General features: G+C 45.0%; 45 protein-coding genes (1 of these 45 running past the window's edge). 19 read left to right on the forward strand and 26 right to left on the reverse strand.

The annotated features are described in order from the left end of the window. The first annotated feature begins 310 nt into the window (after positions 1-310). On the forward strand, positions 311-985 hold the full coding sequence (yjjG, locus tag ED652_RS12665) for a pyrimidine 5'-nucleotidase (protein ID WP_122055062.1): 675 nt from the start codon (positions 311-313) through the stop codon (positions 983-985). A 164-nt stretch (positions 986-1,149) separates the two neighbouring features. Beyond that, entirely contained in the window at positions 1,150-2,076 is a 927-nt protein-coding gene (gene yddG, locus ED652_RS12670) for an aromatic amino acid DMT transporter YddG (RefSeq protein ID WP_122055063.1), read from the forward strand. Between the two features lie 25 nt (positions 2,077-2,101). Here yddG and ED652_RS12675 read toward each other — a convergent pair whose 3' ends face one another. After that, positions 2,102-2,998 (reverse strand): cation diffusion facilitator family transporter, encoded by an 897-nt coding sequence (locus tag ED652_RS12675; protein ID WP_065105429.1) that lies wholly within the window; start codon positions 2,996-2,998, stop codon positions 2,102-2,104. 360 nt (positions 2,999-3,358) lie between these two features. On the opposite strand from ED652_RS12675, the gene ED652_RS12680 reads away from it, so the two are divergent. Beyond that, positions 3,359-3,709, forward strand: a complete 351-nt coding sequence (locus ED652_RS12680; protein ID WP_114635501.1) for a hypothetical protein — start codon at positions 3,359-3,361, stop codon at positions 3,707-3,709. Positions 3,710-3,770: 61 nt separating this feature from the next. Here the strand turns inward: ED652_RS12680 and ED652_RS12685 are convergent, their stop codons facing one another. Then, positions 3,771-4,649, reverse strand: a complete 879-nt coding sequence (locus tag ED652_RS12685) for a LysR family transcriptional regulator (protein ID WP_009845583.1) — start codon at positions 4,647-4,649, stop codon at positions 3,771-3,773. A gap of 161 nt (positions 4,650-4,810) precedes the next feature. On the opposite strand from ED652_RS12685, the gene ED652_RS12690 reads away from it, so the two are divergent. From ED652_RS12690 to ED652_RS12700, 3 genes are all read left to right on the forward strand, one after another. Continuing rightward, positions 4,811-5,410 (forward strand): class I SAM-dependent methyltransferase, encoded by a 600-nt coding sequence (locus ED652_RS12690; protein WP_009845582.1) that lies wholly within the window; start codon positions 4,811-4,813, stop codon positions 5,408-5,410. A 433-nt stretch (positions 5,411-5,843) separates the two neighbouring features. Continuing rightward, a complete protein-coding gene (locus ED652_RS12695) occupies positions 5,844-7,409 on the forward strand; it encodes a YjjI family glycine radical enzyme (protein WP_122055064.1) in 1,566 nt (521 codons plus the stop codon). Positions 7,410-7,463: 54 nt separating this feature from the next. Next, positions 7,464-8,378 carry a YjjW family glycine radical enzyme activase gene (locus ED652_RS12700; protein WP_122055065.1) on the forward strand — a complete coding sequence of 305 codons (915 nt, stop codon included), beginning with the start codon at positions 7,464-7,466 and terminating at the stop codon, positions 8,376-8,378. A gap of 27 nt (positions 8,379-8,405) precedes the next feature. Here ED652_RS12700 and ED652_RS12705 read toward each other — a convergent pair whose 3' ends face one another. The 5 genes from ED652_RS12705 to yccS form a co-directional block, all read right to left on the reverse strand. After that, entirely contained in the window at positions 8,406-9,317 is a 912-nt protein-coding gene (locus tag ED652_RS12705; RefSeq protein WP_009845579.1) for a LysR family transcriptional regulator, read from the reverse strand. 53 nt (positions 9,318-9,370) lie between these two features. Then, positions 9,371-10,630, reverse strand: coding sequence for a hydroxymethylglutaryl-CoA reductase (locus ED652_RS12710; protein WP_122055066.1), 1,260 nt, complete (start codon positions 10,628-10,630; stop codon positions 9,371-9,373). 186 nt (positions 10,631-10,816) lie between these two features. Then, positions 10,817-11,137, reverse strand: coding sequence for a hypothetical protein (locus ED652_RS12715; RefSeq protein ID WP_122055067.1), 321 nt, complete (start codon positions 11,135-11,137; stop codon positions 10,817-10,819). Between the two features lie 121 nt (positions 11,138-11,258). Continuing rightward, positions 11,259-11,420, reverse strand: coding sequence for a hypothetical protein (locus ED652_RS23770; RefSeq protein WP_162929940.1), 162 nt, complete (start codon positions 11,418-11,420; stop codon positions 11,259-11,261). Positions 11,421-11,754: 334 nt separating this feature from the next. Next, positions 11,755-13,959, reverse strand: a complete 2,205-nt coding sequence (yccS, locus tag ED652_RS12720; RefSeq protein WP_076667977.1) for a YccS family putative transporter — start codon at positions 13,957-13,959, stop codon at positions 11,755-11,757. A gap of 177 nt (positions 13,960-14,136) precedes the next feature. On the opposite strand from yccS, the gene helD reads away from it, so the two are divergent. After that, a complete protein-coding gene (gene helD, locus ED652_RS12725; RefSeq protein ID WP_122055068.1) occupies positions 14,137-16,212 on the forward strand; it encodes a DNA helicase IV in 2,076 nt (691 codons plus the stop codon). A gap of 109 nt (positions 16,213-16,321) precedes the next feature. Continuing rightward, positions 16,322-16,672: a VOC family protein gene (locus tag ED652_RS12730; protein ID WP_099166598.1), complete on the forward strand. Its 351-nt coding sequence runs from the start codon at positions 16,322-16,324 to the stop codon at positions 16,670-16,672. A gap of 120 nt (positions 16,673-16,792) precedes the next feature. Here the strand turns inward: ED652_RS12730 and ED652_RS12735 are convergent, their stop codons facing one another. Beyond that, the gene (locus ED652_RS12735; RefSeq protein ID WP_017105060.1) at positions 16,793-17,248 is read right to left on the reverse strand and encodes a methylglyoxal synthase; all 456 of its coding nucleotides are present in this window, start codon (positions 17,246-17,248) and stop codon (positions 16,793-16,795) included. A 60-nt stretch (positions 17,249-17,308) separates the two neighbouring features. Beyond that, positions 17,309-18,337 carry a TMAO reductase system periplasmic protein TorT gene (torT, locus tag ED652_RS12740; RefSeq protein ID WP_065105438.1) on the reverse strand — a complete coding sequence of 343 codons (1,029 nt, stop codon included), beginning with the start codon at positions 18,335-18,337 and terminating at the stop codon, positions 17,309-17,311. Between the two features lie 93 nt (positions 18,338-18,430). Between torT and torS the strand changes: the two genes are divergently transcribed. Beyond that, on the forward strand, positions 18,431-21,436 hold the full coding sequence (torS, locus tag ED652_RS12745) for a TMAO reductase system sensor histidine kinase/response regulator TorS (RefSeq protein WP_122055069.1): 3,006 nt from the start codon (positions 18,431-18,433) through the stop codon (positions 21,434-21,436). A 176-nt stretch (positions 21,437-21,612) separates the two neighbouring features. On the opposite strand, the gene ED652_RS12750 is transcribed toward torS, so the two are convergent. The 3 genes from ED652_RS12750 to ED652_RS12760 form a co-directional block, all read right to left on the reverse strand. Then, positions 21,613-23,967 carry a fatty acid cis/trans isomerase gene (locus tag ED652_RS12750; RefSeq protein ID WP_122055070.1) on the reverse strand — a complete coding sequence of 785 codons (2,355 nt, stop codon included), beginning with the start codon at positions 23,965-23,967 and terminating at the stop codon, positions 21,613-21,615. 143 nt (positions 23,968-24,110) lie between these two features. After that, complete coding sequence (locus ED652_RS12755; protein ID WP_122055071.1) at positions 24,111-25,775, reverse strand: VRR-NUC domain-containing protein; 1,665 nt, start codon at positions 25,773-25,775, stop codon at positions 24,111-24,113. A 57-nt stretch (positions 25,776-25,832) separates the two neighbouring features. Next, positions 25,833-27,071 carry an OFA family MFS transporter gene (locus ED652_RS12760; RefSeq protein ID WP_065105442.1) on the reverse strand — a complete coding sequence of 413 codons (1,239 nt, stop codon included), beginning with the start codon at positions 27,069-27,071 and terminating at the stop codon, positions 25,833-25,835. 594 nt (positions 27,072-27,665) lie between these two features. Between ED652_RS12760 and ED652_RS12765 the strand changes: the two genes are divergently transcribed. Beyond that, positions 27,666-28,046, forward strand: a complete 381-nt coding sequence (locus ED652_RS12765) for a hypothetical protein (protein WP_017105054.1) — start codon at positions 27,666-27,668, stop codon at positions 28,044-28,046. A 173-nt stretch (positions 28,047-28,219) separates the two neighbouring features. Here ED652_RS12765 and ED652_RS12770 read toward each other — a convergent pair whose 3' ends face one another. Beyond that, on the reverse strand, positions 28,220-28,564 hold the full coding sequence (locus tag ED652_RS12770; RefSeq protein ID WP_004730279.1) for a YajD family HNH nuclease: 345 nt from the start codon (positions 28,562-28,564) through the stop codon (positions 28,220-28,222). 275 nt (positions 28,565-28,839) lie between these two features. Here ED652_RS12770 and yghU point away from each other — a divergent pair, with 275 nt between their 5' ends. Together yghU and ED652_RS12780 are read left to right on the forward strand one after the other, a co-directional pair. Then, entirely contained in the window at positions 28,840-29,697 is an 858-nt protein-coding gene (gene yghU, locus ED652_RS12775) for a glutathione-dependent disulfide-bond oxidoreductase (RefSeq protein ID WP_122055072.1), read from the forward strand. A gap of 177 nt (positions 29,698-29,874) precedes the next feature. Then, complete coding sequence (locus ED652_RS12780) at positions 29,875-30,198, forward strand: DOPA 4,5-dioxygenase family protein (RefSeq protein ID WP_122055073.1); 324 nt, start codon at positions 29,875-29,877, stop codon at positions 30,196-30,198. 126 nt (positions 30,199-30,324) lie between these two features. Here ED652_RS12780 and ED652_RS23775 read toward each other — a convergent pair whose 3' ends face one another. The 5 genes from ED652_RS23775 to ED652_RS12800 all read right to left on the reverse strand — a co-directional run bounded on the left by ED652_RS23775 (position 30,325) and on the right by ED652_RS12800 (position 34,051). Then, positions 30,325-30,477 (reverse strand): hypothetical protein, encoded by a 153-nt coding sequence (locus tag ED652_RS23775; RefSeq protein ID WP_009844874.1) that lies wholly within the window; start codon positions 30,475-30,477, stop codon positions 30,325-30,327. 76 nt (positions 30,478-30,553) lie between these two features. Then, a complete protein-coding gene (locus ED652_RS12785) occupies positions 30,554-31,846 on the reverse strand; it encodes a sensor histidine kinase KdpD (RefSeq protein WP_122055074.1) in 1,293 nt (430 codons plus the stop codon). Further along, positions 31,843-32,517, reverse strand: coding sequence for a response regulator transcription factor (locus ED652_RS12790; protein ID WP_102361020.1), 675 nt, complete (start codon positions 32,515-32,517; stop codon positions 31,843-31,845). The genes ED652_RS12785 and ED652_RS12790 overlap by 4 nt, the downstream gene beginning before the upstream one ends. 8 nt (positions 32,518-32,525) lie before the next feature. After that, positions 32,526-33,437, reverse strand: coding sequence for a sterol desaturase family protein (locus ED652_RS12795; protein WP_122055075.1), 912 nt, complete (start codon positions 33,435-33,437; stop codon positions 32,526-32,528). A gap of 11 nt (positions 33,438-33,448) precedes the next feature. Beyond that, positions 33,449-34,051 carry a hypothetical protein gene (locus ED652_RS12800; protein WP_122055076.1) on the reverse strand — a complete coding sequence of 201 codons (603 nt, stop codon included), beginning with the start codon at positions 34,049-34,051 and terminating at the stop codon, positions 33,449-33,451. Between the two features lie 180 nt (positions 34,052-34,231). On the opposite strand from ED652_RS12800, the gene ED652_RS12805 reads away from it, so the two are divergent. From ED652_RS12805 to ED652_RS12820, 4 genes are read left to right on the forward strand one after another with little or no spacing between them, the layout of a single operon-like run. Beyond that, positions 34,232-35,119, forward strand: coding sequence for an ABC transporter six-transmembrane domain-containing protein (locus tag ED652_RS12805; protein WP_122055077.1), 888 nt, complete (start codon positions 34,232-34,234; stop codon positions 35,117-35,119). After that, complete coding sequence (locus tag ED652_RS12810) at positions 35,109-36,287, forward strand: efflux RND transporter periplasmic adaptor subunit (protein WP_122055078.1); 1,179 nt, start codon at positions 35,109-35,111, stop codon at positions 36,285-36,287. Before ED652_RS12805 ends, ED652_RS12810 begins: the two co-directional genes overlap by 11 nt. Next, the gene (locus ED652_RS12815; protein ID WP_122055079.1) at positions 36,284-39,469 is read left to right on the forward strand and encodes an efflux RND transporter permease subunit; all 3,186 of its coding nucleotides are present in this window, start codon (positions 36,284-36,286) and stop codon (positions 39,467-39,469) included. Before ED652_RS12810 ends, ED652_RS12815 begins: the two co-directional genes overlap by 4 nt. After that, on the forward strand, positions 39,466-40,509 hold the full coding sequence (locus tag ED652_RS12820; RefSeq protein WP_122055080.1) for an AraC family transcriptional regulator: 1,044 nt from the start codon (positions 39,466-39,468) through the stop codon (positions 40,507-40,509). Before ED652_RS12815 ends, ED652_RS12820 begins: the two co-directional genes overlap by 4 nt. A gap of 115 nt (positions 40,510-40,624) precedes the next feature. On the opposite strand, the gene fruA is transcribed toward ED652_RS12820, so the two are convergent. The 3 genes from fruA to fruB are packed head-to-tail and all read right to left on the reverse strand — an operon-like array spanning position 40,625 to position 44,521. After that, positions 40,625-42,385 carry a PTS fructose transporter subunit IIBC gene (fruA, locus tag ED652_RS12825; RefSeq protein ID WP_122055081.1) on the reverse strand — a complete coding sequence of 587 codons (1,761 nt, stop codon included), beginning with the start codon at positions 42,383-42,385 and terminating at the stop codon, positions 40,625-40,627. 15 nt (positions 42,386-42,400) lie between these two features. Next, a complete protein-coding gene (pfkB, locus tag ED652_RS12830; protein ID WP_122055082.1) occupies positions 42,401-43,378 on the reverse strand; it encodes a 1-phosphofructokinase in 978 nt (325 codons plus the stop codon). Positions 43,379-43,387: 9 nt separating this feature from the next. Next, the gene (gene fruB / locus ED652_RS12835; RefSeq protein WP_122055083.1) at positions 43,388-44,521 is read right to left on the reverse strand and encodes a fused PTS fructose transporter subunit IIA/HPr protein; all 1,134 of its coding nucleotides are present in this window, start codon (positions 44,519-44,521) and stop codon (positions 43,388-43,390) included. A 403-nt stretch (positions 44,522-44,924) separates the two neighbouring features. Here fruB and cra point away from each other — a divergent pair, with 403 nt between their 5' ends. Beyond that, positions 44,925-45,929, forward strand: coding sequence for a catabolite repressor/activator (cra, locus tag ED652_RS12840; protein ID WP_122055084.1), 1,005 nt, complete (start codon positions 44,925-44,927; stop codon positions 45,927-45,929). Positions 45,930-46,026: 97 nt separating this feature from the next. Here cra and ED652_RS12845 read toward each other — a convergent pair whose 3' ends face one another. From ED652_RS12845 to nirB, 4 genes are all read right to left on the reverse strand, one after another. Further along, entirely contained in the window at positions 46,027-47,817 is a 1,791-nt protein-coding gene (locus ED652_RS12845) for a bifunctional protein-serine/threonine kinase/phosphatase (RefSeq protein WP_122055085.1), read from the reverse strand. Positions 47,818-47,964: 147 nt separating this feature from the next. Beyond that, positions 47,965-49,434, reverse strand: a complete 1,470-nt coding sequence (locus ED652_RS12850) for a NarK family nitrate/nitrite MFS transporter (protein WP_017106416.1) — start codon at positions 49,432-49,434, stop codon at positions 47,965-47,967. 142 nt (positions 49,435-49,576) lie between these two features. After that, positions 49,577-49,921 (reverse strand): nitrite reductase small subunit NirD, encoded by a 345-nt coding sequence (gene nirD / locus ED652_RS12855; RefSeq protein WP_122055086.1) that lies wholly within the window; start codon positions 49,919-49,921, stop codon positions 49,577-49,579. A gap of 139 nt (positions 49,922-50,060) precedes the next feature. Continuing rightward, entirely contained in the window at positions 50,061-52,643 is a 2,583-nt protein-coding gene (gene nirB, locus ED652_RS12860) for a nitrite reductase large subunit NirB (RefSeq protein WP_122055087.1), read from the reverse strand. Positions 52,644-53,114: 471 nt separating this feature from the next. On the opposite strand from nirB, the gene ED652_RS12865 reads away from it, so the two are divergent. Then, the gene (locus tag ED652_RS12865; protein ID WP_122055088.1) at positions 53,115-55,697 is read left to right on the forward strand and encodes a molybdopterin oxidoreductase family protein; all 2,583 of its coding nucleotides are present in this window, start codon (positions 53,115-53,117) and stop codon (positions 55,695-55,697) included. A gap of 136 nt (positions 55,698-55,833) precedes the next feature. Here ED652_RS12865 and ED652_RS12870 read toward each other — a convergent pair whose 3' ends face one another. Beyond that, entirely contained in the window at positions 55,834-56,742 is a 909-nt protein-coding gene (locus tag ED652_RS12870; protein WP_122055089.1) for a LysR family transcriptional regulator, read from the reverse strand. A gap of 146 nt (positions 56,743-56,888) precedes the next feature. Here ED652_RS12870 and ED652_RS12875 point away from each other — a divergent pair, with 146 nt between their 5' ends. Beyond that, on the forward strand, positions 56,889-57,671 hold the 5' portion of the coding sequence (locus ED652_RS12875) for a D-cysteine desulfhydrase (protein WP_122055090.1). The gene runs 228 nt beyond the window's last position; 783 of the gene's 1,011 nt are visible here — the first part of the coding sequence; the start codon lies at positions 56,889-56,891; its stop codon lies beyond the right edge, outside the window.

Consider the following 57,671-nt stretch of genomic DNA (forward strand, 5'->3'; position numbering starts at 1 on the left):
CGCATCTTAACTTTAATTGCTAAATCACTTTGTAAATACGTGGATTCCATATAAGGAATGGGGTGAGCATGACGGATGACGGTAAGAAGTGCTTCATGGTACCTCCCGGTACTTAAGTGTATTTCTTGTATGGTATTGGTTTAATATGTGGCAAAATTTGCGATACATCATGACTTGTTGCTTGTTTTCTATAAATTCTTAGAACTATATTCAGGCTCACAAAAATGATAGTAGAATGCACATCTGGCCTTTGAGGCAATGAGAAAATAAATACAAGCACTGCTCAACCGCGCGAACAATAGGAAATAAAATGAAGTACGATTGGATATTCTTTGATGCAGATGAAACCTTGTTCCACTTTGATGCTTTTCAAGGAATGAAGCTGATGTTCTCCCGTTTCGGCGTGGACTTTAGCGAACAGGATTATTCAGTTTATCAAGAGGTTAATTTGCCGTTGTGGGTCGATTACCAAGATGGCCGTATTACGGCGGCACAACTGAAGCACGCGCGTTTTGAAAGCTGGGCAACAAAGTTAGAGACAACAACGGCTGCACTAAACAGTGCATTTTTAGCCGCAATGGCAGACATCTGTTCTCTGCTACCTGGTGCAAAAGAGTTGATGGAGTCGTTAAAAGGCAAAGTGAACATGGGCATCATCACCAATGGTTTCACAGAGCTGCAGTCAATCCGCTTGGAACGAACAGGAATGACAGACTACTTTGACCATGTGATCATTTCTGAGGAAGTCGGTGTCGCTAAACCAGACGCGGAAATCTTTGAACATGCACACAAGCTAATTGGATTGCCATCAAAGAAAAGAGTATTGATGGTCGGGGACAACCCACACTCTGATATTTTAGGTGGCTTGGATTTTGGTATTGAGACCTGTTGGTTGAATAGCCAAGAGAAAGCGACGCCAGCAGGAATTGACCCTCATTATCAGGTTAAGTCTCTGGCTGACCTGCAAGCACTTTTGTTGGCATAACTGCTAACTGCTTTTAGATTTTTGAGTAAATGATTGATAGCGAGTACAGTTATGTGCTCGGCTACTTATTTTTACTTACTGCAACTTATCGATAGTGGTGTTTAAGCCTACCTTTGCTTAAGCTCGCTTTGATTACCTAATTACAATAAAAAGAAGGAAGAGGCGTGCTGAAATCTCATCGCCATAGCTGCTACGGCATTGCTGCCATTTTACTTTGGAGCTGCTTAATTGCATTGTCTCGTAGTGTGTCAGAACAACTGGGCCCAATTGGTGGCGCCGCCAGTCTTTATACGGTGAGCTCACTGTTGTTGGTCTGTGTTATGGGGTTACCTAAGCTGTCGCGCTTCTCCAAATCGTATTTGTTGATCGGTGGTGCCTTATTCGTTTGCTACGAGATCTTCCTAGCTCTGGCTTTAGGAATGGCAAATAGCCGACATCAAGCCTTAGAAATGGCCGTTATCAACTATCTATGGCCTGCGCTAACGGTGTTGTTTGCGGTGCTGTTGAGTGACAAAAAGATCAACTGGTTGGTTTATCCAAGTATCGTCTTAGCGTTTTTTGGCGTGGCTTGGAGTATCAGCGGCGATCAGGGGCTTTCTGTCGAGCAAATCGCGGCTAATATTGCAACCAACCCTAAAACCTATTCGATGGCATTCTTCGGCGCGATTATTTGGGCGGTATATTGCAATTACACCCAACGCGTTGCTAAAGGACAGAATGCGATTGTGCTTTTCTTTATCGCTACTGCGGTCACTCTGTGGATCAAATACGCATTGAGTGATGAAACCGACATGGTGATGACTTCAAGTGCTGCGATTGACTTAATGCTTGCTGGGGCTTGTATGGGTGCTGGTTACGCGCTTTGGAACACGGCGATTCTGGGGGGGAATATGGTGTTTCTTGCAACCATGTCCTACTTTACGCCAATCTTCGCGACCTTACTGTCTTCTATGATTCTAGGTTTGTCATTGAGCATGAGTTTTTGGCAGGGCGTTTGTATGGTGACGGTCGGTTCACTGGCTTGCTGGTGGGTAACCAGAGACAAAAAGCCGACGGTTAAGGCGTCGGCTTCTGAAGAGGTTCAGTCTTGAGTGTTGAACTTAAGAGAGAATGCTCTTAGCTCGCGATATTGAGGTTCAATTGAAGCTCATAAGGCATCTTAGATAGGCGTCGCTTAAGTTGGCGGCGCGTGCGTTCAATATCATCGACCGCAATCGCTTGTTGGTCGTTGGTATGAATATCAACATTGATTCTTAATTCAGGACCAACTTTAGTCACACCCATTAGCTCCAAATCTTGGTCCGCATCTTTGTCCACAGCGACAACATTCTTATCTACCGCGTCACAAATATCTTTGGTTGCCGACATCATTAGCAGCTCACGCATTGCTTCACGTAACATGTCGAACGGCACTTTGATGAAGTAGAAAGACATCAGCAACATCATCATTGGGTCGGCATATACCGCGTATTCAGCAAACGGAGAGTAAGCCACCAACCAAGCAACAACGAAACCTGCCGTAACTGCCACACTCAAAAGCGTATCCATTTGCCACTGTTTTGACTCAGCTTGAATCAAACCTGAAGAAATACGTTTGCTCTTGTTGGCGATGTACCACCAAGCGTAACCACAACCCAATACGTTGAAAATACCAAACAGAGTTGCGATAGAAGCATCGACTTCACGACCACCTGTCATCAGAGCACCAATCGCAGAGTAAAGCGAATAACCGACCACAAGCAGAATCACAATCGCTTTAATCGCGATTACGATTGGCTCAATGATGGCTCGACCGAACGGGAACTCCCTGTCTGATGGGCGATTAATGTATTTTGAAGCAGCTAGTGACAATAAAGTTAACAGTAAACTGATAAGAGAATAGACACCGTCAAATACTATGACTAGAGAGCCAACGAGAAGACCCAACACCAATCCGCCAATTGCGAAGCCTGATGCTAAAAGGGCTGAGAACAATAGTACTCGGTTTTCGTTTTGGCTTTTCCTGTCACACATAATATTTTCCAGATGTTTTTGATAACTTCATTGTTCTAATATTGAGCTAGCTTTACAAACTTTATCTGATGACGTTTATATGTCGGTAACTCGTTTTATATTCAAGTTATTACTATTCAACGGCTTATAGGTAAATTTTGGTGTCAGTAAAGTTGACGATGACTGTTTTTCAGGAAATGTGAAACTGGCGTTAAATGGTTTATGATTAATAAAACACATAGGTTGTGAAGGTCTCATAGCTAGCTGTGTAAAGGATCAGGCTGTTAGGGTTACAGAAATCGCGCTGAAATCTTATAGCTTAAACTTGGGTTTGAACCTTGGGCGTAGAGCTGAGTTGAACTTGAAAAGGAATGGATGAAGATGAAATTTGATGATCTCAACGATAGCGAGTTGTGGGCGATTGCTAACCCGATCATGGACAATTTGATGGACGGTTCAACCAAGGTTGACCATGCTCAACACTGCCGAGACTTTACTCAGCGCATGAAGGATATTGTGACGCCTGAGTATCTAGCGAAGGTGTGTCATCATTATCAGCACAGTAATGGCTTTTTTGCTGAACGTGAGCCAGTTGCGCTATTCAGACGCTCCGATTCCATCGCCTTTGTTTGGAAGCAAGCGTATACCATTGCGAAAGGCGAGTTTGTGGCAGAAATGGTGTTGGTTGAAGAAGACGGACGTTATTTAGTGGATCACGTGATGGTCTTCTAAAGAGAGGGCTTTCTATTTGTTAGATGATTTTAAGTGTTGGGGTAGAACATTATTTGACACTTTAGAAATCAAACAAGTAATCGCTGATCTGATCCGCTAACCAATTCATACCAGGGTGTTCCGCCATACCTGCCGCAGTAAACATACAGTAGTCTTCTTGAGTCAGGCCATAAGTATGCTTGATCACCGCCAGTTCTTGTTCACGCAATAAATGGCGTATCAATGGCTCAGGCATTACGCCCCATGCATCTTCTCGTAGAATCGTATCCAACATAAAATCGAAGCTAGAAAAACCAATGTATCGGCGAGAGAAGGGCTCAAGCTCAGGGTTATCTTTTTCATTAAGATAAACCATGGTCGCTTGCATCGAATTTCTAAGCACTTCATCCGACACTCTTCGCATCGCACTCAAATCATGCCCTTTCTTACATACCGACATCATTCGGATCTTACCGAGTGGGTTGTAGATAATTCTTGGGTCGTCGACACGCTCGTAATCGACACCAAACGCAAAATCAACTTGCTGAGTTTCGACAAGATTAGCCAAGTCGCCACTAGAAGCGAGAACGAAGTTGAAAGAAGTGGAAGGGTATTTGTTGTTTAGGGCGTGCGATAAACTTTGCCACATTTCATCGGGTAGGGAATCGTCGCGTGCGATCCAAATCTCGGCGTTGAATTCACCCGAAACATGTAAGCAGGTTTGCTTAATGCGTGCTGCCGTTACCAACATGCCTTCACAATCTTTATAGATGGCCTTACCTGCCTCAGACAGCTCGACATGGTTACCGCTGCGAACAAACAGTTCGACATCTAACTCTTTTTCCAAGGCTTTGATCGACATGCTCAGTTTGGTTCGGTTGCATTCTAGCTGTCGCGCAGCTTCAGAGACGGATCCTAAATCAGCAACAGAACAAAAGGCTTGGACTTGAGAAAGGTTCATTTCATTTCCATATTGAGCGGGTGGCGGTGCATATTATCTGAATATTGTGCTGACTATCTTAGAAATAGTCCATCTTTGCATGATAACTCTATGACGAATTGACTAATTTGGTTTATTCTGGGGGCGTTCCGAACCTACAAGAAGTAAAGATGGAGGCCATGATGGCGAAACAATGGGACGAGTACGCACCTGATTGGGATAACGATCCCGCTACTGCTGTATTCGCACAGTCCGCATTTGACCAGTTAACACAGCTCGTTGATTTGAACGGAACCCGTGTCCTTGATTTTGGTTGTGGTACAGGATTACTCAGCCAGAAAATATCTCCTTTTGCAAAAGAGATCATCGCTCTCGATATCTCAGAAGGGATGATTGAAGAGTTAGATAAAAAAGAGCTGTCTAATGTAGAGCCTGTCGTTGATATCTTATCGCGCGGACTTGCAGCCCAACACCCAGCATTCAGAAATCAGTTTGACTTAGTGGTAGCCTCTTCGGTATGTGGCTTTATTCCGAACCTACAAGATACGGTCAGCCTTATTTATACTCTGTTAGAAAACGATGGGGTTTTTGTACACTGGGATTGGTACTTAGAAAACGACAGCGAAGATTTTGGGGTCAGCGAACAGCGCTCCCAGAATGTATTGAGCGCAGCAGGTTTTTCGATTGTTGAAGTCTCAACACCGTTTTCAATCGACACCCCACAAGGTACTTTGAAGGTACTGATGGGTGTAGGCCGTAAACAAGTGGTTCCTCATCTATAGTTCACTTGTCTTTAGTTGACGTATAGATAGCTGATCAGATAACCGCACTCACGCTTAATTGACTAAACCCACATCAACGATCTTTGGATCTGTTATGTGGGTTTTCTATTTATACGCGCTGCGTTTTAAACTAAACGGTTCAATCAAAGGGCCTAATCTCTTCTGCTCACTCTTTCCCTTCCCACCATAAATTTTGCTCTACCGTTAATTTATCGCTTTCCCAACGACAATCATCGATAAACAACCATTGTTAATTTTCAAATGGCCAATTTAAAAACTGTCTATTCACAAAATTTACAAGCTATCTATTCACAAATTACTAAGTTACAAATGGTGTTTTCCATTTTGGAAATATAGTCTTGCATACATTTCATTAGTGGAAATGTAAGTGTGAGATATAAAATAAGCCCATAAGAATATTAAGGGTTTAATCATGAGCCACCAATCTGCGTCATCTACTTCTTCATCACTTTCAGATCAACAACAACGCTTTAGCAATATCATTTCAGATGCCAACCTGTCCCCAAAACAGAAGTCGAGCTATCTTGCCTTAGAAGCTGAAGCCAGCCTGCCGTATATGTCGGTAAGCAATGAAGTAGAGCAAGCCTTACAACAAGGTGTGCTGTGTGACATGTTTGAAGGTCACGCCCCATTTAAGCCGCGCTATGTGCTTCCTGATTATTCTAAATACTTACATCAAGGCTCCAAGTATTTAGAGCTTAGCGCGGCAACTAATTTCGACGAAGCATTGAACATGCTCACCATCCTTTATCATCACGTTCCGTCAGTGACTTCAATTCCGGTTTATTTAGGCCAGTTGGACGATGTGTTGATGCCTTTTGTTGGCGGTTTGACGGATGAGCAGGTATACCAAAAGCTGAAGCTGTTCTGGATCATGCTGGATCGCACGCTGCCAGATGCCTTCATGCACGTCAATATTGGCCCTAGCGACAACATTGTATGTCGCACTATTTTACGTGTGGATGCTGAACTCAAGCAGATCGCACCTAACTTAACCTTTATGTACGACCCAGCAGTCACACCTGATGACCTATTGCGTCACGCTGCGAGCAATATCTGTGAATGCAGCAAGCCGCACATTGCCAATTATCCTGCACACGCCGCTGCCTACGGAGATAAGCGTTTTGGCATCGTGAGTTGCTACAACTCTTTGCCTCTGGCGGGTGGTTCAAACACGCTAGTACGTATGAACCTTAAGCAAGTGGCTCTGAAATCTGAGGACAGCGTAGACTTCTTACAGCAAGTGCTACCTAACTACAGCAGCATCATGATCGAATTGATGAATGCACGTAGCCGCTTCTTACATGAAGAGTCTAACTTTTTCGAAGGCTTCTTAACCAAAGAAGGCTTAATTGAAGAAGATCGCTTTGCGCCAATGTTTGGTATTTATGGCATGGCTGAGGCGGTTAACATCTTAATGGAAAAAGAAGGCAAAGCAGGGCGCTATGGTCACGATGAACAAGCAAATCAGTTAGGCCATCGTATTTCTGAAAAGCTGGCTGAGATTGTTGAAAACTCGGAAGTGAAATATGGGCTGGAAGGTAAGGCTCTGTTGCACGCTCAAGGTGGTATCAGCCTAGATGAAGATGTGACGCCGGGTGTACGCATCCCTTACGGAACAGAACCGGATCCAGTGTCTTACGTACGTGCGACGGCTGGTCACCACAAGTTCTATACGTCGGGCATCAGCGACATTCTGACCATTGACGAAACGGTGAAGTCCAATCCAGAAGCGATGTTCAACCTGTGTAAGGGCGCGATTCAAGCGGGTTACCGTGAGTTCACCGCTAACGTAGCATCGAACGATTTGGTTCGTGTTACTGGTTACATGATTAAGCTGTCTGATATTGCTAAATACGACGAGCAAGGTTCACGTACCAATACCACTTTCCTTGGCGCTGAGGCTGCAAAAAATACGGGCATTCTAGAGCGTAAGCCACGTGTGGCAAGCTTAGAGATGTCGCCAACATACGAATAGCTTTAACGTGTGTGCGTTATGTGTGATGCGTTTCGAATACGAACAATGTGAATTATGAAAATTTCTGATCTAACAACTCAAATGGCTAGGGTTAAAAATAATAAGACAGAAAAACAAGCGAAGGTCAGCCGTGTGCTGACCTTTTCTTGTGTTGACGGCCCAGGAAACCGCTTGGTGCTGTTCCTACAGGGGTGCAATTTCGATTGCATCACTTGTCATAATCCACACACCATCAACCACTGCAACCATTGTGGAGACTGCGTTAGCGGCTGTCCAAGCAGTGCTTTGAGTCTTGTTGAAGGCAAAGTGAAGTGGGATCCGGTAGCGTGTACCAACTGCGATCAGTGCATCGATATCTGTGATCATAAGTCGAGCCCAAGAATCACCACGATGACGGTATCAGATGTGCTTGAACTGGTTAGGCACAATCAATTTTTCCTGAGCGGTATTACCATTTCGGGTGGCGAGGCGACCATGCAATTGCCGTTTATCATCGAGCTATTTCAAGCGATCAAAAGCGATCCGCAATTGGCACACTTAACGTGCTTTATTGATAGTAACGGTTCTTTGTCGATGCAAGGTTGGGATAGGGTCTTACCTTACCTTGATGGTGCGATGATCGACCTAAAATCATGGCAATCTGAAACGCATCAATGGCTAGTGGGTAGAGGGAACCATCGAGTGTTTGAAACCATTAACTACTTAGCTGATAAAGTTAAGTTATATGAAGTTCGGTTGCTGCATATTCCTAATAAAAGTGATCTAGATATCGAGGTAGAGCAGGTAGGATATTACTTGAAGGGGCTGCCAAGTGATGTTCGAATTCGGCTGAATGCGTTTCAACATCATGGGGTAATTGGCGAAGCTTTAGAATGGCCTAAATGCACCGAACAACAAATGCAGAGCTTTCACGATAAGCTCTACTCAATTGTTCAAAGGCCAATGCAAACGCCCGAGGTTTATACCTAATATTTTCGGTCATCAATGCGAAAAGAGTTAGGCTTCTAAAAACAAGTCACACAACCATTTAATCGCTTGGTCGTTCATGTTTGGCTTGTTCCACACCAAGCTATACGCCACTTTTCCGTAATCAAAAGGAAGCGGCTTACTTACCAAACCTTGTGCTTGTTTGGCATGCTCAGCCCATTGTTTTGAACAAGTGAACAAGAAAGGTGTGTGGTGACATAGCACCGCCGCCGCGCCAAAGTCCGCTACCGATATCGCCATATCTCTAGGCTTATGACATTGCACTAAGTTTTGCTCAAAGTAAGGCTTAGACAGTTCGTTATCTAAGATCCCAATGTGTTTGTAGTCTAAATAGCCTTCAACTGTTAGTTCTTGCTGCGCGAGAGGGTGGTGAGCGCCCATCAAACAAACCATTTCATCAGGAAGAATCGTTTCCCACACCAGCTCTTTATTATCCGTTGGGGGTTGTGAGATATCGTGTGGCAACAGGATCAAGTTGACCTTACCACTGAGCAAAGCATCGAATCCAAGCTCCTGTTTCGAATAGATATTAAGTTTGGCTTTTGGTGCAAGTTCCGTGGTGATTTTGCTGATCTTCGAGGCAAACACTTCGAAGGTACTTTCACGCATCGAAAGTGAAAAGCTGCCTTGATACTCTTGAGGAGTAAAACTCTTTTGGTGAAGTAACCCGTTCATGCTGGAAAGAATCGCGTGAACAGTGGGCGCTATTTTTAGGGCAAAGGGAGTCGGGATAAGCTTGGTGCCGTCCCGATAGAAAAGCTCGTCGTTAAGGATGTCACGTAGCTGAGACAGAGTTTTACTGACACTCGAAGGGCTGACAAAGAGTTGCTCTGACGTTTGAGTGACGCTGTGGGTGTTCAGCATAATATGAAGCGCAGTGAGGTGTTTAAGGCTCACTCGCGATAAATGTAAGTAATCCATGCACAACTCACTCAATACGTGACAACGGTCGGTTTAAGGTTTTATAACAGAAACTAGCGCGCTAACTTGTGATGAGCTCGCGAAAAGTGACCCGCACAGAATGCACCCACAATCGATAGTTCACCCGCCAAACATAAAGCAGCACAAACCTCAGCTAAGGCTTGTGATTTACCATTGCCGTGTAGCCCTAGTAAATCGAGACACGCTTTTTGACTTGGTAGGCCTGTACCGCCACCGACTGTTCCTAACATCAAGTTAGGAAGCGTTACGCTCGCGTACAAACCACCTTCTTTGTTGAGCTCCATACGAGTCATACCAATCGCAGATTCAGCAACACACGCCGCGTCTTGGCCGCAAGCAATGTAGAGTGCAGCAAGTGCATTGGCATAATGAGCATTGATACCAATCGTACCGCTTAGAGCGCCACCGACTGTGGTCATTTGTCCGAACTGCACCATCTTCTCTGGTGTGGTGTGGAGGTACTTAGCGACAAGCTCAGCAGAGATGTTGACCTCGGCTGTGACTTTTTTACCACGGACACTGCGCAAGGTCTGGGTATTGGCTTTTTTGTCGCCCGACAAGTTGCCATCAAGGAAAGCGTGGTCGGGTTTCACTGGTGTATGTTCAATGATGTACTCAAATACCGCGTTGGTCGCGATAGTTACCATATTCTGACCAGAAGCGTCTCCGGTTAGAAATTCAAACACCAAGTAAACATGGTTACCTTCGATGTTGATATTGATGTCGGTAAGTTTGCCGTGCGATGTTGTTGATTCCGCTAAAGCTTTGAATTGGTCATATTGGGTCACTGCCCATGCTACAAACTGTCCTGCTTCAACTAACCCTTGGAATGCGAAACCAGGCGTACGTGTTACGCCTTCATTGAGCAACATTGCACTTGCACCACCACAAGCCGTGATCAACTTGGAACCACGGTTGTAAGACGCCACAAGCGCCGCTTCTGTTGTTGCAAGCGGGACTAGGTAATCGCCTTTAGCAAACAGGCCATTGACTCTTAAAGGGCCAGATATACCAACAGGGACTTTCACGGTGCCAATAAAGTGCTCGATGTTTTTCTCATAAGCTTGAATCTGGCTTTGAGTATGAGGGTCGAGCAGTTCTTGCTGCGAGTCTGCATTATCGAGAGCAGTCCAACGACGTGTAAGGTTTTTTTCAGTCAGATAAGGGCTCGGAGTCAGTTTATTCAGTGGCTTCTCAAAATGAGGTTCGAGCTTTTTTTCTAATTCGTCTGCGGAGATGTCGCCTCCTAAAATAGAAACATAGTCACGGCGATGCAGATTTAGTTTTGGCATAAGTAGTACGAAGTAAAGTTTGTGCTGCAAGAATAGTTTGCGCTGATTCTACCGAGTAATAAACCAGAAACAAGCGTCAGATATAATGAGTTACAGTTTGTGTGCTTATAGAGTCAAAAAGCATCAAAAGTGGTCGAATCAAACGGATTCAGGGCATAGGAAACAAGCACTAAGTGTGAGTATAGATCAGATATGGATGTCGAGAAGACTGCCGATGGCTTCGTTTTGACGATCAACGACACTTGCGCCAACGCGGTTGTAACTGGCACTTTGGGTCAGTTTTATTAGTGAATCGGTTGAGGATGAATCAGGCTCGGGTTCTTTGTCTTTTAAAGCAAGAGATTTTTCAGGTTCGATTTGGTTAAAGCTAAGATCGCTAGATTGGGAGAAGTCATTTGATTCGGCAGTGTGCTGAGCGGCTTGGTTCAGTTCAATTGCCGCTTCTTCAGCCATATTGGTTGACTGCTGAATAATGGCATAACCTGATTGAATTCCCGAAATTGACATGTCAGAACCTTTGATTGACGTATGGAATGAGTCTAGGTTGACGATATTTTGAGCGCAATGGTGAAGTGGTGTAATTTACGGTGAAACTGTGTACTTAAGCTAAAATAGTGATCTCTGTCTACTAATTAAACAGGTCGTTTAGAGCGTTTAACTCTTCGTCAGTAAGTAGAGAAGGCTGTTCTGTCTCGACATTACCATCGATTTCACCCTGTAATGCTTTCAATTGCTGAGGGTTAAGAAGCTGTATCTGTTGCTTAAATGCTTCAAATTGTTGTGTATTCATAGTGTGACCTTAGTTCAAATCCATATGCTCTATTGAGCATAGACTACCGGTACAAGAAATCAATCTACATTAAATGAATATTAAAAGATGTTTGAAGGTTCTTGAAATTAAGACAACTATAAATTGCTCTGGTTGTTTTTTGTCCGAGAATTGTCAGGCAAAGTTAACGCTTGGTTAATCAAAGTCAGAAAATTCTTACAAAGTAAAAACTCTCTGATCCCTTATTTGGCGGGGCGTGCAGTTAGTTTACTATACCTACTTATAGGTGTTGGTATAATAAACTATACATATAGCTATTGATCATTCTGCATTCAAATTATGTATCTTTCTGTTTTTACAGTACTTTATCTTCTGGTGTTGAATTCGACTTTTCGAGAGGCTTTTCGATGTTCACTTTAACGGCAAACTTGGTGGCCAAAGTGTGTAGTTCTGGAAGCATTCGATAGATCAAGTGCAATTGTTGTAGGACCATCCTTACAGAATTCTCGTCTTCCTCTCGCCACTCACTTAAACGTTTATCAAGCTCAGGATCGTAAGCATTTTTGACTTCGCATTGCTCACAATGAGAATACAGCTGGTCGTTGAGCGCATCTAAGTGCTCGTGTATCACTCTATGGGCGTCTAATACCAGTTTGTGTGTCGCTTCGTCATCAATACGCGTTCTGTGAGCGCCAAGTGCAGAGATATAGCTAAGCAAAGCGTGGTTTAGAGTAAGAAAGCGGAAACTTTCGTCTTCAGAAGTTCGATACTTACCGGGTTCAACCAGCATACTACTGATCGCGACGGTTAGATTGGCGTCGTTATTATGTGCGCTTCGACGAGCAATACGGTAGTTGAGGTTGTCTTTTTTGCCCACACGATATTGGCCAATGATCTGAGCCAGATAGTTCTTATTGGAATCGAGTGCATCCGCCATTACTTTGTGCAATCGTTTTGATTGCCAATCTGGTAATACGTAGATCACGGCAAGTACTGCGAGAGCACACCCAATAAAGGTATCAGCGAGCCTTGGCAAGACGACGGCATAACCTTCGCCGAGTTGGTTAAAGCAGAACAGTACCAATAAGGTGATAAAGCCGGTAGCGAAGCCGTAGTTATTAATGCGGAACGCAAAGAACATCACGCCACTGATCACGATGAAGACTAGCTGGCTCTCTTGCGAGGGGAAGAAAGTGAGCAATGGAACCCCAATCAATAAGCCAGCTACAGTGCCTATTACACGAGCAGTGAGCTTTTGACGAGTGGCACTGTAGTTCGGCTGACACACAAATAGTGTGGTCAGCAAAATCCAATAACCGCGTTCAATGTTAAAGCCTTGGATGATGCCGTAACCGAGCGTAAGAGTGATAGCCATACGAATCGCGTGCCTAAATAGCATTGAATCGGTATGAAGGTTGGCTCTGATTTTTTGCCACATCGCTGTCAAAGTATGTGGGTTGGTATCGTCTAAGACACCTTCTTCTAATTTCTCTGCATCAGGGTTACTGATGTTCGATAGCTGTTTTTCGACGGTGGCGAGGTTATTGAACAGATAATTCAATTGGTTTAGCAGTGGTTTCCATTCCGGCTTGTTCTGTTCCTGAAGATGGTTAAGAGAAGACATTAACTCATCCAGCGCAAGTACAGATTTATCACCATGTTGATACTCAGCGCCGACTTTAAGTGAACTTGCGACTTCTTTACACGCCGTTGCTTGTGCTTCTAGTAGATATTTAAAACGGAACAGCACATCAGAACGTTCAAAGTGCTTTGCCAGTTCTTGGTATCGATAGTGGCTAGAGCTCACGCGCTCATGAATATCTTGCGCGATGAAGTAGGTGTTTAGGAATCGGTCACTCGGGCCGTCGATGTGCCCGCGTTTAGAGCGGTTAAGCAGAGTCGCTTTACACATGTTAAGTGCATTAACCGTGCTGGCATTCAATTTCGCTTCAATGATGCGGTGAGGCTGAGGAACAAGGTCAGACACCGGATAGAATAATTCAGCCTTAGAACCCATGTAGGTGCCGATTTGATCAAACACGGTTGCAAGGTTTTGCTGTACAGGTTGCATTGGCCACACTATCTGCCAAATCATCGACATGAAATAGTACCAAGCAGCGCCAGTTAACAGGAGAAGCGGTTGAAACCAAAGGTTAGTGCTTTCGTGCGCACCCAACATGGTATAAATGGCGACAAGTAATGAGCCAAACGCGATACTCGCGTATTTAGGACCAATCGCACCAAGCATGATGAACGAGAATGTTGAGGCAAAAAGACCTAATGCAAATAGCCAAGGTGTGTCGAACAGTAACTCAATAGAAAAGGCGGCGATCGCAAAACAGATGAAGGTGAGTGTGAGTGCTTTTAAGCGGCCTGTAAAACTGTCGTCACTTTCAGCCAGTGCGGCAGCAATAACCCCTAAGATCAACGGTGTGATCAGCGTGTTTTGTCCATAATACCAAGCAGGAACCACAACACCGAGTAGAGTGATGAGAATTAATACACTGTAATTTATGGTTTTATTCGCCCAATAGAGGCGTAATCTGGCTGAAAAGTCCACAGTCACTCGCTTGACACACTAAAACCATAATCCTAACAGAAATCAAGCACAAGAATTTGATACTTATCCATAATTGCCCTTAGGTGGTCATGAAAGCGTCGATAAGATGAGAGACATTATTAATTCTCACAACATCATGATATAAATTCAATATTCCCAATAAGAGAGCACGCTCCAATGCAGCTAAGCGCTAACAAGACTGCACAGTTTTTTATCCAAAATGAATATCATCAGGTAGAACTTGATGGCCCACGTCTACTGTTGTCTTCAGTTGGCAGTGAAGAACGTATCCCGTTTACTATTTGGAGTGGCAAGATCGCAATAAAGCGCGGCTTGTTTTGGGGATCGTTGCAGTTTTTTGCCAATCAACAAGATGGCAAACAGCGTAGCTGGTTAGTACAAGGTCTACCTTGGGAACAATGCCGTCAATTTGCGCGAGCATCGGTTGCCGCGTATCAAAAATGGCACGACACACAATGTGAACAGTTGGCTGAGCACGTTCCTCAATGGGAAGCTGAATTGACACGTCTTGAGCAACTTCCTGCCTTTCTTCCTCACTCTAAAGTGAACGTCTGGGTCGATATGGTCAATTCTGGTTTAGAAAACATGAATATGACTTTAGAAGAAGCCGCTCAGCGCATGCCCAAACGCGTTGCGAGAATGCAGCCATGGTTATCTGAAACTGAAATTAAGCAAGCTGACAGGAACCAGCAATGGCTAGAGAATGAAAGAAAGAACTGGGAAGTGTTATTTGCTCAATGTGAGTCGTCTCCATTGAATTTGTCGCAGCAATATGCGGTTTTGATGAACGATGACCATAACTTGATTCTTGCGGGCGCAGGCTCGGGTAAAACCAGTGTTTTGACGGCGCGTGTCGCGTACTTGTTGCAAAGCCATCAAGCGCAAGCTGAAGAGTTATTGTTGCTTGCCTTTGGTCGTGAAGCGGCTCAAGAAATGAAACAACGCCTCGATAGTAAAATTGGTTTGTCAGCAGAGAAGGTACAAGTCAATACTTTCCACCAGTTAGGTTTGAAGATCCTAAATCAGGTTGAAACCGAACGTGTTGTTATCTCTCCATTAGCCTTAGATGATAATCAACGCCAAGCATGGTGCATTGATTGGTTGAAGAAGCACTGGATGACACCGACCAACTTCAAGCGTTGGCAAAAACACTTATCTAAATGGCCAATCGCTTATTTAACGGGTGATGATGAACTCGGAAGCCATGTTTCAAACCTGAAGCTTATAGGTTGGTTAGAGAAGCAGCTTGAGCAGTTGAATGCTTCAGGTTTATCGAAGAAAGAAGTGCAACAGCAGCTTATCGATCATAGAGATTACACGCGCCTTAATAGTGAATTATCACTGTGTTGGCCTTGTGTGACCGCATGGCAGAAAGCGTTAAAAGAAGAAAATCATATCGACTTCTCGACCATGATCAGCCGTGCGACTCAATATGTCGAGAAGGGCAAGTTTGTCTCTCCTTGGAAGTTCATCATGATCGATGAATATCAAGATATCTCGCCAGACCGTTTAGCCTTGGTTGAAGCCTTGTGTAATCAATCTAAAGCCGAGCATCAAGCTTCGATTTTTGCCGTGGGTGATGATTGGCAGTCTATTTATCAATTTGCTGGAGCGGATGTTGATTTAACGACCGGCTTTAAAGACAGGTTTGAAAGTTCGACGATCCACCACCTCGATACCACTTATCGATTTAACAATCAGTTAGGTGCGGTTGCGAATCGCTTTGTGCAAGAAAACCCGATTCAATTACCAAAAGATCTGAACAGCTTCAAGCAACAGAAACAGAAGGCGGTTTACAGTACCTCAAGCAAAGATATTGAGAAGATCCTCGATCAGCTGAACCGACAAGCAAAAGGCAAAGCCAATAAGTCTGTCATGCTGCTTGGGCGTAATCACTATCACAAGCCAGAGCTACTGGAAGACTGGAAAAAGATCTTCACATCCATTGACCTGAAATTCATGACTTGTCATGCGAGTAAGGGTAAAGAAGCCGACTTTGTGATTATACTTTGTGTAGACGAAGGTCAATTCCCAGCGAAGAAGAAGCAACTCCATATTGATGGTGCTCTGACGGAATCGTCAGATGTCTTCCCTTATGCGGAAGAGCGACGTTTGTTTTACGTGGCAATGACGCGCGCGAAAGAGAAGGTTTGGATTACCCATAGTGGTGATGGTTCGGGCTTCGTACAAGAACTGCATGGTTCTGATTACCCCGTTGTTCGTAAAAAGTGATGCCACTTGACGTAACTGTCTAAGATTAGATCTTCAAGCCCGCACCTATTCTAATTAGGGCGTAAGCTATTATCATTAGGAAAAAGCTATACAGCAGAAGGAATCCGCTATGGAACACGGCTCTATTAACTACATTGAATTTGCAGCGCGAGACATCGCCGCAACTAAGACGTTTTTCAGCCAAGTGTTTGATTGGGTCTTTGAAGACTATGGCCCCGAGTATTCAGCTTTTGAAGCTAAAGGCTTAATGGGCGGTTTCTATTTAGCGGATTTAGCGTCTAATGCTGAAAGTGGTGCTGCGCTGATGGTTTTCTATAGCCAAGATCTTGAGCAAACCGAGCGCGATGTAATTGATGCCGGTGGTCAGATAAACCGCGAGATCTTTAGTTTTCCCGGTGGCAGACGTTTCCATTTTAAAGAGCCAAGTGGCAATGAGATGGCGGTGTGGAGCGACAAGTAGAGGAACCCACTACACTGTCTATGATTGAATTGTTTAATGTCTGAAAACGAGACATAAAAAAGCCTGCGATAAAATGCAGGCTTTTTAGTCTGTTCAGTAGAGAGCACATTTAACGTGCGATTACGTGCGCTCTGCTAGGTACGCTTCGTAGTCTGGGATCTCGATGACCACTTCTTCTTCAAGCAGTGAAGAGTTAAATAAGAAGTTAGCGGTAGCGCGGTTGGTTGCCACTGGGATGTTCCAAACACTTGCGATACGAAGCAATGCTTTTACGTCCGGGTCGTGTGGTACGGCATTCAATGGATCCCAGAAGAAAATCATCATATCGATTTTGCCTTCAGAGATAAGCGCACCCAGTTGTTGGTCACCGCCCATAGGGCCGCTAATCATGCTCTTAATCGCTAAGCCTGTTTCTTTACTGAGTAGAGAACCCGTTGTGCCCGTTGCATAAAGGAAGTGCTTTTGTAGTTTTTCTTTGTTCTCTTTGACCCATCTTAGTAGCTCAGGTTTGAAATGGTCATGAGCGACCAAAGCGATATTCTTATGCGTTGGCATAGTACGCGTTGTTTTTTGCATGAATGTTCCCTAAATGATTGTTTCGTTTTTATTGTTTTGAGTTCTTCAGCCAATATAGCACTAAGGATTCACACTGAATACCGGACGAAACTCAGAAGGTGACAATGAGTCGGCGATAATTTGATCTTTGAGCGTTGCAGGTGTCAGTGCTTCGATAGTGGGTGCACTGTGTATCTCATATGGTTGATCGCGTAAGTAACTGACGGCTTGTTTTACGGATAATCGACCTTGTTCAACCATTTTGTCTGTTGGTGCAAACAACACCTTGTTACGTAGTAACCCTCGATAAGTTCCATGACTCAAGTAACTTGAGATCAAACCTATTTCTTCGGTTTTTCCCGCCGCTCTCAATTCACTAATCGCCGCTTCGATTGCGACAGCACTGCCAACAATATATTGAATATCAGGCTCATCAATCACTTGTTGCACAAGGTTTCTTTGCAGTTCTTTATCGTTATCTGCCCAGTAACTGACCTCAATCTCCACGTCGCTCGACTTTATTGCGTCATAGAACCCTAATGCTACAGGCTTTGTGCCTCCACTAGACTGAGGGCCGAGAAGCAGGGCGATGGGTGTTTTCCCAGAACCTTTTGGATGCCGCTTAGCTAAAAACTCACCGACTTGAAATCCCATCTCATACCAATCAACACCGACTGTACCTTTGAGCACTTTTTGCTGCTCTTTGCTAACGGTTAGTTCATTAACAGTGGCGAAAATGGGTGTATTCCCAACCCAGTCAGAGAGATTATCGTGATAAGCATCAGGAGATACAGTACCTAATATAATGGCGTCAGCACCCCATTTAGTACAAAGCACAAGCTGAGAGGCTTGCTTACCAATGTTTGGGTATCCGCCTGCTTCTAATACTCTTAATTCAACCTGCTGTTTTTCCGCCTCAGAGACCATACCGTAATTGACCGATAGCCAATATGAGTCTTTCAGGTGTGGATAAATGGCGCAGATTTTCTCTTTGTTAGGTTTAGAGTCTGACGTTTTTTCTGAGTTCATTGGGTCATCGGCATGTGCTGAAGAAGCCATGATAGCCAGTAACGAAAGAAGACATTTAGAAGCAAAGGGTTTAGATAGCATGAATTGCCGTTTTATTGGTTTTAGATAAGAAACACTGCAAAATATAGCGTATTCTGCATGGGTAAAGAAGAACGTTTTTAAGGTTTAGGGTATATGTTGTTAGCCACAGCAAGTATTGGACGCAAGCTACTCGCCTCATTTTTAGTGATGGCATTACTGGTTCTTTTGTCTGCATTGATTGGTGTTTCTGGATTCAGTTTCGTTGCAAAAACAGAGAGAAACGTTGTTGATTCAGCGTTACCCGCGATGATTGAAGCTCGTCAGGTTTCTGAATTGAGTAATCGTATTATATCGTCTGTGCAAACACTCTCTAGCGCGAGAAGCGAAGCCGAAAGAAAAAAAGCGGGCACGATACTGTTTGACCAACTGGAGTCACTTCTTCAGCACATTAAAGAGTTGGGTGTCGATAGCTTCGACTCCAAACTTCTTCAGAAACTTGAGAATAACGTTCAGAGCGTCATCAATACACTGGCTGAGTTAGGGGTTTCCGTCGAGCGAAAGCTATGGCTGACCAAGGAACTTTCGTCACGCGTAGAAGAAATGCGTTTGCTTGCTGAAGAACTTGAACAGTTAACTCGCACACAAGTTCTTAATACGGCTACCATTGCGGTTGCTAATGTCACACATATCTATGACCTGCTGGAAACCAAAGAAACCGACAAGGCTTATCAAGCACTAGATGCGTTGGTTGAAGTCGACCTCGACTTATCTGAGCGCTTGCACGAATTACATCTGTTAGCTTTCAAAATGCTTAATCAAATCGAAGAAACTCAGACCGTCACTAACGTTGAGCGTATTCACCAGATTAAAACGGAATTCGAAGCGAACCTCAGAATCATGGCGCGCCGTGTTAAAGCGGTCGAAGACCCAACTCGCTCTGCTCAAATGTCTCAGCTTCTTGAAGAGTTACAACGACGTCAGGTCGTGTTTGATATCTCTTTAGAACAGTACGAAAACACGCAAAAGTCTGAGTTCTTAATGCAGAATACTTTGCAGTTGTTCTCCGAACTCAACACTACCGTCAACCAGCTCGTTGATGACTCCAACTTGAGTACGAAAAAAGCGGTTGATGAGTTAACGTCGACCTTGAATCTGGCTCAATGGTCGTTGTCGGTTATCTCTCTTGTGGGTCTTATCATCGTCGCGTTTATTGTGTGGCGAGTGGTTTATATTTCCGTGGTGAAACGCTTAGGTGAATATTCGATAGCCCTGATGTCGATTGCTCAAGGGCGCCTCAATATCGATATTTCAGTTAAGGGTAACGATGAACTTGCTCACATGGGTGAAGCCATTATTACCGCGAGAAATACTGCGCAAGCCTTGCAAGTGGTCGCGGTTGGTGAAGCGAAAGCAAAACGAGAACTCGAAGAGCATAAAGAACACCTTGAGGAATTGATCACCGAGCGCACTTATCAACTACAAGAAACCAACGAAAAGTTGAATGTTGAAGTTGGGAACCACGCTAAAGCTCGCAGTGCTGCCGAGCAAGCAAGCCGCGCTAAATCTGCTTTCTTGGCTACCATGAGTCATGAAATTAGAACGCCGATGAATGGTGTTCTGGGTACCGCGCGACTGCTCAAAGATACGGGGCTAGACCCTCTGCAGTCGGGTTATGCCGATATCATTAATCGCAGTGGTAAGAACTTACTGGCAATCTTGAATGATGTTCTTGATTACTCAAAAATTGAGGCTGGGCACCTTGAAATTCGCGTCGCTTCATTCGATTTGCATCAGATGGTTCAAGACACCTACCAATTAATGGAGGGCCGAGCAAGTGAGAAGAAGCTAGACTTTAACTTCCATATCGAAAGCGATGTTCACCGTTATTGGCGTGGCGACGTGACACGAATTAGTCAAATTTTGAACAATCTTGTCGGTAATGCCATCAAATTTACAGACAATGGTGCCGTTGATATCTTCATAAGTTTGGATGTCGAAGACGAAAATCGAGTTATGTTTGAGGTATCTGACACTGGTGTCGGTATCCATGAAAGTGAACAGAAGTGCCTGTTTGATGCATTTAGCCAAACCGATAGTGGTCGTAATAAAACAGGTGGTACTGGGTTAGGTCTCGCGATCAGTAAAAGCGTTATGTTGGCTATGAATGGTGATATTGGTGTTCACTCCGAAGAAGGTGAGGGCAGTCAATTTTGGTTCTCTCTACCATTGCAAGTGGGTGAGAAAATAGAAACCAAAGTTGTGGCTGTTGAAACCTGTATTCGCGCCAAGGTACTGTTAATTGAGGATAACCCGGTTAACTGCATCGTTGCGGAAGGGTTTTTACATAACCTAGGACATGAGGTTGTTATCGCAACAACGGGCCAAGAAGCTCGGACTATTTTTAGCGAGCAAACTTTCGATATTGCCTTAGTCGATATTAACCTTCCTGACTGTGATGGCGTTGAATTAATCCAACAACTGAAAGAGATTGTTGTGATTTCAGCAGATGTTCCAGAACAGTATACACCGCCTATGGTTGCCGTATCCGCTCATGTCTTTAACGAGGAAGTTGAGAGCTATTTAGCGTCTGGATTTGATGGGTTTCTACCTAAACCGTTGGAAAAAGAGGCGCTGGCTCAACTTATTGTGAACCAACTCGATGGCAAGACTTTGCTACTGCCACAACCCGATCCAGACGATTCTATATGCAGTAAAAATAACAATGCTCGTAAGAATAAAGGTAACGAGTTGTATTCATCTCAGATGGCGAGTGTCGTTTCTGAGCTAGCTACTCAGGCTTCGCAAACAGAAGAGCAAGGAGAGATTCCTGTGAAATTGATTGATTCCAATGTCATCAAAGGTGACTTGTCCATTCTCGGCTTAGAAAAAATGAAGCAGATTGTGGGGCTATTTGAAGAGAGTAGCCGCGTTACTTTGCGTGAAATGCTCGAGGCGAGTGATTCTGATAATGGGCGTGAAGTGAAGTCTCTTGCCCATAAATTGAAAGGGTCAGCGGGCAGTTTAGGTTTGTTGCAACTTTACACGGCTTGCCAAGTCATAGAGGCAAGCTCAGAACCATTGCAGCAGTACAGAGAGAATGCAGACTCTTTAGCTGAACTCACGAAAGATTCATTAATTGCACTCAAGCAGCATGTTTGAATGACCTTTAACAAGTAACTAGATATGAGCGAGTAGTCACTTATTTGAAAATCACCGGTTAATGCTATCGAGCTTTTTCCGACTTCGAAAAAACGCCTCTGACGGGTTATCCGTTCAGAGGCGTTTTATTTGAGCAAGCAATGACATGTTCGTTGCTGTTGTTCTGTATAAGACGACTATCTATTTTCGAAACGGTTGTAATCTAACAAGCCGTATTCTATCGGCTGATCTTGCTTGTACCAGCGGTGTACGCGATCACTGAAAGGCCAGAACTCACTTGAGCTGCGTCGTACTGCAAACTTGTCGAGCATTGCGACGTAATCTTCTTCAGACTTAAGTCCTTGCAGTGTTGATACTAGAGTCGGTATTTGTTCTTCAGTTAAAGACAAATAAGCCGCTGGGTAGCTTCCGACCACGCCTCTCACTATCGTTAAATCATCATTGACGTAATCGCGGTTCGCTTCTTCATCAAACAGGCTTGAGATGTTGGTGTGCGCGTTGTTGTGGATAACAGTGAACAGCTGATCTTGACCGTTTTTACCTTCAATCATCATCATTATCAGTGGTGGGAAGTGACGTAAACCTTCGCCTCGCACTTGGCTGACTTGTCGAAGCAATGCTTCATTTTTCTGACTAAAACCCGTGTCGACTATGTCGAAACGGTCATTAAGGACAGGCTCAAGTTTATCTTTGATCATATTCAGCAGTTCACGCTTAGGATCCGCAGTCTTGTAAATCACGTTGGTCGGTTGCGCGAAAGGTGCAATGTTGCGTTGCAAGAAGTCGCTCAGCTGAACACTTTGATTTTTGTACCAGCTGGAATGTTCAACGTGTCTGATGTCTTTTGGCAGTAAGGTTAAGAAATTACTTTCGCCTTCAAGACGCAAGAAATCCATAAACATACGAGTCATCAGCTGGTGGCCAAAATTGCCGTAAACGTCAAAACCTGCGACAAGCAAATAGTGAATACGTTCTAATAGTGCATAGTCTAAAATCCATGCGGTTTTAGGTTGAGGTCCAACTAAACCTTGTACAACTGAGGCGCTGTCAAAGTGTCTGAAAATGGTGAGCGCAGCATTAGCATTAGTGCCGTTGCCATCCCAGATGATGCCTGTATCTAGGTTTACGCCACTCTCAAACCATTTATTGGTAAAGTCGGATTTCGCATTCAGGTACCGTGCTTGCTGCTTTGCGTATTTCACCCAATGCGTCACTGGAACCGTATTACTTTTAAGCTCACTAGGCAGTTTTAAGTTCTTTTTCTGGCTTGCATAAAACGCGTTGATCTCTGGTACGTTTGCTTTGTCCGGGTCAATGAAGACAATCCAGAAGCGATCATTGATAACATTAAGTGCCAGTTGCCCTCTACATACAGGGCCTTTGATGAAAGCCATGATGGTGTTCTGCGCGTTATCCAACATGAAGTTAAAACGGGAATTCACAGGAAGTGAATCAAATGACGTCATCGGATTTGCCGCGACATCAATGTCGTAGCTAGGCAAAGCTTGAACCTGATAATTCGCATCTACAAACCACGTGTTCCACTTTTGTAGTCGCTCATCATTTAAGGCAAATGGCATGTGTGTTTTATCGACAGTTGAACCTTGTTCTGGAATCAAACGGTAATACACTCGATCAACGTTTGGATCGTCGTAAGGGCGTCGTGTGCTGATTCGCTGAACCGCTTCACCAGGAGGTGTTGCTGAGCGAACAAGGGTGAAGAAGCGCGTTGGCTGAGCTAAATCAGAGAAATACAGGTGTGACAAAAACAGGTGCTCATAGATGTAGCGAGCAGAAAGCTGGCTTCGGTTGTCACTTTTATTTAGGAAGCTTTCATAAACATCAACCAGTGCCTGTTCGGCATCGTTGAGAGGGATATGGTCGTTCATGAGCGCGCCATTTTCTAGCCAGCTCATTAAGGTCGCGTATTCCGTTTTATCCAAGTTCGGCATGCCATAAGGCATTCCCCAAGTTGGGTAATCACTTTCGTATTGAGCATATTCTTCAATGGTCGGGCACTGCTGGTCACGGTCGGTTGAAAAGTCGAAACCTTCAAGTTGCGTCTGATCGGGAAGAGGGTGGTTCTCTTTTTGGATTAGCAGTCTAGAAACCAATCCAGCATCGAGGTTTGCGGTTGAATTCTGCATACGTTCATTCAATACCGGGTGGAAATCTGCGTCACGCCACTCTTGCGTCGTGATCGCATCTTCAAACAAACGGGTAGGTGCAGACGCTGTTAAACGTGTGCCTTGGTAGACGAGTGCTTTGCTTGCACCTCGGTCTATACCTTCGACTGAAGACATCTTTAACTGGCAGGGCGCGTCGTAGCAAGCGTGACAAACTACGCAGCGGTTATCAATAATGGGCTTTACTTCGTCGATGAAATGCTGTGCTTGGGCTGAGAGAATAGGGGCCTGACGATCACGCACTTCTTGTTTACCGAATAGCTCATCGAAGTTAAGACCAGCGTAAACGGCACAACCTGAGAAGATGCTAACAAAAGCTAAAATGAAGAGTTTTTTCAGATTCATACGTATTTAAAGATTAGGCATTTTCTCTAATTATATCGAAAATGATTGAAAATGCTCATGTTCTAACGTTTTTATAGACAACATATTAATAGGATTGAATAACGTAACCTTTCGAAGCGCTTGCCATACTGGCGAGTAAAGCGTTACTGATTAACGTAGCAAACCGAGAATGGAACAGACAATCGCTCAAACTCTTTGATCCATCGCCACTGGTTATCTTGCAATTTATCGCCGGGCCCTTTGACCTCAATCCAATGAAATTCATCGTCCTTGAACGCAATCAAATCCGGCATCCCAGTTCTAAATAGCTTTAGGTCACTCAATATCACTTTGAATAGCTCGACGATTAAGGCGTTGGGAATGGAGTCGATGCTGTGTTCTATGAGTGTTTTGGGAAAATGATTCCAATGAACAAAAGGGTTAGCAATACCGTGTTTTTGGTCGTAGATATCAAGCAATTGATTTAGCCCTTGCTCGGATATGGTTTGAAACACAGACGGGATCTGTTCAACTCGCTTGTCTACGAAATCTGAATGGTACAGATCCAGGGGGCGATGTTGGTAGCGATTGATAAATGCGCCCTCAACGTCTGCGAAAATCACTTCCCAAAAGGCTAAGCCAAACAACCCACATAAAAAGCTGTTCTCTGAAAAGTAGACTTCCCAACCTTGGTTCTCAAAATACTGCTTCACCGCAAGCTCGACTCGCGTTTGGCTGAGGTCCAATTCCAGTCTCATCTCTTTGCAGATCGGCTTTATGGTCCGTGAAATTTTGTCCCCTTGTTTCCGTAGTAGCCTATCTTCAAGCTTAATCGCGACTTCCAACTCTGACACATCCGATGGAGTAGCTTTCATTTGCGTGACAATGTCACACATTAAGTTTAGCTCGTCTTGCTTGTCATAGATGCGCGCAAGTCGTTCTCTGCTCGGAGGAAGTACGGATTGTTTGAACCAAAAGACCGCTTGGTCGTTTTGGTTGAGCCTTTCTAGATCGCGTGCAATAACGTTGATCAAACGTGATCGTTTTCTGGCTATGCTCTTGTGCTCCGATTCAGCGGGTATCGATTGCAAAAGAAGTTTAAGAAACTCTGGGTCTTTACGGTCGCCCTCAGAATATTGATGTTGAATATCACGTATCTGGAGCAGTTGATTGAGCTGTTCTTTGGAGGTGAAGAAACGACGCTGTTTGCTTAACGGATAGTTTTCGAAGGTGTTGAGTCCAAGATCGCTAAGAACGAATTGGCTTAGATCTTGATAAGTATTGGCAAAGAACAGTAGCAGCAAGATATCAATAACTTCAGATTCGACAACGTAAATACAATCGAACGACAAGTTTTGAAACTGATCAAAAGGCTGGTGATCGAGCAAAGCCAAGAGTTCGTCTTTCTTCGCTGTATTATTGTTCTTAAGAGACGGGAATGCGCTGAACAGCTCTGGTTTAGTCAGTAGATGCAACCCTAATTCGAGATCGCTAATGACGAGGTTATGTTGTTCAGTTGGGTGACTTAACGTAATGAAGTTCGATGCGTTTAGCTCTTGCAGGGCGTTTTTCAGATCTGGAATCTCAGTATAGTCGAGCTTATCACTTCGAAACCAGCAGCCCTTGCGAGAAAGCAAACGAACTATTAAACACTGGCTTGCAACCGAAAGACGTTTGTATTCCGACAACCAACGGCATTCATCGTCACTCAGAAGATCGGGATAGAGTGTTTGAGCGTGTTCAATCAGTCGATTAAAGTTGTCGAGATAATAAGTAGGGGAGAGCTGAGGAGTGGTTTCTATCGTCAATGGGTTAGTCGCTTGATACAAAAAGAGCCTAACCCTAAGGTTAAGCTCTTCAGTAACAAATTCAATCTTTTCTGACGATTAAGCTTGAGATGCTTTTAGTTCAGAAACTTTAGCTTCTGAGATTGGCTTCGTGATGATTGCTAGAACAATACACACGGCCATCATAGCTGCAGAGATTGTGTAAGCTAGGCTGTAACCTTCGCCATTCGTCATTGAGTAACCAACAACCGCTGCGCCGATAGCACCACCGATACCCCATGCCGTGTAAAGCACGCCGTAGTTAGTACCGTAGTTTTTCAGGCCGTAGAATTCAGCAGTTAGTGTTGGGAATACTGCTAGAAGCGTACCGTAACCAACAGCTGCGATAGCCGTACCAATGATTAGCGTGAATTCAGAGTTGAACGTAGCGAATAGAGCCATGTTCGCGCCTTGAAGGATGAATGCTAGAAGTAGAGTACGTACGCCGCCGATTTTATCTGCAAGCATACCCGCAGCAACACGGCCGCCTGAGTTGAATACAGCAAGGATAGACGCTAGGTAAACCGCGTTTGGTAGGTTCGCTTGAACGCTAGCAATCGTAGTGATGTTACCGATGATCATAAGACCAACAGAAGCAGCAAATGCGTACATGATCCATAGAGAGTAGAACTGAGGAGTCTTCAGCATTACTTTCCACGTTAGGTCTTCAGTCTTCTTAACCGCTTTAGGTGCTTGGCCTTCTTTTACTTTAGGCTCAGCTGGCGTGTAATCCGCTGGTGGGTTGTTGATCGTTGCCGCTAGAGGTACTGCGATTGCAAGTACACCAACACCAAGAATCATAAAGCTTGTTTGGATACCCATGCTATCGATTAGCGCAGAAGTTAGTGGTGCTAGGTAAATAGCAGCAAGACCGAAGCCAGCAGCGATTAGACCGTTAACCATACCTTTCTTAGAAGAATGGAACCATTTCATTGCTGATGGAGAAAGACATGCGTAACCGAAGCCGATACCAGCACCTGTCATCACGCCAAACGTTAGGTTTAGCATCATAGGAGTCGTAGCGAAACCAGAAGCAATCATACCTAGGCCAGTAAGCGCTGTACCAAGAATAAGGATCTTACGTGGGCCCATACGGTCTTGAAGGATGCCTGCAACAAGAAGACAAACAGAGAATGTGATAGTTGCAATAGCGTAAGGTGAAGATGCTTCAGCAGCACTCCAACCAGCTTCAGTCACTAGCGCCTTGTTAAATACACTCCAAGCATACAGGATGCCAAGACAAAGGTTGATACAGAAGCCTGCTAGCAGGATACGTGATGCTTTATCAATCTTGCTCATTTTTATTCTCAGTTTTGTCGTTGGTCAGTGGTGAGCCACTTAACTAAAGACGGGTTATTGTGATTGTTTCTTCAAAATTAGTTTGCGTTTATCAACAGACAGCGCAAAAGAGCGCGGATTATAACCAATAAAAATGTGATTGGAATCTCTTTTTCCATTTTTGGTAAATAAACTCAAACTTGTTAATGGGTTGTTTTTTATTGGTTTTGCAATTGTGTTTAATACCTTTCTATTTTGTTCTTTTTCGCATGACGGGCTTATTTTTTAAGGGGTTCTTCGATAAGTATTTCTGAATGGCCACGTATTCCGTGCGGATATCACAGAGTTACGAATTATTTTAAATATTTTCTAAGGTTAATTTTGTGTAACAAAATAAATCAAAATACCGCTTTGTCCATATGAGACAAGGAGTAACGGAGTTTTATTAAAAACAAAATGTTAACCAGTTGTTACGGTTGGTTTTTGGTAGTACCTTTGCTTACATTTTGTTCGATTAGAGGGGTTGTGTTGTTGAGAAAAAGTGGGAAAATAGTACGCAAACTGAGATTCCAAATTTGAAAGGATGCGTTTCCAACTTATGGCGAGGCGAGTATTATGAAACTGTTTTTAATTCTATTGATGTCAATTTCTGGTGGTTTAGCGGCAGCTGACCATATCCACTCTTTCTTGTTTGGCTTCTATATTGCTGCATTGGCAGTAGGTAGTTGCTATTGGTTAGCTTTCCGCAGTACGCGTTTCCCACAGTTGGCTTTAATGCTATTGATGTGTGGCTTTTTCGCGAAAATTGCAGTGACGGTTGTCGGTGTTTCTTGGGGTATCTCGAACGATATTATTCAATCGCCGTTCATTTTCTCATTGTCATACCTGTTCTTCTTAGTGGTTGTGTCTTACGTTTGGTTTACATACCGCGATAAGTTGATTTTGAAAAAACGCGCTAAGCAAGTAGAAGAGTCTCGCAAGGAAGCAGCAGCTTAATTGCAGTACTAATACAGAATTCTAAAAAGAGCTTTCTTCGGAAGGCTCTTTTTGATCCTGCCTACCTGATTTCTATTTTTGGTTATGACGGCAGATAAAAGAAACCCCAGTATGGCGACATACTGGGGTTTCTTTGTTATTCGAACGACTCGCTTTTAAAAAGAAGGAATCATTTACTTCTTCATCAACTTCGCTAGATCGGCGAAAGGGTTGTGGGTCGCTGATTGGTGGTCGTCTAAACGAGCCTTGGCATCAACACCGTAACGGTCATGATCTGTGTATTTTGAGTGTTCATGATCGTGACAGTACAAGCACAGTAGTTCCCAGTTACTGCCATCTTCAGGGTTGTTTGTATGGTCGTGATCCACGTGGTGAACGGTCAGCTCTCTTAAGTTCGAGTAAACAAATTCACGCGCGCACTTACCACAAACCCATGGGTACAGTTTTAGTGCTTTTTCACGGTAGCCTTTCTCTTGGCGAGCGTACGCTGCACTCGAGCCAGTGTAATCAGAAGACATTGCCAAATCCTTATCAATTGTAATCTCCCGATTTTATCACAGCTTTCTTTAACCTGTAGGCATGTCGTGACTAAATCATGTTTCGTACTAACCGTTCTGTGGCTTAGGTTTGATTGGGCACTTATCTTTCACGTGTGCTTTCTCATAAAGCAGGTTATGTCTTTCTGGAATAAGCCATGCTTAACAGTTTGAAAAGAAATTGTATTTAGGGGTTTTAACCAAGGGAGCGTGACCTAATATCAGTTAAAGCTACCCTATATTAATAAGGAAATATCATGTCAGAACAATACACACCGCCAAAAGTTTGGGTTAACGATACTGATGGTGGTAACAAGTGGGCAAATATCAATAGTCCTGAATCTGGCGCTCGTTTTGATAAAGAGCTTCCTGTTGGTGACCATGCTTTTCAATTGTATTCTCTTGGTACACCTAACGGTCAAAAAGTCACTATCTTGCTGGAAGAGTTGTTAGCGGCAGGTGTTAAAGAAGCTGAATATGATGCGTATTTGATTAACATTGGTGAAGCTGAACAGTTCTCTTCTGGTTTTGTTGGAGTGAATCCAAATTCCAAAATACCGGCACTCGTTGATAAGTCTGGTGCTGAAGACGTGAATGTTTTCGAATCGGCATCTATCTTGATGCACTTAGCTGAAAAATTTGGTCACTTCTTACCAAAAGAAGGGGCAGCGAGAACACAAACCATTAACTGGTTGTTCTGGGCTCAAGGTTCAGCACCATTCTTGGGTGGTGGTTTTGGCCACTTTTACTCTTACGCTGATGAAAAGCAAGAGTACCCAATTAACCGCTTTGCGATGGAAGCGAAGCGTCAACTAGACGTGCTAGACAAGCAACTTGCAAATAGCACTTTTGTGGCGGGCGAAGAGCTAAGCATTGCAGATATCGCGATTTGGCCTTGGTATGGCAACCTTGTGCTAGGCAAAATTTACGATGCAGCCGAGTTCCTACAGGTTGAGTCTTACACCAACGTCGTTCGTTGGGCGAAGCAACTTGAAGCTCGTGAAGGTTTTCAGCGTGGCCGAGTAGTGAACCGTTCATTTGGCGAAGAGTGGGAGCAAGTACCAGAGCGCCATTCCGCGGAAGACATTGATCGTGTTTTAAAGCTTAAGCCTTAGTCGCTTCAAAACTAACTCGCTGTACATAACTAGAGTCTGTTTTTGATTACTTCGAATAACAGACTCTAGTTTTTCTCTCTTATCGCCCCTCACCAATCAAGTTCATCTATTAAGACTTAGCTATTAAAGGCGGTTTAGGTATAAACTTGCGACATCATAATTCTAAAGGATGGTGCCATGTACCACGGTCATATCTATTTCCCTCTGCGCTTTGCAGAGCAGGCAGAAACACTGCGTCAGAAAATCCTCTCAGAACGTAAAGATGTGTTAGAGACTTTCCCATTAATACAGCGTTTGGTTGGGCCACATAAAATGCCAATGTTTGAGATTCACTTTGCGAATAAAGAGTCGGGCATTGTTGAGTGGTTGGATCAAGAGCGCGGCGATATGTCGGTGCTTATTCACCCAGTAACGGGCGGTGAAGAAACGCTAGACCACACAGTACGTGCGACTTGGCTTGGTCGTGAGCTCGGTGTATTCGAAGATACGCTGACTAGCTAATTCAACTCTGCGCCCGACAGTGAGTACCTAACAATCTAACTTAGTAACTTAGTAACTTAGTAACTTAGGTGCTGTCGGGTGTGTCAGCGCACAGCTCGTTTTGCTCATCGTCTTCTTGCCGAAATTCTAGCTTCTCCAGCTATTCCCCAGTAACAGCGATACCGCTACCGACACGCCTAATGCGATTAATATATTAGGTAAGTAAAGACCCCAAATCGCGACACAAACCGCCACGGTTACCACAGCCCACAATAGTGTTTCTAGAATCCAAGTGCCCATAACATTACTCCTAACTAGATTGTACGATTAGCATAACCAAGCAAGGGTAAACTTTTGGTCACCATCAATTAAGCATCTACAGAATTACCTTAACGTTGAACTCATTGTTGTGAGTTTCATGAGTAAACTGCCAACCTTGGTTCTGACAAACGCGATCAATGAGCTCTAGGCCGATACCAAAAGAGGTTTGCTGTTCTGAGTCGTTTGTTAGGTTTTCATCTTCCAAACGGTTGGTCAGCTCAAACTGATGTTCTGTCAGTGTGATACATATATCTCCGTTGCCACCATGTTGGAATGCATTTCGGACTAAGTTGGTGAGCACAACCTCAGTTAACTCGCGGGGAAGGGAGTGTTCGCCTTGACCGACCTTGGTGTGGATTTCTACTTCTTTGTTTTTGAGAAGGTAACGTTGGCTTTCGATAATGTTATTGAGCAGGGGAGCCAGGTTGATTTGCTCATAGTTGGTTTCCATTTCGCTATTGCGACTCATCCACAGCAGCGTTGTTACCAAGGCTTTCATGTTGGTGGCTGAGCGTTGGATTCGCGCTACCGCTCGTTGACCACTGTTAGGGATAGTTTCAGATAACCGCACCAGCATATCGCCACTGGCTGAAATAGTGGCAATCGGTGTTCTTAACTCGTGGCTAGCAGCTCTTAAGAAAAAGCTCTCACGCTCATTGGCCTGACGCTCACCTTGTACGCTCTTAACAAGCTGCGAAGCCAACTGGTCGATTTCTTTGTATCGAAACTGAGTCAGCCCTTCAGTGTTGCCCACATCCAGAGATTCAGACCATTTTGATAGCGTAATAATCGGTTTAGTAACTCGATATATCAGAAGGCGAATGATCAAGAACACCAAGAGCAATAGGAGGCCGATGGCAATGAAGGCATTGTTAATTTGGTTGACGGAATCAGGTGGGTTCAGCTCGAATAGATTCAAGTAGATGGCTTCATCGTACTCAGAAATAATATACAAAGCTTCGTCTTTACCGGAAATTTGATGTTTAGCGGCATAGAGGTATTGGCCTGAATCATTGTTAGGTGATTGCTCGTAGTGTTCATAAATCGCATCGTTATCAAACGCTTTCCAATCAAAGGTTTGTTGAAACTTAACAGGCAGCTCAGAATAGCTTAGAAAGGCTTGAAATGTCGGGTTTTGGTAGTCTGGCAGTTGCCCTGTTTCGATGTATTGCTGCTCTGCGACTTCCAATTCATACAAGAATCCATATTTTGCCGATTCATTAAGGCCAATATGGTAGCTCTGTGACACCATCAAACTGTAGATGGCCGTCAGTAGCACGACGATGCCAAATAAATAGAAGTAGATGTCGCGCTTAATACTGACTCGATTCATGTTCGCGTGTTTCATGATGGCTCCTCATGCAAGACCACACCAATACCATGAACCGTGTGAATTAGTTTTGAGTCAAAGGGCGCATCAACCACTTGTCGAAGCTTAAACAGGTGTGCTTTCACGCTGTCAGAGCTTGGCATTTCGTCTTCCCATGCTTCTTCAAGCTTGGCTTTGCTCACCACGTTAGGGCTGTTTCGCACTAACATCACAAGCATTCGCCAACATACTGGCGAGAGCTTCAATAGCTTGCCGTCTCTAAGGGCTTGGTGCTTGTCTAAGTCCAGTTTGAGATCTGCCACAGACAGCGATGTCACCGAACCTTGAGAGCGACGTATCAGCGCCATCAGCCGTACTTTCAGCTCTTCCATCGCAAAAGGCTTCACTAGATAGTCATCCGAACCGACCTCGAACCCCGCGATCTTGTCTTGTAGCGTGTCTCTTGCGGTCAACATTAGGATCGGTGTCGTGACACCTTGTTGGCGAAGTGATTGGCAGACATCAAGCCCGTCCATTTTCGGCATGTTGATGTCCGTCAAAATGATGTCATAACGCCCCTCTAACGCAAGGTTGAGTCCTGCACTGCCATTGTAGGCAAAATCGAATTCGAAACCGTCGAGTTCCATATAGTCTGCAATGGCTTCTGCTAAGTCGCTGTCGTCTTCAATCAACAGGGCGTTAATGCTCATAAGTGTCCTTACTTTGTTTCTCGTTCTCTTTTCCAAGCCCAGATAGGCGGCTGAATAAGAAGTTGTAGTCGGTAGTTCCAAGTTGGCGCGTGCCATAACTGTTGGCACAGTTTAACGTAGCCGTGGAAATATACCTTAAATGGGTTCACAGAGTTGATTCTCGGGAACACGCCATATCTGACTTCTTCCTCTTCTTTGGCGAAGGTGCCGAACATACGATCCCAAATGATAAAGATCCCAGCGTAGTTCTTATCAAGATACTGCTTGTTGGTCGCGTGATGCACTCGGTGATGTGAAGGTGTATTAAACACGGCTTCAACAGGGCGAGGTAGTCGTTTAACGGTTTCAGTGTGCAGCAGTGTTTGATAAAGCTGCACAAAGGTTTCACACATCAGCACGACAAACGGGTTAAAGCCGAGCAGAATTAGCGGCAAGTGGAAGAAGAAAGGGAAGAACCAATCCAAAGGCCCGAATCGGTAAGCGACAGAGATATTAAAGTAAGGCGAGCTATGGTGAACAGAGTGAGTTCCCCAAGCTAAACCATTACTGTGCAAGAATCTGTGTTCCCAGTAATACGCGAGATCGGCCAAGATCAAGCAACCCAGAATTGTCCAACCAGATATCGGTAGCTGAGTTAGGCTGAAATTCTCGTAGGCGTAAACAAACGTGCCCACATAGGCTAACCCGACAAAGAAAAGGGTCACCAACAAGAAGAACAAAGTGACTAAGTTAGTCGCGCTGTCTCCCAACATATTCCAGCTGAGCTTTTTCTTAAAGGCATAGCGGATAAGCTCAAAGATAAACAGAGCCAGAGCAAGCAACAGAAAATTATCATCTACCCAAGTTTCGGTTAGGATGATGCTCGTTTCTGTGAATGTTTGAGAGAGAAAATTCCCAATGCTATCCATAGTGAAATCCATAACTAAATCCTTTACTGGTTGTTCTTATAATAGACGTATAACTCACTAGAATCTGGCAACCCATGCTGATTCAGCTGGTGATGTTCTATAACCATATCCACTTCTTTTAAAATCGCGATACCTTCCCAAGCTTGTGCTAGTTCCTGTTCAGTATGTTCGCCTTTACCTAGCAGAAGGGTGCCTTTGGCTTTGCTTGGAATCTTAATTAAGGGTTTGTTTTTATTTAATTTTGATTGCTGAATCGGGAAGCCAATCGTGATTGTTGCTTCGCTGAAATCTAAGCTGATGTCTTGATAGATCACGATGACTTGTTGTTGTGCGATCTCCTCATCATTTGCTTCTAGGTTTTGGTAGAAATCGACCCATAGGTCTGGCACGTCGTCTAAAGGAATCGTCTTACTCAAACCTTGCAGGTAAGTCGTGTTTGCAGTCGCCTGTTGTTTGACCTCTACGGACTTGTTTTTTGGCTGTTTGTCGATTGATGACTTGTTCGTTGATAACTCAGCGATTGGCTGCGCTGTCGATGCATCCGCAATCGCAGGCTGAATATGTAATAGCCCCCAGACAGCACCAGTAATACCGATGGTCGTGAGTAGTGAAGCGAATAATTTCATGCTCTTTCCTTGTTGTTCATTTTTCTTATCAAGGACAGTAAAGGAGATGAGGTAAACAAAAGGTAACCGATCTAGTTACTAAGCGAGTCTGTCGTCTAATTTGTTAATACAGCAATTTGGGACACTTTTTTCCATCTCGGATTGGTAATACTGGCGCCATATTCATTTATGGGCTCAATAATGCTATTCAAATATCCCATCTCACTGCTGACGATTATTCGGCTTAATCCATTAAAGGTCGCCGCGACTTGGTTAATGGTATTGGCTGAAAACGTGATGCTTATTCTGCTGCCGCTGTTTATTGGTTACGCCATCGACGGAGTGCTAAACCAAAGCTTTCAGCCTTTGATGATGTTGGCACTGATTCTTTTTGTACTGGTGATCATCAGTGTCGTTCGTCGTTTTTACGATACCCGTGTGTATGGTGCTATTCGCGTAAAACTGGCAAACCTTGTCGAGCGCAACCTGCGCGGTTTATCGATTTCGACCAAAGATGCGCGGCTAACCATGTCTCGTGAGTTGGTTGATTTCCTAGAAGATGATTTGCCTACTTTGATGACGGCGATAGTTCAGCTGGTCGCGACGGTGGTTATCCTTTCAACGTTTCACTTCTCATTGGCGCTTTGCATGTTGTTTGCGGGATTGTCGATGCTCGCGATTTATGGTGTGTTCCACCGAACCTTTACTCGGCTTAACGGCCAATTTAACGATCAAGTTGAACAGCAGGTGAAATTGCTGAGCGGTGTTCGTTTATCTGCACTTCGTTGGCATTTTGAGCGCTTAAAACAGTGTGAAATCAAACTGTCTGATACCGAAGCTGTTGTCTATGGGCTGATTTTTATCGTTTTGTTTGGCGCGGTCATCGGCAATTTATGGATGGTGAGTCAGCTTATCGAACCGACTGCGGGGCAAGTGTTCTCCATCGTTACCTATTCACTTGAGTTTGTTGAAACAGCAGTGATGCTACCAATTACGCTGCAAACCCTTTCTCGCCTTACTGAAATCAGTCAGCGCCTTAATCACACCTCCATTCAACAGGTTACCAAGGAGATACCTCATGAAATTTAAAAAGCCACTTTCTGTATTAGTCGGCTGTGCAGCCATCTTTATCGCGTTGGTTGTCGTTGATGAATTGGAACCTGAAGCTACCCAGTCAGTGAAGAAAGAAGCCGTCCTTGCCCCAGTTTCAGTGTTAGAGGTGACACCATCACAGCATCAATCGACATTAACTGTATTAGGTGTAACTGCTGCTCGTTGGCCTGTGCAGTTGAAAGCGTCCAGTAGCGCACAGCTGAAATGGCTAGATGAAAGCGTTGAACCGGGGAATTTGGTTAACAAAGGCGATGTGTTAGCAAGGTTAGATACTAGCGCAGTTGATGCGAACTTGGCTCAGGCGTTGAGCTCATTGAAACAAGCTGAATTGGAGTTGAAGCAGGCTAAGCATGAGCAAACGGTCGCGTTAAAAATGCTGAACCCGAAAACGAGTTCGTCTTTTGCTCGCAGAGAGCCTCAATTACTTGCAGCGAAAGCTAATCTAAAACAAGCAAAGCAGGCTTACCTGAGCGCACAGAAATTGTTGGAGGAATCAGTGATTACCGCGCCTTTTGATGCGGTGATCATGAAACGCCATATTAGCCCAAGAGAGTGGATAGAGGCGGGGCAAGTGACCTTTGAATTGGCTGCCAGTGATTCGATTGATATCAAGTTGCCGATTTCTGAAATGCATTGGCAACAAGTTCAAGCCGCTCTGACTGAACCGAGTATCACAGTAGTGAGTCGTTCTGGGAATCAGTGGCCCGCTAAGGCGCGTTATGTGTCTCCGCAAGTTGACTCGGTCACCCGTCAAAGACAAGTTGTGCTTTCGGTTGAGGCGCCTTATCAAAGTAAGCCAAGATTGTTTCCAAATCAGCAGGTCCAAGCCGTGGTTAACCTAGGGCTGAAGGATAACGTAGTCAGTGTACCTTTAAGTGCGATGACACGAGACGGATATGTGTGGACGTTAGACAGCAATGATTGTCTACGTAAAGAGTCGGTATCCTTGATTGGGCAAGGTAATCAGGTGCTTGATATTCGGTTTAATCAGCAAAGCGAACAGGTTCGCAGAGTGGTGCAATATCCGCTTTCTTCGATGTTAATTGGTAAGCAAGTAGCGCCTAACTTTTATCAAGATGATCGTTCAGAATCCATGATCGCGAGCCAATCTGATGATGAACAGATCGAGGAGGAAAACCAATGAGCTGGATGACCAAATGGTTTATCAATAACCCTGTTGCTGCCAATTTGTTGATGATGGCGATCGTGATCAGTGGTGTGCTTGCGTTCGGACAATTACGTGTCGAGTCGTTTCCACAAATTGCACCCTCTTCCATCAGTATCAGCGTTACTTACCCTGGCGGCACGGCGCAACAGATCGATGAGAGTGTTACGCAGCGAATCGAAGAGTCAATCAGTGGTATTGCAGGCATCAAACAGATCACCAGTCAGTCGAGTGCTGGGATTTCTCAGGTCATGGTTCGTAAAACCAGCAGTACAGATTTAGACAAGCTTCTGGACGACATTCGCAATCAAGTCAACGCGATTAATGGTTTTCCCGTACAAGCGGACAGGCCACAAGTTGTTCGTAACGAATTTACTAATTTAGCGGCGTTTGTGGTGGTCTCGGGGCCAAGAACCGATGACGAACTGCAACCTATCGCTAAGCAACTTGAACAAGCACTGAAGAAGAATCCGCGTATCTCGAAGGTATCAAATTGGGGAACTCGCACATCTCAACTGGTTATCGAGCCCGATCCTGACCAACTGAAAGCGTTAGAGTTGAGCTTAGAAGACCTCGCAGAGCTCGTTGAGCAGCGTTCGCTTGAGACTCGTAGCGGTGAACTGATCAGTGACAAAGGTCGAATGGTGATTCGTGGTGACGGTTACGCCGATGATCTACAGAAGTTGAACCAGCTTGTTGTGATTTCAGGAAGCAACGGAAAAATACTGTTGGGTGATATCGCCAAGTTAAGTCGTGGCTACCAATACAGTGGTTCTATCGTGCGTAACAACGGCTCTAACGCCATCGCCTTATTGGTCAGTACTAGCCAAAGCGATAACCTGCTCAAAGTCAGTGAAGCTATCAGTGAAACGCTTGACGCACAACGTGCAATTTTACCGTCGGATATAAAGCTGAATACGATGGCCGACATGGCACCTTACATTGAAGAGCAGCTATTTCGTTTGAGTGAAAACGCATGGCAAGGCCTGTTGATAGTTGTGGTTCTACTAGGAATCTTTCTTGAAATTAGGCTCGCGTTTTGGGTTGCAATGGGTATTCCAATTGCGCTGACTGGAACCTTGGCAGCAATGCAGTTGTTCAACTACAGCATCAACGATATCACCTTGTTTGGTTTTATTTTGGTACTCGGTGTGCTGGTGGACGATGCGGTTGTTGTAGGTGAAGCAATACATGAAAAACGGACGGGGAACGGCAGTAGCTCCGGGAATCCAAGCATAAATAGTTTCTCAAAGGTAAACGGTCCCTCTGATATAAACGGAAAGATAGCCGCTTGGCAGGGCGTTAACTCAGTATCAGTGGCTACCGTGTTTGGTGTGCTGACAACCATCGCAGCGTTTTCTCCAATGTTATGGATTAATAACGAGCTAGCCAAAGTATTGGCTGGGTTTTCAGCTGTGGTAATCTTTGCGCTGATATTCTCGCTTATTGAAAGCAAATTTATTTTGCCGTCACACTTGGCTCAGCTTTCTGTGAAAAAACCATCAACGGGTTTGTTCGCCAAGGTTCAGAATGCTGCTCAAGGCGGATTACAGTGGTTTAATTTCAACATCTACAAGCCAGTATTGGAGTTTGCACTTGGCTACAAAGTCGCGTCCTTGCTTGGGTTTGTGGCGGTTATCTCATTGGCTTATGGCATGTGGTCTAACGGTACGATTCGAAGTGCGCTGTTTCCTGAAATTCCGGGGCGTTACATCACCGCGGTTATTGAACTGGAAGATGGCGCGCCGTTGCCTTTACAGCGCCAAGCCTTGTTGCAAGTTGAGCAGGCGATAACGCAAGTAGAAAAAGGCTTGATGGACGATTACCCATTACAGGAAAAGCCTGTTGTGAACCTGCTTGCTTGGTCTGATGGCTATGGCGAAATCGAAGTTACAGCCGAGCTCACCAACGAATCCTTAAGCTCATTGCCGGGTAATTTATTGTTGAAGCGATGGAGAGAAAACACAGGGCAAATCGAAGGCGCTTATTCGGTTAAATTCAGTGCGGCAGAGGATCCTGCTGGTGGAACATTCTTAACGATCTCTTCCAATGATCGTGAGCTTGCTTCTCTAGTTAGCGAGGAGCTAGCGGATACTTTGGCTTCGTTGAAAGGCGTATCGGATGTCTACGACGACGGTCAGGATGGTTTGCCGCAAGTTCGTTTGGTATTGAATCAATATGGTCAGCAGTTAGGGTTAACTCAAGCGAAACTGGCTCAGTTAGCAGGCGAAGCGTTTGGCGAAAGAGAAGTCCATCGCCTGTTAGAAAATGGACAAGAGACCAAGGTGCTTCTGCAATATCCAAGAGAGGAGCGCAGAACCTTAGCTCAGCTACAACTGGCACTTGTCATGTTACCTAATGGCGGAAGTGTGATGATGGGGGATATTGCTGAGTTTCGTCATGAGCAAGAACCGCAAGTGGTTTACCGCCGTGACCGAGAGCAAGTGATCAACCTGTATTGGAAGCAGAACCGAGACCTGCAATCACCAGAGAAAATACGTGAGCAACTTGAAGATACGATTGAGTCTCTGCACCTACAATATCCAAGTGTAACCATTAAAGCAGGCGGTGAGTTTGAAGAGATAGGGGAGGTGTCGGATGGCTTCAAATCAGCAATGATTCTGACGTTGCTGATGATCTACATCTTGTTGGCGGTGCCCTTGAAGTCCTATTGGCAGCCGATGATCATCATGGCAGTGATACCGTTTGGATTCGCAGGCGCGATTTTTGGTCATTACTTGATGGATTTACCCATCAGCATTCTTTCGATGTTCGGCATGATGGCCATGACGGGCATCGTGATTAACGACTCGCTAGTGTTGATCACGCGCTTTAATAGTGAATATCGTCAAGGTGTGCCGTTACAGCAAGCGCTAGTTATTGCGGGTACTGGCCGCTTGAGAGCGATTTTCTTGACCACCATTACAACGGTGTGTGGATTGTTGCCATTGCTAAGCGAAACCGCAGAACAGGCGCAATACTTGAAACCAGCAGCAGTATCTTTGGTGTTTGGTGAGTTGTTTGCCACTGCGGTAACTCTGATTTTGATTCCGGTGCTGCTTGGTTTGTTTTGCCGCAAGCCGCCGCTAGTTGAAAATCGAATTGAAAAAGAACTGGGCGAGCAAGATTCATTAGAAGAACTCACTTTGGATCGCTCGTGATTGATTTTATAAAGGACAAAGACGATAGTGAAGCCAAGCTGCCCAGTTTAATAAAGCTGTCCAGTTCGGCGAAGCTAGCTGACAGTATGACTAAAGCCAATGTACCTGAGACCCAAGACAACAAACCTGCTTTGCATTTAGAGCCAGCTTTTAAGCTGGTGCCTGAGATTACATTGATTGAATCTTTGCCAGAGCACCTTCAAAAACGCTTTACGCATGCATTAACCTTGATGCATGAAGAGTGGGGTGAGCGTCGGACGTGGGAGGAGATAGCAACGGAGAGCGCGATTTCGCCCTACCATTTTCATCGTCAGTTTACCGAGCTGTTTAACGAAACTCCGGGTCAGTACCTGAGTCGTGTTCGATTACAAATCGCGGTGGGTTTGTTGATCAATGATGAGCCGTGGAGCGTGATTGAAATTGCTCAGTATTGTGGCTACTCCTCGTCGCAGTCATTAGGTAAGGCGCTTAAGCGCGAGCTTGGTGTTACTGCAAAACATATTCGAGAAATGGGTTATAACGCGACACCTAAGGAAACGGCAGACTTCATCCAGAAATTGGCACATCCAGGTGTGCAGTCTTCGATGGAAAAAGAGCTAGTTAAGTCTATGCCGATCGAGTTGGTTTGGTATCCAGAACGCGGTATGCAAAAGCTTAAGTTGGAAGATCCTGATTGGGACACGGTATTTGAAATCTATGGTCAGAAATCGACGCATTTGATGGGCACCACGCCGATCAAGCAAATGAATAATAAGTGGGACGACATCGACGCTGAAATTGGAAATTGGCAAGTCGCGAAAGATCGTTACGATATGACCATTCCTGAAGGCTACTACTTATGCAGCGACGTTTATCTGGTTTCGGATGTGGCTTACAGCACTGCGTTAGAAGCTCTGTTTAAGGCGGTTGAACAACAAGGTTTGAAGTTAGATGTGCAAGGTTATTTGGTAGAGATGATTCGTCAGATTGATACGGATGATGTCGAAGGCGTGACGTTCTCTTTTCAGTTACCCATTTTAACCACGCAAGACAGCGAATAATAAAAAGGCTCCTCAAATGAGGAGCCTTTATTCTGTTTCAAGGAGCTGTTTTACCAAGGAGCTGGTTATCAGAGCCTCTGTTCGACGGGTTTAGCCGTTAAACAGAGTCGGGGGATTAAGCCTCTGCTGTTACTTTATCGCTGCTCATCTTTTTAAGAGCTGCGTAACCAAAACCTGTTACCGCTGTACCTGCTGCAATCGCCACTAGGTACATAAGAACTGGAGAGATAGCGCCCGGAATTAGCAGTACGAACAAGCCGCCGTGTGGAGCCATTAGTTGAGCACCAAACATCATTGATAGAGCGCCCGTTAGTGCGCCACCTGCCATACATGCTGGGATAACACGCATTGGGTCTTTCGCTGCGAATGGGATTGCACCTTCAGAGATGAAACATAGTCCAAGAACGAATGATGCTTTACCTGCTTCGCGCTCGCCTGCTTCAAACTTGTCTTTCACTAGGAAAGTTGCAAGGCCCATACCTAGAGCCGGAACCATACCTGCTGCCATGATTGCTGCCATTGGTGCGTAAGTTTGTGAAGCCAATAGACCAACACCGAATGTGTAAGCCGCTTTGTTTACTGGACCACCAAGGTCGAAACACATCATTGCGCCTAGAATCACACCCAGAAGAATCGCATTAGACGTTCCCATGTTGTTTAGGAAGTCTGTCATTGCGCTCATCACGCCTGAAACTGGACCACCAACGATGTAAATCATGACCAAACCAGTGAACAAACTCGCGATAAACGGAATGATCAGAATCGGTTTGAGGGCTTCCATGGATTGTGGAAGTTGAACCTTGTCGGCAATGAATTTTGCTGCGTAACCCGCAATGAAACCCGCTGCGATACCACCTAGGAAACCTGCGCCTGTTGAACTAGCCAACATACCGCCGATTAGACCTGGAGCCAGACCCGGACGGTCAGCAATAGAGAATGCAATGAAACCAGCAAGAACAGGAATCATCAGTGCGAATGCAGAACCACCACCGATAGTCATCAATGCTGCTGCTAATGTGCCTTCTTCTTTGAACGCTTCGATACCGAATACGAAAGACAGTGCGATGATCAAACCACCCGCAACAACCACAGGAAGCATGTGAGATACACCTGTCATTAGGTGCTTGTACACACCTTTCTTCTCATCAGCAGGCGCTGAATTTGAAGACGCTGTGTGCTGGTATGGCTTAGCTTCAGCGAATGCTTTTTCCATCTCTTGCTTTGTTTTCTTCAAAGCAGGACCTGTTGTGGTTTTGTATAGCGCTTTGCCGTTAAAACGATCAAGAGGAACGTCGATGTCGGCAGCGATGATAACAAGATCAGCGTCTGCGATTTCTTGGTCAGTCAGTTGGTTTTTCGCACCTACAGAGCCGCGCGTTTCCACTTTAATTTGGTGACCTAGGCGTTTGCCTTCTGCTTCAAGCGCTTCAGCTGCCATAAAGGTATGTGCAACGCCAGTTGGGCAAGCCGTAATCGCTACGATCTTCTTGCTGCCTGTGCTTGCTGTTGTAGAAGAGTTTGGAGAAGTACCAGTAACTTGGATAGATTCTTCAATTTGAGAAGCGTCCAGTACTGTTGCTTCTGCTACCGCTTTCTCTAGAAATGCTTTTGCATCCGCAGTGCATTCAGAGATAGCCGCTTGGTACACTTTCTTACCGACAAAGCGCGCTTTATCAACGTTCGTGTTGGCTGCGATAACCACAACGTCGCTGCTGTCGATAGTGTCTTGCGATACGGTTGAGTCTGGTAGCACGCTTGATTGACATTCAATAGCGGCGTTCCAACCCAGTGCTTTTGTCGCTTGCTCTAACAAGCCTGCGGCGATGATGCTGTTTGCTACGCCACTAGGGCAAGCTGTGATAATGGTAATATTCATAATAATCCCTTTGTCCTATTTACTTGTGTCTAACTGACTAGTTGGAGCACTAAGCGCCTGTAATTGGATATTTTGTCTTACTGAATCCAGCTCTTGTTGGCTGGTTAAACCCACGCCTACCTGTGAAACTGCTAGAGCAGATAGGGCGGTTGCGAATTGAATAAGTTCTGGTTTTGGCATCTGTTGCATGTGACCCCAACATAGGCCAGCAACTAAGGTGTCACCTGCACCTACCGTGCTTACTACTTGCATGCGCGGAGGTTGAGCGTGTAACCACTCACCTTGGTTAAGCCACATCACACCTTCAGCACCAAGTGACACAACGATGTTATCGATGCCTTTTTCACTTAGGGCTTGGCCTGCGTGTTGGCATTGGTCGCGTGTAGTTAGTTCGGCGTTGAATAACTGAGATAGCTCTTCATCGTTTGGCTTGATCAGCCATGGTTGTGCATCGAGTCCCGCTTTAAGTGCATCACGGCTGCTGTCGAATAACACTTTCTTGCCCATATCGTGAAGTTTCTGAATCCACGATGCGCATAACATAGGTGAAATGCCCTGAGGTAAGCTGCCTGCAATCACGAAATATTCGTGGTCTTCAGCTAACCCGAATAGAGTGCGCTCAAACTGCTCGATGGCAATCGGTGTTACCGCTACGCCAGGGAAGTTGATGTCGCTAACTTGACCACTTTCTTCTACTAACTTCACGTTGATGCGAGTTGCGCCGTCGACACGAATAAAGCGGTCAGTTGCGCCCATCTGTTCGAACAGTTGGCAGAACGGTTCTTCGTTATTGCGACCAAGGAAACCTGTTACGGTGACTTTAGCGCCAAGCTCTGAAAGTACTTTTGCTACGTTTACGCCTTTACCCGCTGCATGCAGTGAGCTTTTGTTCACCAAGCTAACAGAACCTACGTTTAGCACATCGATGCTACCTGTCAGATCCAGAGCAGGGTTTAGGGTTACGGTAACGGCTTTGATTTGTTTATCAGACATATCGATTTCCTAACCTTCGCCAAGGCCAGAAGCGATAGCTTTGCCAATAGACTCAAGTGCTTGAGCTGCATCTTCACCTTCAGCAACAAACTGAAGCTGATGGCCGTGTTTAACGCCAAGCGCGATTACTTTCATCAAGCTCTTCGCGTTCACTTCTTTTCCATCGCCATCTAGGTTTGATACGCGGATAGTTGATTCGAACTTCTTCGCTTCAGCGACTAGCATTGCGCCCGGACGAGCGTGTAGGCCGTGTGCATTTTTGATTTTGAATACCGCGCAGTTGTCGTCGTCTTGAGAAGCTGTAGAAACCGCTTCACCTTTTAGAAGGCCAATCACTTGTGCTGCGTCAGCGGTTAACAGTTGTTGCTGTTTACCTTCGAAAACCATCTTGCTTAGGTTTGCCAGAATAGATTGGTGAGCGCTGTTACAAGCAGCAAATGCCACCAATGCTTTAACTGGTGTGCCTTCGTATTCGCAATCGTTCGCTGTTGAAACGAAAGATACGCCAGTGCGAGTTACGCCTTTATCACTGCCCAACAACCACAAGCCTTGGCCTAGGTGAGCCGGTGTTTTTGTTACTAAGTCAGCAACGAATGCATTGTCTGTACAACCTGTGTTCTTAAGTAGGCCACCCGCAACTGCCGACATTTGAATCATGTCGCTTGCAGGGAACAGCAGCTGAACTAAAGAAGCGTCTAGGTCTGCTTCTAGCTGAACTTCGCCATTAAGTAGGGCGATGATTTCGTCTTCTGATTTTGCTTGCTTTAATTTCTCTTCAACACCGTCTGCCGCTAGCACTTTGGTCAGTTGCTTAAGAATGCCTAAGTGCTCATCAGATTTAGCGGCAATACCAATCGCAACGTAAACACGGTTGCCGTCTGCCCAATCAATGCCTTCAGGGAAGTGGTGTACCGCAACGCCTGTCTCTTTCACTAGGCCACGAGTGTCAGTCGTTCCATGAGGAATCGCGATACCGTTGCCAAGGAACGTAGAGTTCTGGTTTTCACGGTTCAGCATTCCTTCAACGTAGCCAGAGTCAACTAAGCCTTTGGCTGTTAGGTCGCCTGCAATATTTTGGATTGCTTGGAACTTATCATTGGCCGTTTGGCCTAGAGTGATGTCAGATTTTGATAATTTAAGCATGGTGCCTCTTTAGCGTATCGCTTGAGAATTTGTGTATCGCTACGATTCCAACTAGAGCAAGAATTAGTGAATTTTACTCTTTGCTTTGCTCTTTGTGTTACTCGTGCTGAATCGGTTCAGCATTCAGTGTAAAAAAATTCAGCAAAGCCAATTTCGATTTTCAAAATAGTTTTGCTGCGTGTCGTTAATTCGGTCTGATTCGTGGATAACGAAAAGCTAAATAACGAAAGCTTATTAACAACAAATGACGCTCAATTCATTCAAAAGGATGATTGAAGTCACTTTTCAGATTTTGCTGAATCCTTTCAGCTTTTATACTGAATCGATTCAGCATATAATTCAACTAATCCAGGGATCAGATCATTCGTTATATGATCCTACGCACAAAATACAGGTCACTCATATGACACTTGATGAAATCGCTAAGTTGGCTGGAGTATCGAAAACCACAGCCAGTTATGTCATCAACGGCAAGGCGCAGAAATACAGAATCAGTGAAAAGACTCAACAGAAAGTCATGGCGGTTGTAGAAGAGTATAATTACCGTCCAGACCACGCCGCTTCGTCGTTGCGCGCTGGTAATAGCCGTTCATTTGGTTTGATTATTCCGGATCTGGAAAACAGCAGTTACGCGCGTTTAGCTAAATTGATAGAGCAGAACTCCCGTAAAGTGGGCTACCAGATATTGATTGGTTGTTCTGATGATGATGCTGAAACCGAACGAAAAGTGGCTGAAGCTTTGGTAAGTCGTCGTATTGATGCCTTGCTGGTTGCGAGCTCAATGCCTGACGCCAACGAGTTCTACTTAAAGTTGCAAAACTCAGGAACGCCAGTGATCGCAATTGACCGTCCGTTAGATGATGAGCACTTTGCTTGCGTACTCAGTGAAGATTTTGAAGCCGCGTTTGAATTGACCCATTCGATTCTTGATGACAGCATCCATAGTGTTGGTTTAATCGGCGCACTGCCTGATCTGAACATTTCGCGTGAACGTCACTTGGGCTTTGAAGCCGCAAACAAAGCACATACTCAACAAACAGGGCTAACAGAAAATAAGCCGATGGTTGTGGGTTATGGTGAGCACTTTGATAGAGAATCTGGACGCGAGGTTTTTGAAGAGTGGATAGCTAAAGGTACAGTTCCTGATGCGATTGTGACTATGTCTTACACCTTGTTAGAGGGTGTGTTGGATGTGATGGTCGAAAAGCCAGAGCTGATCAATCAAGTAAAACTGGCAACCTTTGGTGATAACCGTTTATTGGACTTCTTACCCTTTAAAGTCCATTCACTGCCGCAGCAATTTGAAGTGATTGCCGATAGTGCTTTTGCACTTGCTTTGAACGCATCAGCTAAACGCTATCAAGCTGGCATTGAGTTAGTGCCAAGAAGCTTAGTAAAACGAGGTTAAACGCGGTTAGCTTGATCTCTGAGGTTTAACTAGAGCTTCGAGGTTAGCTAGAGCTTCAAGGTGAGTATGACTCCCGTGGTCAGTTTGAACTTAAGGTTTAGTTAGAACTAAGCAATAAGCCAAACTCTACAATGGCAATAATGCCGAGTAACAAGGCCAACACCTTCCAAAACTGGATTGGGTTTCGGTTTATCAAAGGTTGCTTGGCTTTGCTTTTCACCAAGCTTTGGTTTGGTGTGTAAAGGTCTGCTACAAAATCCCCCAACACTTGATGACGCTCGCTCGGCGATTCCGCGCAGGCTTTTTGTAACCCCAAATCCACCCAGCTTGGTAAGTCAGTTCGTTTCTGAGTGATGGGTTGGTAGTCCCACTGATGATGACGAGATTGCTTAAGTGATTGTGCGGTCATTTCAGAGTAGGGCAATTCACCGGTTAACATCTCATAGCCGATCACAGCGATAGAGAACAGATCAGAGCTTGTGGTCGCCGTGTTATGTTTGATGGTCTCTGGAGCAATGTAATTGACCGCACCTAATGGAATGTCGTCTTTGTCTGCGAGCTCTCCTTCTTCAAGCCCTCTCACTAATACAGCGCCGAGGTCGATGATTTTTATCTCACCATCAGGTTGAAGCATGATGTTCTCGGGCTTTAAATCTCGGTGCACCATGTCGGCACGTTGTAATACTCGAATGCCTTGCGTGATCTTTTCTAATATTTCGCGCACTTCATTGAGTGACGGTTTTGGATTGTCGTACATCCATTGTCTTAGCGTGATGCCTTCAACCCATTCGCAGATTTGATATAAGAATTGCGAATGCTCTGGCGTCGGGTAAACCTTCATTACCTTCTTATTGTTCAGCAAGATGCCAGCCCATTGTTCATTAAAGAAAGCTCGTAGTTGCGACGGGCTATCGTGGTATTGAACGGAAGGCACTTTGAGCACGAATTTGGTTTGCGTTTCTTTCTGCATCACTCGGTACACATGGCTTCTTGAGCCTGCATACAACACCTCAAGCACCATAAAGTTGTCGATACTTTGCCCGAGTTTTAACGCGGGTGGGATGGCTCGTTTAGCTAGCTTTTCATGGAATTCAATCAGCGAAGGTTTAGGTAGGTGACTGACTTGCACAATCAAGCAGCTCACGTTGTCTGAACTGTTGTGGGTTAAAGCGGTGTTACAGATCGTTTGTGCGGCGTATTCGAAATCCACTTCAGGTCTATCGATGTGTTCTTTGAAAGTATTGGGAGCAACAAATTCATGCACGCCGTCAGAGGTCAGGATAAAGCAGTCGTCTTTCTTGATCGGCAGGGTTTGATAGTCAACGTTGAGTTGATTATCCATGCCCAAAGCTCGCGTTAGGTAATGTTTCTGTCCCATATTCTTACGTGTGTGGTCACGGGTCAGTTGGCGTAATTCTCCATCTCTTAATAGGTAAACTCGACTGTCACCGACATGGAATATATGCGCAGTGTTCGATTTCAATATCACGCTGCTAAAGGTGGAAACGAGCGCATTATGGTTAACTTGCTGTGCGGGATGAATATTAGAAACAGACGTGTTGAAGAGCCAAGAGTTGAGCGAGGTTAGGACTTTTTGCGCTGAACGCTGAATGCTCCAGCTATTTGGCGTGGCGTAATAGTCGTCGATAAACTGCATCACGCTGGTGTGGCTGGCTTTTTGGCCGTGCTCACTGCAACTTGCGCCGTCAGCTATACAAGCAACACTTCCTTTTAGCTCTTGCTCTGCACGAGTTTTAGGGTGTTTTACAATGATGGCGTCTTGGTTTTCATCACGGACTCCTTTATTCGAATAACCACCAAACTTAAGCTTAAGCTGGTTGTTGGATTCAGGCGTGATGACTTGCCCTTGGCTGAATGAAATCGTCATAACTGGTCTTCTTCTTAACTGGCTGTCTTCTCATTTGCTTGAGATCACATCTGAGGAAGAACAAAAGCCCTAGTGAACCTAGAGCCTTTGAACGCAGTACCAAAGTGGTGAAACACACTTCGGTACTACTCCCGATTCAATGAGTGGTTAGCTCGATACGTTAATCAAGGTCACGCTACCATCGTCATTCACTTCAGCAATTTGGCCGTTAGGCTCTTCCATGAACATCAGAGTAACGAAGCCTAGTACCGCTGTTCCTGCAATCACTAAGAAGAACGTTTGGTAACTTACGAATGAAAGCACAGTTAGGTAAACCACCGCACCCACGTTACCGTAAGCACCCGTCATACCTGCAATTTGACCTGTCATACGACGTTTAATCAGAGGTACTGTTGCAAACACCGCACCTTCACCGGCTTGTACGAAGAAAGAACACGCCATCGCAGCCACAACCGCTAGCCATACTGGCCATGTGCTGTCTACTTGACCCATTGCAAAGTAACCGACAGCAAGACCAATCGTCAGAATAAGCAGTGTTGGTTTACGACCGAATTTATCTGAAATCCAACCACCACCTGGGCGAGACATTAGGTTCATAAAGGCATAAGCCGATGCAACCATACCTGCAAGAACGGGTGTTAATTCAAAGGTTTCAGAGAAGAACAAAGGCAGCATTGAAACAACAGCCAATTCAGAACCAAAGGTCGCGAAGTACAATACGTTAAGTACAGCTACTTGCTTGAATTTGTACTGGTGAATCTCTGGCACTTCTTCTTTAAATACGTTCTTATTTACCTTCCAAACTTGCGACACTTCGTACACGTAAAGTGCGGCTAAACCTGCGTAAACCGAGTTAACCGCCATGTCAGAAAGCATATTGATGTTGCTTGGTGATAGCTTCCATGTCAGTAGTGCTAAAGCGGCATACATCGGGATCTTCATAATGAGTAGGAAGAAAAAGTCACCCTTTGATGTCACTTCCATTGCCGTTACTTGAGCCGGTTTGAAGTAAGTCGAACCTTTTGGTGTATCCGTTACATTTTTGTAGAAGATAAACGAGAACGCTAAGCTCATAAGGCCAGTAATACCGACCGCATAACGCCAACCATCTTCACCACCAAATGCTAGAGCGAGAGTTGGAAGCGTGAATGCTGCCGCTGCTGAACCGAAGTTACCCCAGCCGCCGTAAATACCTTCAGCTGTACCCAGTTCATTGTGTGGGAACCACTCAGACACAAGACGAATACCGACAACGAAGCCTGCACCGATAAAGCCTAATAGGAAACGAGCAATTGCCGCTTGAATGAAAGAGTCTGCCATAGCAAACATAAAACAAGGGATTGAACAGACCGCGAGTAGCGAAGAGTAGACCAATCTTGGGCCGTATCGGTCGGTTAACATACCAATCGCGACACGTGCAGGAATGGTCAATGCAACGTTGAGAATAAGGAGTGTTTTGATTTCCTCAGTTGAAAGGCCAAGCGAGGTTTTCACCATTTGCAGTAGTGGGGCAAAGTTGAACCACACGACAAAGGTGATAAAAAAGGCCATCCAACTTAGGTGTAAGGTTTTCATCTTACCCGTAAATGAAAGCAGCGAAAATTTTGTGTTATCCATGGTTTAAATCCTTTAAATCTGGAAAATTACCCGTCTTTAGCTCGTGCGTTACTTCCGAAATTCGAACGCATTAATGTGGCTAAACCCTATGCCGAAATTGCTCACGCTGATAAAGCGTTTACATGATGATGTCGGCGTTTAGTTAACTGGCGATAGCAAGCGGTGCGAGAACCTGAACCTGTTCTCCTTGCTTGCGAACTTCAAATTTCACGAGCTTGAGATCGGGTTGTTCAAGGCATGCGCCAGTTTCTAAGTGGTAATGCTGCTTGTATAAGGGGGAGGCGACGTAAGGCTCACCGCTTAATGAACCAATGATACCACGTGACATCACATTCGCCTTGCCAGCAGGATCGTAATTAGAGAGCCCATAAAGCGTGTCACTGCGCTTGCAGTAAAAAATAGCCACTTGGTTATCGTCTACTTTGGCGCAAATCCCACCATTTGGGGTTAGGTCGCGGGTGCTGCATACGGTTGTCCAATTTTCCATGACTTTCTCCTAGTCAAAACATAAAACTAATAATCAATTCAATTAGGGTGATAGCCGACAGTAGTTTTCTTGGGCTGCGCCACTGTCGACTATCGATATTGGGTTTAGTTGTTACTGATTCACTCACCATCAATTCGGCTTACGAAACTTCCGTTACTTCGATTTGGTCAGCCTTAGCTAGCTTTTCATCGCGTTGTGAATCTGAAGAAGAGCTCAAGCTCGGCTTAGGAAAACGCTGTTCTCGTTCTTTGATGAATGACAGGCTAGTGTCCATTTCTTCGCTGTTAATGTAGTGCTGGAAGCGTTTCATCTTTTCAGGGTTTTCGATGGTGGTTTTCCATTCACATTGGTATTTTTCGATGTTGAGAGCGATGTCAGCTTCAAGTTCTTCAGCAACATTGAGCTTGTCTTCAATCACGACTTGCTTGAGGTATTCGATGCCACCTTCAAGGTTCTCCATCCATACTGATGTGCGTTGTAGGCGATCTGCAGTACGTGTGTAGAACATCAGAATGCGGTCGATGTATTGCAGCAGGGTGGTTTCATCAAGGTCGGTAGCGAAAAGGTCACCGTGGCGAGGGCGCATACCGCCGTTACCACAGATGTAGAGGTTCCAACCTTTGTCGGTTGCGATAATGCCAAAGTCTTTTGATTGCGCTTCTGCACATTCACGAGTACAGCCAGAAACCGCAAACTTGATCTTGTGGGGTGAGCGTAAGCCTTTGTAGCGGTTTTCTAGTCGAATTGCTAAGCCAACACTGTCGTCTACGCCGTATCGACACCAAGTGCTACCCACACACGATTTCACTGTACGTACCGATTTACCGTAAGCGTGGCCAGTTTCAAAACCAGCATCGATTAGCTTTTTCCAGATGATTGGCAGTTCATTAAGTTGCGCGCCAAACAAGTCGACACGTTGACCACCGGTGATCTTGGTGTAAAGGTCGAACTCTTTAGCGACTTCGCCAAGCACGATCAGTCTATCGGGTGTAATTTCACCGCCCGCAATACGCGGAACCACAGAGTAGGTGCCGTCTTTCTGCATGTTGCCGAGGTAAATGTCGTTGGTGTCTTGCAGTTCGATGTGTTGATCTTCGAGGATGTAATCGTTCCAGTACGAAGCCAAAATTGAACCGACTGCTGGCTTGCACACGGTACAGCCCAATCCGTTTCCGTGAGAATCTAACAACTCATCAAATGTCTTAATCTTGTTGACTCGAATGATGTCGGTAAGCTCTTGGCGAGAATAGGCAAAGTGCTCACAGATATCGTTAGATACCTCGACACCTAAGTTACTCAGTTCGCTATCAAGAACCTGTTTAGCAAGGGCAGAACAACCCCCACAACCTGTTGAAGCGTTGGTGGTTTCTTTTAGTGCAGCCATCGTGGTGCAGCCAGCAGATACCGCGTCTTTAATGTCGCCTTTGGTCACATCGAAACATGAACAAATCACTGCGCTATCAGGCAGAGCTTCAACACCCATTGCCGAACCTGAATCATCCGCGACGTTAGGTAGAATCAGCACTGATGGGTTTTCAGGAAGAGGCATGTCATTTTGTTTGATTTGCAGCAGCGAACCGTAAGCTTCGGCGTCACCCACCAATACCGCACCGACAATTTTCTTGCCATCAGCCGATATGATCAGGCGCTTATAAACCTGTTCGATTTCATCGTTATAGGTATACGATTGAGCGCCTTCGGTTTGGCCGTGTACTTCACCGATACTAGCAACATCAACCCCCAGCAATTTGAGTTTGGTACTCATGTCGGCACCAGTAAATGAAGCGTCGCTCGTTCCGGCCGATAAGATATGCGCAGCCGCGATTTTCGCCATTGAATAGCCTGGGGCGACTAAGCCGAAGATCTTGTTGTCCCAAAGGGCACATTCACCAATCGCATACACATTGTCGATGTTGGTTTGGCAGTGATCGTTAATCACGATGCCGCCACGTTCACCAATGGCGATGTCAGAGCTACGAGCTAAGGCATCTTGAGGACGAATACCCGCAGAGAACACGATCATGTCGGTTTCAAGATGGGTGCCGTCTGCAAAGTTCATTCTGTAGCGAGCATTCTCACCCGCGACTATCTCAGAGGTTGCCTTCTCGGTGTGAACTTGGACGCCAAGGTCTTCAATTTTTCTGCGTAAAAGCGCACCGCCACCGTCATCTAATTGTACGGCCATCAAACGAGGTGCGAATTCCACAACATGAGTTTCTAAGCCAAGGTTTTTGACTGCGTTTGCGGCTTCTAAGCCAAGCAGGCCACCACCAATCACCACGCCAGATTTACTACCCTTACTTGATAATTCAATGGCGTCTAGATCTTCGATGGTGCGATAAACGTGGCAGTGTTCTTGGTCGTTACCGGGAATAGGGGGAACAAAAGGGAATGAACCGGTCGCCAGAATCAATGTGTCATAACTTTCGGTATGTCCCGATTCAGTCACAACGCACTTATTTTCGGTATCTAGTTGAGCGACTCTCGCGTTGAGCAGGTAATTGACGCCATTGCTTTGGTAATACTCTTCGCTGGTTAATGCCAAGTCATCAGCATTTCCGCGTTTGAAGTAAGCAGTTAGCTGAACTCGGTCGTAGGCTAACCTTGGTTCTTCACTGAAAGTAATCACATCAAACTCATCACTGTCTGATTGCAGGATGTTGTCGATAAATTTGTGTCCAACCATGCCGTTACCAACAACGACGATTTTCTTCTTGCTCATAATCCATTCCTTATTCTCGGCTTCTCTGTTTCGAGTATCTAATTTCTAGTCGCTAGCAGATGAATACCGGGTTGAGATTCCACTCAATTCATAATTATCAAGAAAACAAAAATTGTTTTTCTAAGTCTTGGTTTCTAGTGGAGCAAGGAGGATGCCAGATTACATCTCATCAAATTAAATAAAATTTAACTTTTATTTTTCAATGAATTAAAAATATGGGGCAGCACGCATTTACCCCTAAAGTGGTATGTAATTATTTTGTTAAATTTATGGAAATGAGCGTTTGTGGTGCAACTTTCAGCAAGATGGTGCAAAAATTAAGTTTCTATCTTGGTTAAGTTGAAATCTATTCAGTGTTGATATTTTGTTTTTTATTAAGTGATTGTTTTTAATGTGAAATATTTCATTTTTGTCGGCTGGTATTAAGTGGCGTGCTATTTGCTTGGTTTGAGTTATTACAATTATGGATAATTGAGCGAGAAACGGATGACCGATTCAAACAACGGCTGGATAAAATCAACCTGTGCTTATTGTGGTGTAGGGTGTGGAATAGAAGCGAGACCGACATCGTTAGGAAAACTAGAAGTACGTGGTGATAAAGATCACCCATCAAACTATGGGAAGCTATGTACTAAAGGGATTGCGCTTGGTGATACTGTCACGCCTTTAGGACGCCTAACACAGCCTGCTCATATTCAGAATGAGCAAAAACAAGAGCTGGATTGGAACAGTGCTACTCAGTTGGTCGCAGACAAATTCAATCAAACGATTGAAGAATTTGGGGCCGATTCGGTTGCGTTTTATGTTTCTGGTCAGCTGCTTACCGAAGACTATTACGTTGCCAATAAATTGATGAAAGGCTTCATCGGTAGTGGCAACATCGACAGTAACTCTCGCCTTTGCATGGCTTCAACTGTGGTCGGGCATAAGCGAGCATTTGGCGCAGACACAGTACCTGTCTGTTATGAAGATCTCGAGCAAGCTGATCTCGTCGTGATTACAGGCTCCAACCTAGCATGGTGTCACCCGGTACTTTTTCAAAGGTTAAGAGCGGCCAAACAAGCCAACCCTGCATTAAAAGTGATCGTCATTGACCCTCGTTATACCGACACCTGTGAAATTGCCGACATACACTTGGCGTTGGAGTCAGGCTCAGATGTGGCACTGTTCAATGGTTTGCTAGCCTACTTAGATGACAACGACCAGATCGATGCTGACTACATTGAACATCACACCCAAGGTTTTACTGAAGCCATTCGATCCGCAACTCATTACCGTTATACCGAGTCGGGCTGGGGCGACAAAAGTGTTCCCGAACTAACAGGGCTTACTGAGCAACAACTCGAACAGTACTACAAGTTGTTTGCTTCTAATGAGAAAGTGCTCACCATCTATTCCCAAGGCGTGAACCAATCCACACAAGGGTGTGACAAGGTGAATGCCATTATTAACTGCCATTTAGCCACCGGAAAAATTGGTAAACCGGGCATGGGGCCATTCTCTGTAACGGGTCAGCCAAACGCAATGGGCGGACGAGAGGTGGGTGGCCTAGCCAATACCTTAGCGGCGCACTTTGAATTTGGTGATCCGCAGTCACACCAAACCGTCAGCGAGTTTTGGCAAACCGACAGCTTATCCACTCACGCAGGGTTAAAAGCAATTGAGCTGTTTGATGCCATGAATGAGGGAAAAATTAAAGCGGTGTGGATCATGGCAACCAACCCAGTCGTGAGTTTACCAGATAGCGAAAAAATCAAAGCCGCACTAGAGAAGTGCCCGTTTGTGGTGGTGTCGGATTGTATTGCTGATACTGAAACCACTCGCTTGGCCGATGTGGTGCTGCCCGCGCAAGGGTGGAGCGAGAAGTCGGGCACCGTGACTAATTCTGAGCGTCGAATCTCACGCCAACGCCGTATATTACCAAGCCCAGGGGAAGCCAAACCTGATTGGTGGATATTAAAAGAAGTCGCACAGAGAATGGGATTCAACGATCAATTTGATTACCGTCACGAAGGCGAGATCTTCAAAGAGTATTGTGAGATGACAGCGCTCGGCAATGAAACAGGCAAAGCGCGTGACTTATGCTTAATTGGACTCACGCAACTGGATGAGAAAGGCTATGGCGAACTCACTCCACAGCAATGGCCAGTGCTAAAATATCAACCAGAGATCATTGAGCAGCGTATGTTCACCAAAGGCGAGTTCTTTACCGAATCTGGCAAAGCGCAGTTTATTGCGGTTGAGCACGATAAGCCGATTGCTGATACCAGTGTCGAATTCCCACTTATCATGAACACAGGCCGAATCCGAGACCAGTGGCACACCATGAGCCGCACAGGCTTGGCCGCAGGTTTAGGCGAACACACACCAGAACCCTTTGTTGCGATGCACCCAGATACGGTTGCAGAGCTTGGATTAGATGAATTTGGGCTAGATGCCTTCAACCACGCCACTATTAATCCAGTGGTGAAAGTGCGTAGCGCACAAGGGGAGTGCCAAGCCCGCTTAGTGGTAACCAAAGAGATGCGCCGCGAACAAGTCTTCATGCCTATTCATTGGAACGCACCGACCGCCAAAGACAGCAAACCGTGTGACTTGATCTTGCCTCATACCGATGCGGCTTCAGGCCAGCCAGAGTTTAAACACACCCCAGTGGTGGTTGAGCCGTGTGGCTATCGCAGCGAAGCCGCACTGGTCAGCGACAAGGTGATGGATTGCAGTGGCTTTGATTACTGGGTACGTCAAAGAGTGGAGGGCGGCTTTCTGTATCGCATCTCATCATCTAAGAACCCAATGGAGCTGGTGATTCAACTTGCTAACACCCTCGATGCATTACCAGAACCTAACGCAGAGGCAATTAAATCACTCCATTACCACGGCAACAAATCGTTTAAGAACTATGGCTCTGCCAAGCTGGGTCAGTCTGGTGTGAAGCAAGCCTTTGTGGTGAACAGCAAGCTCGACCATCAAAGCATCGAATGGCTGGTGGAGTGCCTAACCCGAGAAGCCGATGAAGAGTTTGAAGCCGAGTTTTTGAGAGCATTAGCTAGCTAGGCGATGCTGTTAAAAGATAAGCCACATTTGTCGGCTTATCTTCTTGTTCTTTTTCTTGGGAAGGTGGTGAGAGGGGAGTCACACGTTTATGTATCCGATATCTGGACTTCACTGATACCTTAAATTTCACCAATACCTAGGCTTTACCGTTAGTCGTTTTGAAGTGGTGCCACAATTTTGCCATTCCTGGCGTCATTTCTTCAGTAGAGAAGCGGTAGAGTTTTATTTTGGCGGTAATCGGTGAAATGGTTTCTGAAAACCTCATCAATAAACCTTGCTCGAGCTCTTCTTGAACAAACCCTTCTGGCAACCACGCGACTCCGTGACCTGATAGCGCCATTGATTTGAGAGAGTGCGTAACGGCGTTTTCATACACGATATCAAAACTACACAGGCTTTGAGCAATTGAGCCATGTTTTTCTAACACTTGTGCGAAAAAGGTATTCGACGGGTAACTAAGTAGAGGAACATTGGAATTTTTTCGATCTTTATAGAGCGCAGAACCATCACTTTTGGTGGCCACTACAGGTATCAGGCACTCATACCCAATGGTGACAGATTCAACTTCTGGGTTGGGTACATAAAGACGACTTCCCTTGAAAGAGAGACCGATAAGAAAGTCCGAACGATTGTCGATAAAGGCTTGAACTGAATCATGTAAGTTATTTGGACTGACATAAACTAAGAGTGTTTTAAACGTATCTGTGTACTCGTTAATCATCTTGTTCACAACATATTCCGACAGTGAATGCTGGGTGTGAAATGTGATCTTTGTTTCATTATTGTTAGATTTCTTGACGGTTTCTAACCTTGCGTAGTCGATCTGCTGTTTTAGATCGTTGGCATGTTTAAGAAAACGGAATCCCGCTTTGGTGAAGGTGGCCGGGTAGGTATTTCTATTTACCAAGTCAACACCAACCCATTCTTCTAATAGCTTGATTCTTCTTCCAAAAGCGGGCTGGGTTATATTTCGGGCCTTTGCTGCTTTTGCGAAACTTCCGTACTGTGCGAGGTGTAAAAAATCCTCAATCCATTTTAAGTCCATTTGGCTAACCTTCATCTTTAATTAATCGCGATGGTCTTTGTTTAAACCGATATTTAACAGCTTATTAACAAAAAGCATTGTCTTTTTAGCCGTTTCGCCAATTAATATTAAATGTACACGAGTTAAACATTGATCGGAGAATAAAAATGCATTTAGCGCGATACCCTCGTTTAAACTTTGCGCACTTAAACACACCATTAGAGTTGATGGAAAACTTGAGTGTAGCGTTGAACGGACCAAAGATCTGGATTAAGAGGGATGATTGTACAGGCCTTGCCGGTGGTGGTAACAAAACACGGAAATTAGAGTTTTTGATGGCTGACGCTGTTGAGCAAGGTGCAGATATTATCATTACCCAAGGTGCGACTCAGTCTAATCATGCACGTCAAACCGCAGCGATAGCGACAAAACTCAATATGGATTGTTTGATTTTGCTCGAAGACCGCACTGGGAGTGATGATCCTGACTATAAATTCAACGGCAACGTTATGTTGGACCAACTTTTCAATGCTCAATTATCCAAGTACCCAGGGGGTACTGACATGAACATAGCGATGGAAAGCGTTGCATCAAAACTGCGTGCACAAGGTAAGAAACCTTACATCATACCTGGCGGTGGTTCTAATCATATTGGCGCGCTTGGTTACGTAGATTGTGCGTTAGAAATTTTAAAACAAAGCAATGATCGCAGCTTAAAGGTTGATCATGTCGTTCATGCCACAGGCAGTGCTGGAACACAAGCTGGCTTGGTGACGGGGTTTGCGATGACCAATAGCCATATCCCAGTTCTCGGCATTGGCGTGCGAGTTGATAAAGCGACACAAGAAAGCAACGTGTTCAGGATTGCTCAACGTACTGCTCTCCACTTGGGTGCACCCTATGCAGTTAAACGAGAAGATGTTGTGGCTAACTGTGATTATGTTGGTGAG

The sequence above is a fragment of the Vibrio sp. Evd11 genome (assembly GCF_900382755.1).
In the GTDB taxonomy this organism is placed as follows: domain Bacteria; phylum Pseudomonadota; class Gammaproteobacteria; order Enterobacterales; family Vibrionaceae; genus Vibrio; species Vibrio lentus.

Coding starts and splice junctions, on each gene's coding strand:
- ED652_RS12690 (WP_009845582.1), top strand. CDS start 4,811: ATGGCGAAACAATGGGACGAGTACGCACCTGATTGGGATAACGATCCC.
- ED652_RS12765 (WP_017105054.1), top strand. CDS start 27,666: ATGAAACTGTTTTTAATTCTATTGATGTCAATTTCTGGTGGTTTAGCG.
- helD (WP_122055068.1), top strand. CDS start 14,137: ATGCAGCTAAGCGCTAACAAGACTGCACAGTTTTTTATCCAAAATGAA.
- nirD (WP_122055086.1), bottom strand. CDS start 49,921: ATGGAAAATTGGACAACCGTATGCAGCACCCGCGACCTAACCCCAAAT.
- ED652_RS12705 (WP_009845579.1), bottom strand. CDS start 9,317: ATGGATTACTTACATTTATCGCGAGTGAGCCTTAAACACCTCACTGCG.
- ED652_RS23770 (WP_162929940.1), bottom strand. CDS start 11,420: ATGAATACACAACAATTTGAAGCATTTAAGCAACAGATACAGCTTCTT.
- ED652_RS12680 (WP_114635501.1), top strand. CDS start 3,359: ATGAAATTTGATGATCTCAACGATAGCGAGTTGTGGGCGATTGCTAAC.
- cra (WP_122055084.1), top strand. CDS start 44,925: ATGACACTTGATGAAATCGCTAAGTTGGCTGGAGTATCGAAAACCACA.
- ED652_RS12795 (WP_122055075.1), bottom strand. CDS start 33,437: ATGGATTTCACTATGGATAGCATTGGGAATTTTCTCTCTCAAACATTC.
- ED652_RS12785 (WP_122055074.1), bottom strand. CDS start 31,846: ATGAAACACGCGAACATGAATCGAGTCAGTATTAAGCGCGACATCTAC.
- ED652_RS12870 (WP_122055089.1), bottom strand. CDS start 56,742: ATGGACTTAAAATGGATTGAGGATTTTTTACACCTCGCACAGTACGGA.
- torT (WP_065105438.1), bottom strand. CDS start 18,337: ATGCTATCTAAACCCTTTGCTTCTAAATGTCTTCTTTCGTTACTGGCT.
- ED652_RS12750 (WP_122055070.1), bottom strand. CDS start 23,967: ATGAATCTGAAAAAACTCTTCATTTTAGCTTTTGTTAGCATCTTCTCA.
- ED652_RS12845 (WP_122055085.1), bottom strand. CDS start 47,817: ATGACGATTTCATTCAGCCAAGGGCAAGTCATCACGCCTGAATCCAAC.
- ED652_RS12675 (WP_065105429.1), bottom strand. CDS start 2,998: ATGTGTGACAGGAAAAGCCAAAACGAAAACCGAGTACTATTGTTCTCA.
- nirB (WP_122055087.1), bottom strand. CDS start 52,643: ATGAGCAAGAAGAAAATCGTCGTTGTTGGTAACGGCATGGTTGGACAC.
- pfkB (WP_122055082.1), bottom strand. CDS start 43,378: ATGTCTGATAAACAAATCAAAGCCGTTACCGTAACCCTAAACCCTGCT.
- ED652_RS12790 (WP_102361020.1), bottom strand. CDS start 32,517: ATGAGCATTAACGCCCTGTTGATTGAAGACGACAGCGACTTAGCAGAA.
- ED652_RS12695 (WP_122055064.1), top strand. CDS start 5,844: ATGAGCCACCAATCTGCGTCATCTACTTCTTCATCACTTTCAGATCAA.
- ED652_RS12815 (WP_122055079.1), top strand. CDS start 36,284: ATGAGCTGGATGACCAAATGGTTTATCAATAACCCTGTTGCTGCCAAT.
- ED652_RS12780 (WP_122055073.1), top strand. CDS start 29,875: ATGTACCACGGTCATATCTATTTCCCTCTGCGCTTTGCAGAGCAGGCA.
- fruB (WP_122055083.1), bottom strand. CDS start 44,521: ATGCTTAAATTATCAAAATCTGACATCACTCTAGGCCAAACGGCCAAT.
- ED652_RS12735 (WP_017105060.1), bottom strand. CDS start 17,248: ATGCAAAAAACAACGCGTACTATGCCAACGCATAAGAATATCGCTTTG.
- ED652_RS12810 (WP_122055078.1), top strand. CDS start 35,109: ATGAAATTTAAAAAGCCACTTTCTGTATTAGTCGGCTGTGCAGCCATC.
- ED652_RS12715 (WP_122055067.1), bottom strand. CDS start 11,137: ATGTCAATTTCGGGAATTCAATCAGGTTATGCCATTATTCAGCAGTCA.
- ED652_RS12770 (WP_004730279.1), bottom strand. CDS start 28,564: ATGTCTTCTGATTACACTGGCTCGAGTGCAGCGTACGCTCGCCAAGAG.
- ED652_RS12805 (WP_122055077.1), top strand. CDS start 34,232: ATGCTATTCAAATATCCCATCTCACTGCTGACGATTATTCGGCTTAAT.
- ED652_RS12850 (WP_017106416.1), bottom strand. CDS start 49,434: ATGGATAACACAAAATTTTCGCTGCTTTCATTTACGGGTAAGATGAAA.
- ED652_RS12760 (WP_065105442.1), bottom strand. CDS start 27,071: ATGAGCAAGATTGATAAAGCATCACGTATCCTGCTAGCAGGCTTCTGT.
- ED652_RS12730 (WP_099166598.1), top strand. CDS start 16,322: ATGGAACACGGCTCTATTAACTACATTGAATTTGCAGCGCGAGACATC.
- ED652_RS12800 (WP_122055076.1), bottom strand. CDS start 34,051: ATGAAATTATTCGCTTCACTACTCACGACCATCGGTATTACTGGTGCT.
- ED652_RS23775 (WP_009844874.1), bottom strand. CDS start 30,477: ATGGGCACTTGGATTCTAGAAACACTATTGTGGGCTGTGGTAACCGTG.
- ED652_RS12685 (WP_009845583.1), bottom strand. CDS start 4,649: ATGAACCTTTCTCAAGTCCAAGCCTTTTGTTCTGTTGCTGATTTAGGA.
- fruA (WP_122055081.1), bottom strand. CDS start 42,385: ATGAATATTACCATTATCACAGCTTGCCCTAGTGGCGTAGCAAACAGC.
- torS (WP_122055069.1), top strand. CDS start 18,431: ATGTTGTTAGCCACAGCAAGTATTGGACGCAAGCTACTCGCCTCATTT.
- yjjG (WP_122055062.1), top strand. CDS start 311: ATGAAGTACGATTGGATATTCTTTGATGCAGATGAAACCTTGTTCCAC.
- ED652_RS12700 (WP_122055065.1), top strand. CDS start 7,464: ATGAAAATTTCTGATCTAACAACTCAAATGGCTAGGGTTAAAAATAAT.
- yghU (WP_122055072.1), top strand. CDS start 28,840: ATGTCAGAACAATACACACCGCCAAAAGTTTGGGTTAACGATACTGAT.
- ED652_RS12710 (WP_122055066.1), bottom strand. CDS start 10,630: ATGCCAAAACTAAATCTGCATCGCCGTGACTATGTTTCTATTTTAGGA.